Origin of the sequence: Promicromonospora sp. NPDC090134 (genome assembly GCF_044746965.1) — a bacterium.
Lineage (GTDB): Bacteria > Actinomycetota > Actinomycetes > Actinomycetales > Cellulomonadaceae > Promicromonospora.
Window position 1 is genome coordinate 1 of sequence record NZ_JBIVCZ010000015.1, and the last position, 56,078, is coordinate 56,078.

A 56,078-nucleotide genomic window follows, 5' to 3' on the forward strand; every position below is an offset into this window, starting at 1 on the left:
ACTCGACCAGCGTGCACGTGACGAACGTCTACGGGGGTGACTTCGGTATCCGGGTGAACATGTGATCCGGTCACCCGGCTGAGAATGGCACGGTCAGGACAGTGCCATTGTCTTGTTGCCGGGCCGACGGCGGGAAAGGATAAGAAACAGAAAGCAAGAATCCCGCGTCGAAACGGAGAATTCATCGTGCGCATCAACAACGTCCAGCGCGTCGCCGCCGTCGTCCTGACCGCTCTCCTGCTCACCGGCGCGGGCCAGGTCGCCGCCAGCGCGTCCGACCCGCAGTGGGAGTCGGACCCGCAGTGGTCGGACCCGCAGTGGGAGTCGGCTCCGCCGACGGCCACCCAGCCCTGACGATCGATGCGGGTCGTCAGCATCATCGTCGAGGCGCCCTTCACGGCCTGGACCACGTCGGCGAAGCTCGTCGAGGCGGTCCAGGCCGTCGCCGTACCGCAGGACGAGCTGATGCACGTCTACGCGGGCACGCTGCCCACGGGCTTCGGCGTCGTGATCTTCCTGCTGGTCCCACTGGAGCAGGCGGCGGCGACCGGCTGCCGCCTGCTGCTCGCCGCGGCGGACTCCCTGGAGCTGCGCGAATGGTCGCTGGGCGCGGTCCGGGTCTGGAGCCCGGCGGAGCTCAGCTGAGGTCGGCCGGGTCCAGCCAGCCGCGTTCGAGCGCCCGGGCGCCCGCCTGGAAGCGGCTGCCGGCGTCCAGCCGCTCCATGAGCGTGCTGCTCAGGCGGCGCACCGTCCGCAGGGACACGCCCAGCCGGCGGCCGGCGGTCTCGTCGGTGGCGCCCTTGGCCCACAGGCGGAGCAGCTCGTGCTCCTGCACCGACAGGCCGTCGTCGTCCCGCCGTCGGTCCGCGCCGAGCGGGGTGGCCGACCGCCAGGTCTGCGCGAACAGCGCCATGAGGGCTGCCACGACGCCGGGGGAGGTCATCACCACCGCGCCGGAGCCCGACTCGGTGTTGGCCAGGGGAACCATCGCGTAACCCTGGTCGATGATCTGCAGCCGGACCGGGACCGTCGCGGCCAGCCGCACCTCGGCCCCGTTGTTGCGCAGCCAGGTCGCGTGGTCCCAGGTGGCCTGGTCGTTGCGGATGCTCTCCAGGTAGACGGTCCGCATGCGCACGCCCCGGTCCAGCAGGCGCTGGCTCAGCGCCCGGCTCGACTCCAGCGCGCGGGACGACGTGGCCCGGGTGGGCACGAACGTGCAGAGCTGCTGCGTGCACCGTTCGGTGAGCGTCGCCAGGCGGTCCCGCGCCTCCTCCGCGCTCTCCAGCACCTCGACGTCGGGCCCCTTGCGCACGTTCTGCAGCTCGGAGACGAGGCGCGCCAGCGCGACGCGGCCCTCCTCGATCTCCTGGTTGCGCTGCGCGACCTGCGCCTGCTCCCGCGCGAGCAGGGCGGCGAGCCCGATCTCCGGGCTGACGGGGCGGAACCCGTCGTCGCCCGCCCACGACGCCTCGACGAGCATCAGGCGGGAGAGCTCGTCCAGCGCGTCGCGGACCTGCTCCTCGTCGATGCCGAGCGCCTCGGCGATCCGGTCGGGCCCCGCGTCGCGGTCGCGGAGCATCTGCAGGTAGACGGACTCGGCCGTTCCGGACAGCCCCAGGCCTTGCAGCATCTTCGACTCCCCGATCGGACTGACCCAAGGGGCGCCGGGTGGCAGTCCCGGTCTCGCACGATCGCACAGCGTGACGGGCGCGGCCAGGGATTTGACCGGACTTCACCCTCTTCGCGCTGTGGGCCGCTGACCTGCGATTTCTCCTTCCGCCCGCGCCTGACCGTCGCTCATCGCCCCGCCCGCTCCCGGAGGTGCGCTTCTACCCAGCCATTGGGCCCGGAACTCGGTGCTTTCCGGGCCCAATGGCTGGGTAGAAGCGCACCATCTGCCCGGCCCCGGCAGCTCCACCGGCCTGGCAGCATGTGCGCATGGCTTCTGATCTCAGCGTGTGGCGGGTCCGGCCCGAGCCCGGCCCGCTGGTGGCTCCCACCGGTTCCGGCGTGCTCGACGGCGAGACCGTCGCGGTGAAGGACCTGTTCGCCGTGGCCGGCGAGCGGGTCGGCGCCGGAAACCCGGCCTGGCTCGCGGCGGCGCCCGTCGAGGAGGAGCACGCCGACGCCGTCGCGCGGCTGCTCGCGGCCGGCGCCGCCGTCGCGGGCCTCGCGCAGACCGAGGAGTTCGCCTACTCGCTGACCGGGGCGAACGCGCACCACGGCACCCCGCCCAACCCGCGCGCGCCGGGGCGCATCAGCGGCGGCTCGACGTCGGGCCCGGCCACGGCGGTCGCGGCCGGCCAGGCGAGCGTCGCCCTCGGCACCGACACCGGCGGCTCCGTTCGGGTGCCCGCCGCCTACCAGGGGCTGTGGGGCATCCGGCCGACGCACGGCGCCGTGCCGGCGGGCGGGCTGCTGCCCCTGGCGCCGTCGTTCGACACCGTGGGCTGGCTCGCCCGCGACGTCGGCACGCTGGCCCGGCTGGGCGAGGTGCTGCTCCCGGCCGATTCGGCCCCGCTCCCGGACGGCGCCCCGCTCGTGGTGAGCGACGCCCTGCTGGACCTGGCCACGCCCGAGGTGCGCGACGCCGTCGGGCAGCTCGCGCGGGCCGCCGGGGCGCAGCCGATCGACTGGGCGCCCGAGCCGGCGTGGCTCGCCGCCTTCCAGACGCTCCAGGCGGCCGAGGCGTGGGCCGTGCACGGCGCGTGGCTGGCCGACCGGATGGACACGCTCGGCCCCGCGGTGCGGGGGCGGTTCGAGCGGGCGCGGTCCATCGGCGCGGCCGAGGCCGAGGCGGCGCGGGCCGACGTCGCGCGGGCCCGGGCGCGGATCCGGGACCGGCTGGGGGAGCGGGTGCTCGTGCTGCCGTCCACGGCGACCGTCGCGCCCCGGCCCGAGGAGGCCGAGGCCGCACGCGAGGCGACGATGCTGCTGACGTGCGTCGCGGGCCTCGGCGGCCTGCCGGCGGTGTCCGTGCCGGTGACGACGGCGGGCGGGCTCCCGGCGGGCGCCTGCCTGGTGGGCCCGGCGGGCTCGGACCGGGCGCTGCTCGCGCTGGCGGGGCGGGTGGCGGAATAGCTGCGAGGCCGGTCGGCCAGTGCCGCGGTATCGCGACACCGCAGCGATGTCGGTATACCGCGACATCGCTGCGGTGTCAGGGTATGGTGACGTGAATGACGGCAGACCAGGTGCTCAACGCGCGATCGCTGACGCGGCTCGCCGCAGTTGCCAGACGGCTGCGCCTGGAGCGAGGTCTCTCCCAGGCCGACCTCGCCGGGGCGGCGGGTGTTTCTCGTCAGTGGATCATCAACCTTGAGCAAGGGCGTACCGAGGGACTTGAGGTCGGGCGTCTGATGCGGGTGCTTGATGAGCTCGACGCGAGCCTTGCGGTACGGGACGACCGGGAGAGCCTTTGAGATGGCTGCCGTGAACCAGCTCGCCGTCATCCTCGGCGGTCGGCATGTCGCGGAGCTCACGCGGACCCGAGCCGGCGTGCTGAGACTCACCTACGTCGATGACGCGCGGCGCATCGGTGCGACTCCGTTGTCGCTCTCCCTCCCTCCGGGGGAGGCGTCCCACACAGGGGCGCGGGTCAGGACCTTCCTCAGGGGACTGCTCCCCGAGAGTGACGCCGCACTCGGTGCCATCGGCCGCCGGTTCCGCATCGACACCAGTGATGAGCTGGCCTTGCTCTCCGTGATCGGCAAGGACTGTGCCGGCGCCGTGCAGTTCTGCACGGAGGACGAGATCGAGGCCACCATCTGCCGGGAGGGGAGCCTGCAGGAGTGCAGCGTCGGTGACATCGAGATCCGGCTGGACGAGATGGACACCGACGAGGACGCCTCCTGGACCATGCCCGGAGAGCACTGGTCGTTGGGTGGTACGCAGCAGAAGTTCGCTCTCCGTCGCCAGGGCGAACGGTGGTACGTGGCCCACGGCGCGGAAGCGACGACACACATCGTCAAGCCCGGCATCCGGAAGATGAAGGCCCAGGCCCTCGACGAGCATGCCAGCATGCGTGCGGCGCGCGTGGTGGGGCTCGATGCCGCGTACACCGAGTACACGTCCTTCAGGTCCCAGGACGCGATCGTGGTCACCCGCTTCGACCGCGCCCCTGCCGACGGCGATCAGGTGGTCCGCCTGCATCAGGAAGACCTGTGCCAGGCCCTGGGGGTGGTCGAGAAGTACGAGTCCGAGGGCGGTCCGTCCGTGCTCGACATCGTCCGGATGCTGCGGGAGGTGTCCGAGACCTCGGGTGCCGCGCGTCGAAACGTCGGTCGGTTCGTCGACGGGCTGATCTACAACACCGTCATCGGCGCTCCGGACGCGCATGCTCGTAACTACGCGGTTCTGCTGGACGGCGACTCGGTGGACCTGGCGCCGATCTACGACGTCGCCTCCGGTTTTGCCTATGACCCACCGACGGGCGGGCGGCGAGTGATGTCCATGAGCGTCGGCGGGGAGTTCGAGCTCGACAAGATCCGGCGCGAGTCGTGGAGCCGGTTCGCTGACGCCGCGGGCCTCGACGCGGATCGGACGGTGGCGCGTGTCGAAGAGCTCGAGGCCCTGGTGCCCGACGCGATCGACAGCGCGTTGGAGGACCTCGATGACTACGAGGGTCATGTCGCGGCGTTGAGACACCGGATCCAGGGCGAGCTGGCGGCGCGTCGGGCCTCGGTTGCCACGTAGGGTCCAGCCAGGCGGAAGATTTACGGGCCTGAAACTCGTGTGCCACTCGCAAATCGCGTTGAAACCGTAGATTTGTGTCATGGACCTCGCGACGTTCAACGCCCTGTCCCCGTCCGACGCCGCGGCGGCGGTCCGCCCGTGCGCCGACGTCGACTCCTGGGTCGACGCGGTGGTGGCCGGCCGCCCCTACCCGCGCCGGGACCAGCTCCTGGTGCACGCCATGCGGTCCGCCGCCGACTGGGGGGCCGCCGACGTCGACGCGGCCCTGGCGCACCACCCGCGGATCGGCGAGCGCGCCGCGGGGGACAGCGCCGAGGCGCGGCTGTCCCGCACCGAGCAGCCCACCGCGGTCGAGGCGACGGCCGCCCGGATCGCCGAGGGCAACGTCGCCTACGAGGCGCGGTTCGGCCGCATCTTCCTGGTCCGGGCCGCGGGCCGCACCGCGGAGCAGATCCTCGAGAACCTGACCGAGCGGCTGGCCAACGATCCCGCCGACGAGGCGCTGGTGACGGCGGAGCATCTGCGCCAGATCGCCCTGCTGCGGCTGGAGGCCCTCGTCGAGGAGCCCGCCGGGGCGCCGGTCACCCCGGACCCGGCGGTGGCGCCGTGAGCACCGCCTCCACGCACGTGCTCGACGCCGCCCGCGGCCTCCCGGCCGCCGGGCTGGCGGTCACCCTGGGCACCCGCCAGGCCGTGACCGACGACGACGGCCGCATCGCCTGGGGCGAGGTCACGCCCGGCCGGCACGTGCTGACCTTCGCCGCGGGCGACTGGTTCGCGGCGCAGGGCCGCGACACGTTCTTCGGGCAGGTGCTGCTCGACGTGGTGCTTGGACCGGAGCACACGCACGTCGCGCTGCTGCTGAGCCCGTTCGCCTACACCACCTACCGGGGGAGCTGAATGTCGATAGTCCTGGGGCCCAACCAGTACGGGAAGGCCGAGGTGCGGCTGGTGCGTGTCGACCGCGACACCCCGCGGCACCGTGTCACCGACCTGAACATCACCTCCCAGCTCCGCGGCGACTTCCGGGCCACCCACGAGACCGGGGACAACACGGGCGTCATCGCCACCGACACGCAGAAGAACACGGTGCAGGCCTTCGCGCGGGACGGCGTCGGCTCGCCGGAGGCGTTCTTGCTGCGGCTCGCGCGGCACTTCCTTGTCGAGCCCCAGGTCACGGGCGGGTGCTGGCGCGCCGAGCAGTACGGCTGGGAGCGCATCGCGACGGGCACGCCCGGCGCCGACGGCGGGACGGGCCACGACCACGCGTTCGTCCGCGGCGCCGCCGAGCGCCGCACGGCGCTCGTGCACGCCGACGACACCGGCCTGACGGTGCTCGCGGGGCTCAGCGACGTCACGGTGCTGAAGTCCACCGGGTCGGAGTTCTCCGGGTTCCCGCGCGACCGGTACACCACGCTGCCCGAGACCGACGACCGCATCCTCGCGACCGACGTCACCGCCTGGTGGCGCTACGACGCGCCGTTCACGCAGACCGCAGGCCCGGCGGACTACGACGAGCGGTTCGCCGCCGTGCGCGCGCTGCTGCTGACCACGTTCGCCGAGCTGCACTCCCTGGCGCTCCAGCAGACCGTCTTCGCCATGGGCAAGGCGGTGCTGGAGGCGTTCGACGACATCGCCGAGATCCGGCTGTCGTGCCCCAACAACCACCACTTCCTGGTGGACCTGGAGCCGTTCGGCCTGGACAACCCCGGCGAGGTGTTCTTCGCCGCCGACCGGCCCTACGGCCTGATCGAGGCGGCCGTCCAGCGGTCGGAGAACACCGGAACGGAGCACCCCGTGTGGTCGACGATCGGAGGGTTCGTATGAGCGTGGTCCTCGCGTCCGAGCGGGTCCTGGTCGAGGGCGAGCTGCGCCCCGCCGTCCTGCGCCTCGACGGCGACCGCATCGACCAGGTGTGGTGGGGCACGAGCGACCCCGACGCCGTGCTGAAGCCCGCCGACGACCTGTTCGGCGAGGTGCTCGGCGCCACCCCCGGGCCGCCGCCGGAGGTGCTGCGCCTGGGCGAGAAGGTGGTGCTGCCCGGCGTCGTCGACACGCACGTGCACGTCAACGAGCCCGGCCGCACCGCCTGGGAGGGCTTCGCGTCCGCGACCCGCGCCGCCGCGCTCGGCGGCGTCACCACGATCGTCGACATGCCGCTCAACTCCCTGCCGCCCACCACGACCGTGGCCGCGCTGGAGACCAAGCGTGCCGCGGCCGAGGCGGTCCGCGACCGCGGCGAGCTGCACTGCGACGTCGGCTTCTGGGGCGGCGCGGTGCCCGGCAACGTCGAAGACCTGGAGCCCCTCTGGGACGCCGGCGTCTTCGGCTTCAAGTGCTTCCTCGCCGACTCCGGCGTGCCCGAGTTCCCTCCGCTCGGCCCGGACGAGCTGGTGGCCGCGATGGACCGGATCGCACGGTTCGGCGGGCTGCTCATCGTCCACGCCGAGGACCCGGCGGCGCTCGCGGCGGCGCCGCACCGGCCCGGCCGCGCCTACGCGGACTTCCTGGCGTCTCGCCCCCACGACGCGGAGACGACGGCGATCGCCGGCCTGCTCGACGCCGTCCGGGAGACGGGCACACCCACCCACGTGCTGCACCTGTCCTCCGCGCGGGCGCTCGACCTGCTGCAGGAGGCGAAGGACGAGGGACTGCCCGTCACCGTCGAGACCTGCCACCACTACCTGGTGCTCGACGCCGAGCACGTGCCCGACGGCGACGCCGCGTTCAAGTGCTGCCCGCCCATCCGCGACCGCGGCAACCAGGACGCCCTCTGGGACGGGCTGCGCGCGGGGATCATCGACTGCGTGGTCAGCGACCACTCGCCGGCCACCGCCGAGGAGAAGTCCGGCGGCAGCCGGCCCGGCGAGACGGACCTTCAGGCCGCCTGGGGCGGCATCTCCGGCCTCCAGGCGGGCTTCCTCGCCCTGGCGGACGCCGCCCGACGACGGGGCGTGCCCCTGTCCGAGGTGTCCCGCTGGACCGCGGCGAACACCGCCACGCTCGTGGGCCTGGACCGCGGCAAGCGACCGCGCGGCGTGATCGCCGAGGGTTCCGCGGCCGACCTGCTGGTCTACGACCCCGACGCGTCCACCACCTTCCGCGCCGCCGAGATGGCGCACAAGAACAAGATCAGCGCGTACGACGGCCTGACGGTCCAGGGCGCCGTGGTGCCCGTGCCGGACGGCCGCGCGGCCGCCGGGACGAGCCGGGGAACGCTGCTCAGGAGGCCCGCATGACCCAGATCCACCCGCCCGCCCGCCTCCTGATGGGCCCCGGGCCCGTCGACGCCGACCCGCGCGTGCTGCGCGCCATGGCCGCACCGCTGGTGGGCCAGTTCGACCCGTTCATGACCGACACCATGACCGAGGCCATGCTCCTGTGGCGCACGGTCTGGGACACCGCCAACGAGCAGACGCTGCTCGTGGACGGCACGTCCCGCGCGGGCATCGAGGCCGCGCTCGTGTCCCTGCTGGAGCCGGGCGACCGGGTGCTGGTGCCGGTGTTCGGGCGGTTCGGGCACCTGCTCGCCGAGATCGGCGCCCGGGCCGGGGCCGAGGTGCACACGGTCGAGGCCGAGTGGGGCACCGTCTTCGAGCCGGACCAGATCGAGGACGCCGTGCGCCGCGTGCGGCCCCGCCTGCTCGCCGTCGTGCACGGGGACACCTCCACGACCATGGCGCAGCCGCTCGCCGACCTGGGCCGCATCGCCCACGAGCACGACGCGCTGCTGTACGTCGACGCCACGGCCACGCTCGGCGGCAACCCGTTCCACACCGACGAGTGGGGCATCGACGCCGCGACCGCCGGGCTGCAGAAGTGCCTGGGCGGCCCGTCGGGCAGCGCACCGGTGACGCTCTCGCCCGCCGCCGTGGCCGCGATCGACCGGCGCCGGCACGTCGAGGCCGGGATCCGCACCGCCGACGACGTTGCGCCGCACGGCGTGCCCATCCAGTCCAACTACCTCGACCTCGCGCAGATCATGGAGTACTGGGGGCCGCGCCGCCTCAACCACCACACCGAGGCCACGTCCATGCTCTACGCGGCCCGCGAGTGCGCCCGGCTCCTGGTCGCCGAGGGCATGGCCACGGCCGTGGACCGGCACGACCGGCACGGCGCCGCGATGCTGGCCGGGGTGCTCGGGCTGGGCCTGGAGGTGTTCGGCGACGTCGCCCACAAGATGCACAACGTGGTCGCCGTGCGCATCCCGGACGGCGTCGACGGCGACGCCGTCCGCGGCGGCCTCCTGGACGACTTCGGCATCGAGATCGGCACCTCGTTCGGCCCCCTGCACGGCGTGGTGTGGCGCATCGGCACCATGGGCTTCAACGCCCGCCGCGACGCCGTCCTGACCACGCTCGCGGCCCTGGAGCACGAGCTGCGCCGGGCCGGGTTCCACGCCCCGGCGGGCGGCGGCGTCACGGCGGCGCTCGCGGCGTACGACGGCGCCGTCCACGGCGGCTCTCACGACACGGTTCCCGACGCCGCCGTCGCAAGGGAGGCACGGCTGTGACCGAGATCGGTACCACCGAATGGGTCATGGCCCGGTGCGACGACCTGACGCGCCACTCCGCGCGGCCCGACGCCCTGGAGCGCGTGTACCTGTCGCCCGAGCACTCCGCCGCGAACACCGCGGTGCGGGCCTGGATGCTGGACGCCGGCCTGGACACCGAGACCGACGCCGCCGGGAACATCTGGGGCCGCCGCGCCGCCGGCGGCACGCCCCAGCGCCCGGGCACCCCGGGCGAGCCCGCGCTCGTGCTCGGCTCCCACCTCGACACCGTGCCCGACGCCGGGCGCTACGACGGGATGCTCGGCGTGGTGCTCGCGATCGCCGTCGCGCACCGCCTGCGCGACACGATCCTGCCGTTCGCGCTGGAGGTCGTGGGATTCTCCGACGAGGAGGGCACCCGGTTCGGCAAGGCGCTGCTCGGGAGCTGCGCGGCGTCGGGCCAGTGGGACCCCGCGTGGTGGGACCAGGCCGACGCCGACGGCGTGACCCTGCGCGAGGCGTTCCTGCGGTTCGGCCTGGCTCCGGACCGCGTGGGCGACGCCGCCCGCAACCCGGCTGACCTGGTCGGATACCTGGAGGCGCACATCGAGCAGGGGCCGGTGCTGGAGGCCCAGGACCTGCCGCTCGGGTACGTCACGACCATCGCGGGGGCGCGGCGGTTCGTGCTGACGGTCACCGGCGAGGCCCGGCACGCGGGCGGCACGCCGTTCGCCCGACGCCGGGACGCGCTGGTCGCCGCGGCGCACCTCGTCACGCGGATCGAGGAGCTGGCCCGGGCGACCGACTGCCTCGCCACCGTGGGCGACCTGCGCGTCGAACCCGGCGCCGTCAACGTGATCCCCGGCAGGGCAGAGCTGACGCTCGACCTGCGCGGCCGCACCGACGCGGGCCGCGACGCGCTGTGGGAGCGGATCGCCGCGGCCGGGCGGGAGATCGCCGACACGCGGGGCGTCACGTTCGAGCACACCGAGACGCACCGGGCGCCGTCGACCACGTGCGCCCCGCGACTGATCGAGGCCGTGGCGTCGGGCATCGCGGAGGCGACCGCCACGACGTCGGACCCGCTCGGGCTGTGGAGCCCGGCCGGCCACGACGGCATGGCGATGGACGCCGTGACCGACGTGGGCATGCTGTTCCTGCGCTGCCGCGACGGGATCAGCCACCACCCGGACGAGCACGTGGACGCCGAGGACGTGGGCGTGGCCCTGGACGCGTACACCGCCGCGGTGCTGGCGCTGGCGAAGGAGATCGGATGACGTCGCTCGCGGACCGCCCGCTCGAGGACCGGATCGCCGCCGGCTACCGGGAGCTGTCCCCGCAGGAGCGCCGCGCCGCGGACGCCCTGCTCGACCACCTCGGCGACCTCGGGACCTACCGCGCCACGGAGCTCGCCGCCCTGGCGGGGGTGTCCAAGGCGACGATGAGCCGGCTGTTCCGCAAGCTCGGCTACGAGGACTTCGAGGGACTGCGCGAGGACCTGCGCACCCAGCGCGGGCGCGGCCTGCCGATCGCCGTCGACCCCTCGCCCGGCCTGCGCGAGCGGCTGGAGCAGGAGGTCAGGAACCTGGAGAAGGTCTACGCGGCGCTCGACGACGGCATGCTCGACCAGATCGCCGACGCGCTCGCGACCGCGCGCGACGTGGTGGTCGTGGGCCGCCGCGGGTCGCTCGGCCCGGCGACCCAGCTCCGGCGCAACCTGATCCAGGTGCGCGGGCGCGTGCACCTGGCGCCCGGCCCCGGTCAGTCGCTCGCCGACGACCTCGTGGGGCTGGGCCCCGACGACGTGGTCGTGGTGGTCTCGATCCGCCGGCACGCGTTCCGGGTGGGCGAGATGGTCGAGGCCCTGCTGGCCGACGGCGTGCGCGTGCTGCTGCTCGCCGACACCAGCCTGCGCCACCTCGCCGGCAGCGTGACCTGGTGGATCGAGTGCCCCATCGCGACCGAGGGCGCGTTCGACTCCTTGGTCGCGCCGGTCAGCGTCGTCGCGATGCTGTCCGACCGGGTGCACGAGGTGCTCGACGGCGCGGGCGCCCGTGTCGAGGCGATCGACGCCCGGTACGAGCTGCTGCGCGAGATCGACGAGAGGTGACCTGCGCTCCATGGATCTCGACATCGACACCGTGCGGGTGGCGCGGACCCGCGCCGACTGCGCGCTGCGGCCCGGCGAGGCGTTCCTCGGCGGAGGCACGTTCCTGTACTCGGAGCCCGTGCCCGCTCAGGTGACCGGCCTCGTGGACCTCATGGGTCTGGGCTGGGAGCCGTGGTCCGTGGACGGGTCCGGGCTCCGGGTGGCCGGCACGTGCACGCTGGCGGAGCTGGTGGCCGGGCCGGGTTCGCTCGGCGCTCCGGGGCCGTACCGCGGGCTCGGGATCGTGGGGGAGTGCGTCTCGGCGCTGTCGCTGTCGGCGAAGGTGGCCCGGACCGCGACGGTCGGCGGCAACCTGGCGCTCGGCCTGCCCGCCGGGTCGATGGCCGGGCTGTTCGTCGCGCTCGACGCCCGGGCGGTGATCTGGACGCCGGACGGCGGATCCCGGGAGCTGCCCGTGGCCGACCTGGTCACGGGCGCGGGCCGGGTCGACCTGGCCCCGGGCGAGGTGCTCCGCGAGGTGCGGGTGCCGGGTCGCGCGCTCGGGGCGCGGACGGCGTTCCGGCGGGCGTCGCTCACCCCGACCGGGCGGACGGCGGCCATGGTGACGGGGCGGACCCTGCCGGACGGCGACGGGCCGGGCCGGGTGCTGCTCGTCCTGACGGCGTCGGTACCGGTACCGCGCGCACAGCCGATCGATCCGGGCGACCACGAGGCGCTGGACCGCTGGATCGACTCGATCGCCGCCGCCGGTGGCTGGTACGAGGACACCCACGGCACCGCCGACTGGCGCGCCGCGATGACCCGGCGCCTGGCGCACGAGGCCCTCGACGAGCTGGGCGGTACGGCATGAGGGTCGACGGCGCCGACGTCACGGCCGAGCCCCGGCCGGGCCAGTGCCTGCGCACGTACCTCCGGGAGCAGGGGACCACGTCCGTGAAGAAGGGCTGCGACGCGGGCGACTGCGGCGCGTGCACGGTGCTGCTCGACGGTGCCCCGGTGCAGTCGTGCCTGGTCCCCGCGCACCGGGCCGTGGAGTCGGAGGTCGTCACGGCGGCCGGGCTCGGCCGGTTCGGGCCGGGCGGGAACCCGGACGCCGACGCCGAGGAGCTGCACCCCGTGCAGCGCGCGTTCGTGGAGGCGGCCGGGTTCCAGTGCGGCTTCTGCACCGCCGGCATGGTGTGCACGGTCGCGGGCACGCCGGAGCACGGCTCGACCGACGAGCTCCTCAAGGGCAACCTCTGCCGCTGCACCGGGTACCGGTCGATCCGCGACGCGCTCGCCGGGCACGTGAACACCGAGGTGGCGGAGCCGGGTCAGGCGTTCGGACGCGCCGTCGTCGCGCCCGCCGCCGCCCGCGTGGTGCGCGGTCGCGAGCCCTACACCCTCGACGAGCCCGAGCCGCCCGGCCTGCTGCACGTCGCCGTGCTCGGCAGTCCGCACCCGCACGCCCGGATCACGCGCATCGACGCCACCGCGGCCCGGGACGCGCCCGGCGTGCACCTGGTGCTCACCCACCACGACGTCCCCGGCACGCTCTACTCGACCGGCCGGCACCAGAGCCGGCTCGACGACCCCGACGACACCCGCATCCTCGACCCCGTGCTGCGGTTCGTGGGTCAGCGGGTCGCGGTCGCCGTCGCCGAGACGCCCCGGCAGGCGCGTGCGGCACTCGACCTGGTGGAGGTCGAGTACGAGGTGCTGCCCTCCGTCTTCGACCCCGAGGCCGCGCGGAGCCCGGGAGCGCCGCTGCTGCACCCGGACAAGACACCCGCCGAGCACCGCGTCGCGGAGGCGGGCCGCAACGTCGTCGTCCAGATCCACGAGGAGTACGCCGAGCCCGGGCAGCACGGCGTCGAGGCGGCGCTCGCGGCGTCGGCCGCCACCGTGACCGGTACCTGGACCACCGGGCGCGTCAACCACGTCGCGCTGGAGACCCACGGCGCCCGGGCCTGGCTGGAGCCGAGCTCCGGGGAGGGCGACGTGCTGCACGTGCGCACCTCCACGCAGGTGCCGTTCCTCGTGCGCGACGAGCTCGCACGGCTCCTCGACCTGCCGCAGGACCGGGTGCGCGTGGTCGCGGGCCGCGTGGGCGGCGGGTTCGGGGGCAAGCAGGAGCTGCTCGTCGAGGACGTCGTGGCGCTCGCGACCCTGCGCACCGGGCGGCCCGTGCAGTGGGAGCTCACGCGCGAGCAGCAGTTCACGACCGTGCCGTGCCGGCACCCGTTCCGCGTCACGGTCCGCGCCGGGGCGTCCGCGACCGGCGAGCTGACGGCGCTGGCGATCGACGTCCTGGCCGACACCGGCGCCTACGGCAACCACGCGCCCGGTGTGCTGTTCCACGGCGTCCACGAGTCCATGGCCGTGTACCGGGCCCCGAACAAGCGCGTGGACGCCGAGTCGGTCTACACCAACAACGTGCCGTCCGGGGCGTTCCGCGGGTACGGGCTGGGGCAGGTGCAGTTCGCGATCGAGGGCGCGCTCGACGAGCTCGCGGCGCGGCTGGACCTCGACCCGGTCGAGATGCGCCGACGGAACGTCATCCGCCCGGGCGACCCCTTCGTCGTCGGCCAACCGGTGGACGGCGACCTGGAGTACGGGTCCTACGGGCTGGACCAGTGCCTCGACCTCGTCGAGGACGCGCTGGCCTCGGGCCGGGGCGAGGCGGCCCCGGACGGCTGGACCGAGGGGCGCGGCGTGGCGCTCGCGATGATCGCGACCATCCCGCCGCGCGGCCACTACACGCACGCCCGGGTCACGGTGGCGGCCGACGGCGACTTCGTGGTCGACGTCGGCACCGCCGAGTTCGGCAACGGCACCACCACGGTGCACGCCCAGCTCGCGGCCACCGAGCTGGGCGTGCCGGTCTCGCGGGTGCGGGTGCGCCCGTCGGACACGGCGACGTCCGGCTACGACACGGGGGCCTTCGGCTCGGCGGGCTCGGTGGTGGCGGGCCTAGCCGTCCAGGACGCGGCCGCCACCCTCCGCGCGAAGCTGTCGAGTGCTGGGCCGACGGAGGTGGTCGGGATGACGGCCGAGGCCACGCACGACGGGTCGCCGCGGTCCGTCGCGTTCAACGTGCACGGGTTCCGGGTGGCCGTGCAGCGCGAGACCGGGGTGGTGCGGATCCTGCAGTCGGTGCAGGCGGCCGACGCCGGCGTGGTGATCAACCCCGAGCAGCTCCGCGGGCAGATCGAGGGTGGCGTGGCCCAGGCGATCGGCACGGCGCTCACCGAGCGCATGGTGGTGCGCGACGGCGTGGTGGTGACCGACCGGCTGCGCCACTACCGGGTGCCGCAGGTCGCGGACGTGCCGCCCACCGAGGTGCTGTTCGCCGACACGGTCGACCGGCTCGGGCCCCGGGGCGCCAAGTCGATGAGCGAGGCCCCCTACAACCCGGTGGCCCCGGCGCTGGCGAACGCGATCGCCGATGCGACGGGCGTGCGCCCGCGCGACCTGCCGATGCAGCCCGACCGGCTGTGGCGCCTGCTCGGCCCGCACCCCTCGGCCGCTACAGCAGCCGTACCGACCGGCCGTGCGGGTCGGTGAGCGCCACCGGCACGCCGTCCCGGGCCAGGATGAACTGCGGGTCGGCGCCCGCGGGGAGCCGGGCCGCGACGTCGGGCAGCACGGTCCAGCCCTCGTTGCTCAGCCAGACGACGCCGCGCGTGCGCCGCAGGCGCTCCATCGTGCCGGTGAACTGCGCCAGCTCCGCCGGGGTCAGGTAGTAGAGCACCGCCGAGTTCTGCACCACCACGGTGGCCTCGGCCGGTGCCGTGGCGACCAGGTCGGCGACGCCGCTCAGCAGGTCGCCCCGGACCAGGTGGGGCGGGTCGGCCGCGACCACCTTGGCGGCCGCACGCAGCGTCTCGACGCGGTCGGCGTGCTCGGGCCAGACGAGCGCCTCCAGCCAGGCCAGGTCGTCCGGGTCGCGCACGTCCAGCGGGTTGAGGTCGAGGCCGGCGCGCCACACGACATCGGGCAGCCGGGCGGGGACCGGGCCCTTGACGGCACTGGGCAGCCGGCCGGGGACCGGACCCTCGATGTCGCACGGGAGCAGCACCTCGCTCGGCCCGTCGGCGGGGTCGAGCCGGGTGCGGCCGCCGTCGGGCGACGTGTACAGATAGGAGTACCGGTCGGGGTAGAGGCACAGCCCTGCCGACGCGCCCACCTCGACGAGCGCGACGGGGCCGTCGACCGTGGCGAGCGTCGGCACGAGCGTGGCGCAGCGGCGGGGCTCGTTGGTCTGCGTCGCGCGGGCACGCATCTCGCGCTCGACGTCGGGCCAGGCGGCCGGCAGCCAGGACCGCACCGCGGCCCAGCCGCCCGCCGGCGCCCCCACCAGCCGCGCCGCCGCGAACAGCAGGTTGGGCTGCCGCTTGGGCTCCGGCAGCGTGTCGAGCAGCGCGCACACCTCGGGGTCGGCGGCGACGCCCAGCGCCCAGTCCTCGTAGGTGGGGGAGCCGCCGTTGCGGGCCTGGCTCCCGGCGAACTGCGCGTAGACGGCGGCGGTGTCCATGCGGCACACGCTAGCGACCGCCAGACGGCGAGATCGGTCCCGTGCGTTGAGATCGGTCCATCGACCGACCGATCTCGATGCGGCCGACCGATCTCGAGCCCCGGCCCGTGGGCGAAACAGACGTTTCGACCAGGTGACCTCCTGGGAACGCCGTTGAAACGCAGCGGTGCGAGCATCGAAGGGTGACCAGCCCTCGCCAGACCTCCGGCACACCGTCCCGCGCCTCCGTCACCGCGGAGGACGCCGCGTGGCTCGCCCGCGCCGTCGAGGTCGCGTCCCGGAACGTGGCCGACGGCGGTGGCCCCTTCGGGGCGGTCGTCGTGCGCGACGGCGCCGAGGTCGCGGCCGCCGGCAACCGCGTGACCCGGGACCTCGACCCCACCGCGCACGCCGAGGTGGTGGCGATCCGGGCGGCCTGCCAGGAGCTCGGCACGTTCTCACTGGCCGGGACCACGCTGTACGCCTCGTGCGAGCCGTGCCCGCTGTGCCTCTCGGCCGCGCTGTGGGCCCGGGTGGACCGGGTGGTGTTCGCCGCGGACCGGCACGACGCCGAGCGGGCGGGCTTCGACGACCGCGAGTTCTACGAGCTGCTCGACCGCGACCGGTCGACGTGGCCCAACCCCGTCGTCGAGCATCGGATCGAGCGGGCCGGGGAGCCCTTCGAGGCCTGGCGCGCGCACACCACACGTATCCCGTACTGACGCGCGCGGAGCGGTTCACCCGGCGCGGCGGCACGTTTAACGGCCGTGTAACCGGCCGACGTGAGGCGTGAAACCGCAGGTCCCTAGCGTCCTGGGCAACGAGACGCGGGTTTCGTCCCGCGCACCCAGCACACCAGGAGAACCACTCATGATGCTTTCCCGTCCTGGGCGCGCGCTGCGCCTGACGGCCGTCGCGGCCGCGGCCTCGCTCGCACTCGCGGCCTGCGGTTCCGGCGACGACGCCCCCGCCGAGGGGGAGGGCCTGGGCGACCTCACGGTCCAGCTCTCCTGGATCAAGAACGCCGAGTTCGCCGGCGAGTTCATGGCGGACAGCAAGGGCTACTACGCGGACGCCGGCTTCGGTGACGTCACGTTCAACGCGGGCCCCGGCGCGACGGAGAACCTGGTGGCCTCCGGTGAGGCCGACTTCGGCCTCACCAACGCCGTCACCGTGGGCCAGGTCGTGGCCAACGAGGACGCGCCGATCAAGATCGTCGGCACCACGTTCCAGAAGAACCCGTTCACCATCCTGTCCCTCAAGGACGGCGCGAACATCGAGACGGTCGAGGACCTCAAGGGCAAGAAGATCGGCGTGCAGGACGGCGGCAACGGCCTGCTGTTCGCCGCGCTCCTGGCGGCCAACGGCCTCACCGAGGACGACGTCGAGATCGTGCCGGTGCAGTACGACCCGCAGCCCCTGGTCAACGGCGAGGTCGACGGGTTCCTCGCGTACGTGACCAACGAGTCGATCATCGTCTCGTCGCAGGGCGAGGAGGTGACCAACCTGCTGTTCGCCGACAACGGCCTGCCGTTCGTCGCCGAGTCGGTCATCGCCACCGACGAGACCATCGCCGAGCGCCCCGAGGTGGTCAAGGCGTTCCTCGAGGCCGAGATCAAGGGCTGGACCGACGCGTGCGCCGACCTGGAGGGCGGCGCGAAGCTGGCCGTCGAGGAGTACGGCGCGGACCTGGACCTCGACCTGGCCAAGGAGGTGGAGCAGAACACGATCCAGTGCGAGGACCTGATCAACACCGACGAGACCGCCGAGAGCGGCATCTTCACGATCAGCGACGAGCTCCTGGCCCAGAACATGGCCACGTTCGAGGCGGCCGGGATCGACGCCGCCCAGGAGGACGTGTTCGACCTGTCGCTCCTGCAGGAGCTGCTCGACGAGCAGCCCGAGCTCAAGGGCTGACCGTGGTCGACCAGTCCGTCACGCAGGTCCCGACCGGTGCCGGTCCCGCCCCGGAGGGCGGGGCCGGCACCGGCCTGCACCTCGCCAACCTGTCCAAGTCGTTCGGCTCGGGGCGCAAGACGGTGACCGCGCTCGACGACGTCACGCTGCACACCGACCAGGGCAGCTTCCTGTCGCTCCTCGGCCCGAGCGGCTGCGGCAAGTCCACGATCCTGCGCATCCTCGCGGGACTGGAGGCGCCGACGTCGGGCACCGCGAAGGTGGACGGCAAGGACCCGGCGCGGCTGCGGGCCGGGCACGAGCTCGGCATCGCGTTCCAGGACGCCGCGCTGCTGCCGTGGCGGTCGGTCGAGTCCAACCTGCGCCTCCCGTTCCAGGTCTCGGGGCAGCCCGTGGACCACGACCTCGTGGCCGAGCTCATCCGGCTGGTGGGCCTGAGCGGCTTCGAGAAAGCGCGGCCCGCGCAGCTCTCGGGCGGCATGCGCCAGCGTGTCTCGATCGCGCGCGCCCTGGTGGTCAAGCCCTCGGTGCTGCTGCTCGACGAGCCGTTCGGGGCGCTCGACGACATGACCCGCCAGCGGCTGAACCTGGAGCTGCTGCGCATCTGGACCGAGAAGCCGGCGACCACGCTCATGGTCACGCACGGCATCTCGGAGGCGATCTTCCTCTCCGACCAGGTGGCGGTCATGAGCCCGCGGCCCGGCCGGATCAAGGAGGTCATCGAGGTGGACCTGCCCCGCCCGCGCCTGCCGGAGATGATGCGCACCCCCGAGTTCCACGCGCTGCACGACCGGGCCTCGGAGCTCCTGTTCACCGCCGACGCCGCCCTCGACGACACGGCCGGCGATGCCTGACCGCGCCCGCACCTGGCTCGGCGGGACGGCGGGACTGGCCGCCCTGGTGGCGCTGTGGTGGCTGCTCGCGGTCACCGCCTTCGACGGCTCGTCCATGCCGACGCCGCCCGGCGTGCTGCGCCAGTACGCCGCCGACGGCTGGGCGTTCTACGCGAACAACTTCGGCGGCACCGTGGTCGAGGCCCTGATCGGGTTCGCGTGGGGCAACGGCCTGGCGCTCGTGCTCGCGGCCCTCGTGCTGCTCACGCCGCGGCTGGAGCCCGTGATCTCGCAGGTCGCGGTGATCAGCTACTGCGTGCCGACCATCGCGATCCTGCCGATCCTGTACATCGTGCTCGGCCCGCCGGACCCCGGCGACCCGTCGCCCACGGCGGTCGTCCTGGCGGCCCTGTCGGTGTTCTTCACGACCGTCGTCGGGGCCGTGCTCGGCTTCCGGTCCGCGGACCCCGCCGCGCTCGACGTGGTGCACGTCTACGGCGGCGGCCGCTGGCGCCAGCTCGTCACGGTCCAGCTCGTGTCCGCGCTGCCGGAGATCGTCAGCGCCCTGAAGATCGCCGCCCCGGCCGCGTTCCTCGGGGCGATCCTGGGCGAGTACATCGGCGGCGTGGACCGCGGTGTCGGACCCGCGCTCATCGCCGCCGGCCAGGGCCTCATGGTGGAGCGCGCCTGGGGCATCATGTTCGCCTGCGCCCTGGTGGCGGGCATCGGGTACGCCGCGTTCGGCCTGCTGGGCCGGGTCGCGGTGCCGTGGTCGACCTCAGGAGGACGACGATGAGCGAGGTCTCGACGAGCTCGGCCCGCCGCGGAGGCGCCGGACGGGCACTCGCGGCCGGCCTCGGCCGGGCGGTGGCCACGGCGCTGCTCATGGCCGCCGTCCTCACGGTCGTGTGGGTCGCCTCCGTGGCGCTGGTCGACAACACCTTCGTCGCCAAGGGCCCCGCCGAGGTCTACGAGTTCCTGTTCGCCTCCGACGACGCGGCCCAGACCCGCGCCCAGATCCTCGACGGGCTCGGCGTCACGCTCGGCGACGCCGCCCTCGGCTTCGTCGCGGGGATGCTCGCCGCGACGCTCGCCGCGGCCCTCATCGTGCTGTCCAGGCCAGTGGAGACCGCCGTCATGCCGGTCGCCCTGATCCTGCGCGCCGTGCCGCTCATCGCGCTGACCCCGATCATCCGCCTGCTGTTCACCGACGAGCTGGTGCGAGTGGCGGTGGTCTCCGGCATCGTGGTGCTGTTCCCCGCGCTCGTGAACATCGTGCAGGGCCTGCGCTCCGTGTCCGCGCAGCTGACCGACGTCGTGCACGTGTACGGTGGCGGCCCGGTGGCCCTGCTGTTCCGGGTCGCCTTCCCCTCGGCACTGCCCGCGCTGTTCGCCTCGGTCCGGATCTCCGTGCCCGGCGCCATCACGGGCGCGCTGCTGGCAGAGTGGCTGATCACCGGCGAGGGGATCGGCAGCATGGTGGTCAACGCGGTAGGACGGTCGGAGAACAACCTCGTGTGGGCGTGCGTCCTGGTGGTCACGCTCGCGTCGCTCGTGCTCTACCTGGCGGCGCAGATCATCGAGTCGTTCGTCCTCGCCCGATACGGACGGAGCTGATCCATGGACGGCAGGTACGGCACCACGGCGGTCGGCATCGTGCTCGCGGCCGGCGGCGGCACCCGGTTCGGCATGCCCAAGGCGCTCGCCCGGTCCGACGGCGGCACGCCGTGGCTCGAGCTCGCCTGCCAGGCCCTGGTCGACGGCGGGTGCGCCGACGTCGTCGTGGTGCTCGGCGCGCGGGCCGACGAGGCCGAGCGGCTGGCGCCGGCCGACGCGACGCCCGTGGTCGCCGACGAGTGGGGCAGCGGCCTCGCGGCCTCGCTGCGCACCGGCCTCGCCTCCGCCCAGGAGACGGGGGCGGACGCCGCCGTCATCTCCCTCGTAGACCTGCCCGGCCTCCACGCCGACTCCGTGCGCCGCGTGCTGAAGCCGTTCGACGAGCCCGACGCCGCCCGCCACGCCCTCGCCCGCGCGACCTACGACGGCCGTCCCGGGCACCCCGTGCTGCTGGGCCGCGAGCACTGGGCGGCGCTCGCCGGCTCGGTGCGCGGGGACACCGGCGCCGGGCAGTACCTGCGGGAGCACGGCGCCGTCGGCATCGACTGCACCGACCTGGGCGGCGGCGACGACGTCGACCGGCGGTAGGGCCAGCCCCACCCCGGGCTAGGGGTCATCCCTGACCTTTCCCCGGTCCTGCCCGAATCCTGTCGCCGCGACCGGTTCGGCTACGTAGTCTCGGGAACGTGGAGGCCACGGAACTCGCCCGCCTGCAGTTCGCACTGCTGGCCGCAGTGCACTTTCTCTTCGTGCTGCTCACGCTCGGGCTCGGCCCCGTGGTGGCGATCTTCAACACGCGCTGGGCCCGCGCCACGGGCGACCGCGCCGTCGTCTTCGAGAACGCCACCCGGTTCTGGGGGCAGATCTACCTCGTCAACTACGCGCTCGGCATCGCCGCCGGGATCGTGCTGGAGCTCCAGTTCGGCCTGCACTTCCCGGGCCTGCTCGACGTCGCCGGTGAGGTCTTCGGCGCGCCGCTGGCCGTGGAGACGCTCGCCGCGTTCTTCCTGGAGTCCACCCTGCTCGGCCTGTGGGTGTTCGGCTGGCACCTGTTCCCGCGCGCGCTGCACGCCGCGATCTTCTGGGCCGTGGTGCTCACCGGGTACGCCTCGGCCTTCGCCGTGATGGTCGCCAACGGGTTCCTGCGCAACCCTCTCGGGTACGTGCTGGAGGGCCCGGCCGGCGACCAGGTCGCCCGGATCACCGACGTCGGCGCCCTGGTCACCAACCCGGCGGCGCTCCTGTCCGGCCTGCACGTGGTGGGCGCCTGCCTCATGGCCGGCGGGTTCGTGCTCGTCGGCGTCTCCGCGTGGCACCTGCGGCGCACGGGCGGCGGCCTTCGCCTGCCGACCGGCCCCGACGAGGACCTGTGGCGGTACTCCATGCGGGCCGGCATCTGGACCGGCGTCGTCGGCGTGCTGTTCGCCCAGGGCTTCGGCTACGCGCAGTTCGGGTACATCGAGGGCGGCTTCGGCCAGTACGCCGCCGTCGGCGTGCTCCTCGAGCTCATGATGCGCAGCGCCGACCTCGTCTTCCTCGGCGCGCTCGTGCTCCCGTTCCTGCTCATCGCGGGCGCCCTGTTCCGCATGCGGGGCCGCCGAACCCTCTACGTGCTGCTCACGGCCCTGCTGCCCCTGCCGTTCGTCGTGGGGCTCGCGGGCTGGCTCGTGCGCGAGCTGGGGCGGCAGCCGTGGGTCGTCCAGGGGGTGCTGCGGGTCGACGAGGTAACCTCCGACCAGTCCGCGCGTGCCGTCCTGGCCTCGCTCGTGCTGCTCGTGGGCCTCATGGTCACGCTCGCCGTGCTCGACTGGTGGGTGCTGAGCCGGCTGGCCCGCGCGGGGACCGAGCGGCTCGTGCTGGGCGCCGCCGCGGCCGACGTCCTGCGGGACGACGGCGCGGACGACGAGGTGCTGCTCCGGTTCGGCGCGCCCGACGACGGGACGCCCGACGACGGGACGCACGGCAGCGGGACGCCCGACGACGGGACGCGCGGCGGCGGGCCCGAGCCGGAGGGTGCCCGATGAACGCGGCGGCGTGGGCCGTGCTCCTGACCGTGCTGCTGGTCGGCTGGGTGGTGCTCGACGGCGCCGTCCAGGGCGCGGGCGCCACCCTGCTCCAGGAGCGCGGCCCGGACGGGAAGGACCGGCGCCGGGACCCCGCGCGGCGCCGGGTCGTGCTCGGGGCCGTAGGGCCGGTCCTGCTGCCGGGCGAGGTGTGGCTCGTGGCGGCGCTCGGCGTGCTGGTGGGCGTGTTCCCGCACGCCGAGGCCGAGCTGCTGGGCGCCGGGTACCCCGTGGCGCTCGTGCTCGTCGGGTCCTGGGCGCTGCGGGACGCCGCGATCTGGCTGCGCAGCCGGCGTCCGGGCAACGTGTGGCGGGACGTGTGGGACGTGGTGCTCGTGGTCGCCAGCATCGCGCTGGCCGGGAGCTGGGGCGCGCTGCTCGGCGTGGCGTGGGGGAGCGCCCTGGCCGCGCTGGCCCTCGGCATCGCCGCGGTGGTCGTCACGCGCCTGCACGGGGACGCCCTGGTCGCGTGGCGACTGCGCCGCACGGGCCCGCTGCCGGTGGCCGTCACGTCGGTGATGATCGCCGCCCCCGTCGTCGGCACGGCGATCGCGGCCTGGCCGCGCCTGGTCGGCGGGGCGGTCTCCGAGGAGACGATGGCGGCGCTCGGCGTCGTCGCCCTGATCGTGCTCCCGCTGGTCCTCGCGCTGCAGGTGGCGGCCTGGTGGCTCGTGTCCCGGCCCTTGGACCGCCGGGACACGCTCTTCTTCTGAGGCCTCCGTGACTGCCGGAACTTAGGTATCGAAACGGACGTATCGCCCCGAAGGTCGACGAGATGCCGGTAAAGTCCTCCCTACCATGACCATGAAGAACCGCATCGTCTGCGCGCTGCTCGGCGCCCTGGCGTTCGCCACCGCGACCCTGCTCCTGCCGTGGCTCCCGGACGCGCTCGTGGGCCTGCTCGGGACCGGCGGCGTGCTGCTGTTCCTGGCCGCCCTGGTGCTGCCGACGAACACGCGGCAGCCACCCGTGCACAGCCTGGCGATCCTCGACAAGGGGTATCTGACGCCCGCCGAGATCCACCAGATCCTCGGGATCTGGCTGCCGACGGGCAGCGCCGCCCTGGAGGCGCGGGACGCGCAGTGGACGGTCGCCCGGCACGTCGCCAAGTGGCGCGCCGACCACGTGGTCAACGTGATGGACTTCCACGGCGTGGTCGCCGAGCGCCGGGTCGACATGCTCTCGGTGGTGCAGTGGGTCGGCATCCAGCTCCTGCCCGCGTTCCTCGGCCTGATCTTCCTGATCCCCACGCTGGCGCTGACCGGCTTCGACAAGATCAGCATCAACTTCCTCCAGACGCTGCTGCTCTTCGTGATCTGGGGCGGCGTCGCGCTACTGGCGCGCTGGATCCTGGAGAAGCACGTGATCCACCGGTTCGTGTGGGAGCCGGAGCTGACGCCGGACGGGACCCGGTTCGTCGAGAGGTGACGCGGTGACGCGGGGCGTCCCGGAGTGTCGGTGACTGGGGGCAGAATGGCTCTGTGCCCCTGTACCGAGACGACGCGATCGTGCTGCGCACCCAGAAGCTGGGCGAGGCGGACCGCATCGTCACGTTCCTGACGCGCGAGCACGGCAAGGTCCGCGGCGTGGGCAAGGGCGTGCGGCGCACGTCGTCCAAGTTCGGGGCGCGCCTGGAGCCGTTCATGGCGGTCGACGTGCAGCTCCACACCGGCCGCAGCCCGCGGCCGGGCATGGGGCTCGACACGGTCACGCAGGTCGAGACCATCGGCGCGTACGCCCGCTCCATCTGCGAGGACTACGGCCTCTACACGTCCGGCACCGTGATGCTGGAGGCCGCCGACCGGCTGGTCGCGGCGGAGCACGAGCCCGCGGTGCAGCAGTACTGGCTGCTCGCCGGGGGCCTGCGGGCGCTGTCCGAGCGGCACCACGACGCCGGCCTGGTGCTCGACTCGTACCTGCTGCGGGCCCTCGCGGTGGCCGGCTGGGCGCCGTCGTTCGAGGACTGCGCGCGCTGCGGCGAGCCCGGGCCGCACCACTCGTTCAACGTGGCGCAGGGCGGCGCCGTCTGCCCCCGCTGCCGGCCGCCGGGTTCCACGGCGCCGGCGCCCGAGACCTTCGCCCTGCTGTCCTCGCTGCTCGCGGGCGACTGGGCGACCGCCGACGCGTCCGACGCGCGGCACCGCAAGGAGGCGAGCGGCATCGTCGCCGCCTACGGCCAGTACTACCTGGAGAGAACGTTGCGATCGTTGAAGATGGTGGAGCGCTGATGGCCCGGAACACCCGCCGGGAGCTGGTGACGCCGTTCCCGCACCCGTCCGGCGAGCGGGCCCCGCGCATCCCCAAGGAGTTCCTGCCGCGCCACGTGGCCGTCGTCATGGACGGCAACGGGCGCTGGGCCAACGCGCGCGGCCTGCCGCGCATCGAGGGGCACCGGGCGGGCGAGAACTCACTGCTCGACGTCGTTGCCGGGGCCGTCGACGTGGGCGTCGAGTACGTCTCGGCATACGCGTTCAGCACGGAGAACTGGAAGCGCTCGCCCGAGGAGGTGCGCTTCCTGATGAACTTCACGCAGGACGTGATGCGGCGCCAGTGCGACGTCATGGCGTCGTGGGGCGTGCGGATCCGGTGGGCCGGGCGCCGTCCCAAGCTGTGGAAGTCCGTGATCGACGTGCTGCTGGAGGCCGAGGAGCGCACCAAGGACAACGACCTCTGCACGCTGACGATGTGCGTCAACTACGGCAGCCGGGCCGAGCTGGCCGACGCGGCCGCGGCCATGGCCCGGGACGCCGCCGCGGGCAAGCTGGACCCGAAGCGCATCACCGAGAAGACCGTGCAGAAGTACCTGTACCTGCCCGACGTGCCCGACGTGGACCTGTTCCTGCGCTCGTCCGGCGAGCAGCGCACGTCGAACTTCATGCTGTGGCAGGCCGCGTACGCCGAGATGGTGTTCCTCGACGAGCCCTGGCCCGACGTCGACCGTCGACACCTCTGGCACGCCGTCGAGGAGTACGCGAAGCGCGACCGCCGCTACGGCGGCGCCCTGGACACCCCCAAGGCGAAGTAGAGCGCGATAGAACTGTGGCGAAGTAGAACCTCAGCCGGGTTCTACTTCGCCACAGTTCTGTCTCGCCAGAGTTCTACCTCGGCGGGGTGGTCACTTGTTCAGCGTCTCCGCCAGGGAGTCGATCAGCAGGGGCATGCCCTCGGGGTACTCGACGGACAGGGCCGTCGGCGGCGAGACGGCCGAGACCGCGACGGTGCCGACCTGCTGCGCGACCATGCCGTCCTTGATGGCGGGCAGGGCCTGGAGCTCCTTCTTGTCGGGGAGCGCCGCGGCCTCCTCCTCGGTGTACGTGTAGGCGACGACGAGGTCCGAGTCGAGCTTGTCGAGCTCCTCGTACGACAGCGTGTAGAAGAACGAGTCGTCGTCCGGCGCGAGCTCCTCGACGGCCGGGGCGGTCTCGAAGCCGAGGCCCTCCAGGAACCCGGCGCGCGGGTCACCGGCCCGGTAGACGTAGATCAGGCCCTCGTCGGGGGAGTCGACGATCGCGGCGACCGTCTTGCCCGCGAACTCGGGGTGCGCCTCGGCCTGCTCGGCCAGGTACGTGTTGATCTCGTCGACCTTGGCCTCGCCGGCGGCGCTGCGGCCCAGGGCGGCGTCCGTGGCGGTGATGATCTCGTCCCACGGCGTCTGCCAGGCGGTCTCCGGGTAGGCGACCGTCGGGGCGATCTCGCTGAGCAGGTCGTACTGCTCCTGCGTGATGCCCGAGTACGTGGCGATGATGACGTCGGGCTCGGCGGCCGCGAACTCCTCGTAGGGCACGGTCGCGCCGGCCTCGGCGTCGGTCAGCACGGTGGGGTGCTCCACGCCGGCCTCGTCGTAGGCCTCCTCGACCCACGGCAGGAGGTTGCCCTCGCCGACCGTCCAGGTCTGCTCGGCGACGGCGACGGGGAAGACGCCCGCCGCGATGGCGGCCTCGGTCGAGCCCCAGCCCCAGGTGGCGACGCGCTCGGGTGCCGCCTCGATGGTGGTCTCGCCGAGCGCGTGCTCGATGGTCAGGGGGAACTCGTCGGTCGCGCCGGAGGCGCCGGCGGACGGCGTGGCGGCGTCGCTGCCGGCCGGCTCTTCGGACGCGCAGCCCGCGAGGGCGAGGGCGGACGCGGCGACGAGGCCGACGGCCGCTGCGAGGGATCGGCGAGGTCGCACGGTTTCTCCCGGGGTGTTCAGTCGAACGACCGGCGGGTGCCGGTCGAGATGAGGTAACCCTAACCACAATAGGTCACGGTGGTGTTGCGGAATTGAGGGAGGTCTGCGTGAGGTAAACCACGCCCCCGCGGGGCGGAACTACTTGGAGTGGTAACGGCCGACCGGCACCACGAGCGGCGAACCCGCCACGGGGTCGGGCACCACCTGGGCGCGCAGCCCGAACGCCTCGTCGACCACCTCGCGGGTCAGCACGTCGGACGGCAGCCCCTCGGCGACGATCCGGCCCGCCGACATCACGACCAGGTGGTCGGCGTACCGGGCGGCGAGGTTGAGCTCGTGCAGCACCATCGCGACGGTCGTGCCCTGGTTGCGGTTCAGCTCCGTGAGCAGGTCCAGCAGGTCGAGCTGGTGGCGGACGTCGAGGAACGTGGTCGGCTCGTCGAGCAGCACGATGTCGGTCTGCTGCGCCAGCACCATGGCGATCCACACCCGCTGCCGCTGCCCGCCCGAGAGCTCGGCGACGGGCCGGTCCGCGAGCTCGGCGACGCCGGTGGACTCCAGCGCGGTGGTGACCACGGCGTCGTCGTCGGACGAATGGCGGCCGAACCAGCCCTGGTGCGGGTAGCGGCCGCGTGCGACCAGCTCGGCGACCCGCACGCCGTCCGGCGCGATGGACGACTGCGGCAGCATGCCGACCTTGCGGGCCAGCTCCTTGCGCGGCATCTGCGTGATGTCCGCGCCGCCGAGCGTGATGCGGCCGGCGTCGAGCGGGTGCAGGCGGGCCAGCCCGCGCAGCAGCGTGGACTTGCCGCAGGCGTTCGGTCCGACGACGGCGGTGATCTTGCCGTCGGGCAGCGTCAGGTCGAGGTTCTCGATGACCTTCAGGCCGTCGTAGCCCAGGCTGACGCCCTCGGCGCGCAGGTTGGTCATCGGCTCCTCTTCTCGGTCGTGGCGAGCAGCCACAGCAGGTAGGGGGCGCCCACGAGCCCCGTGACGATCCCGACGGGGGCGGCGACGCCGAGCAGCCCGTGCTGCGCGATCACGTCCGCGGTCAGGGTCAGCGCGGCGCCGGTCGCGGCCGACGCGACGAGGGCAGCGCCTCCGTCGTTCACCAGGCGGCGCGCGATGGCCGGCGCGACCAGGGCGACGAACGCGATGGGGCCCGCGGCGCTGGTCGCGAGCGCGACGAGCGCGACGGCCAGCAGCAGGGCGCCGACCCGGGCGGCGTCCACGTGCACGCCCAGGGCGCGCGCGTTGTCGTCGCCGAGGGCGAGCGGCCCTTGCGTCCGCGAGACGACGGCGACGACGGCGCACAGCACGAGCGTCCCGACGGCGACGAGCGTGAGCTGTTCGCCGCGGACGTCGGACACCGAGCCGACGGTCCAGATCAGGACGGCCGCCGCCTCGTGCTCCTGCGACCGGGCCATGGCCCACGCGATCAGCGAGGAGCCCAGGTACGCGAACCCGACACCGACCAGCACGAACCGGATCGAGTGCAGTCCCCTGCGCCATGCCAGCAGCCAGATCGCGAGCGCGACGGTGGCGGCGCCCGCGAACGCCAGGCCGGACAGCGCCATGCCGCTCAGCCCCAGGACGAGCACACCGATCACGGCCCCGAGGCTCGCGCCGGTGGAGATGCCCAGGATGTCGGGGGACGCGAGGGGGTTGCGGAGGGTCGACTGGAAGAGGGCGCCGGCCAGGCCGAACGCGACGCCGACCACGACGGCCGCCTCGATGCGGGGCAGACGGAGCTTCTGGATGACGAAGACGTCGCCCTTGTCGCCGAGGCCCACGGCGCCGGCGATCGCCTGGCCGGGCGTGAGGCCGGCCGCGCCCATCAGGAGCGCCGCCGTCCCGGCGACGAGCACCACGAGCACCATCCCGGACACGACGAGCGCCTGCCGGCGGCGGCGGAGGGTGCGCAGGTCGGCGACGGTGGCGACCGTCGTGGCGGAGGTGGGGGCGGGGGCGGGCGCGGACATCAGGCCCCCACCACGTTCCTGCTGCGCGCCACGGCGACGAGCACCGGCGCGCCGAGGAGCGCCGCGACCACGCCGGCCTCGAGCTCGGAGCGGGGCAGGATCAGCCGGCCGAGGACGTCCGCGGTCAGCAACATCACCGGGCCCAGCAGGGCGCCGATCGCCATGACCCAGCGGTAGTCCGTGCCGACGAGGCGCCGGGCCGCGTGCGGCACCACGAGCCCGACGAGCGCGATAGGCCCCGCGAGCGACGTCGCGGTGCCCGCGAGCAGCACGATCGCGACGGCCGCGAGGGCGCGCGTGGTGCCGACCCGCTGGCCGAGTGCCGTGGCGACGTCGTCCCCGAGGGCCAGCATGTTGAGCCGGTGCGCGAGCACGGCCGCGAGCACCAGGCCGACCACGATGAACGGCCACAGCGCCGTGACGGTGTCCAGGCCTCGGCCCGTCAGGGAGCCGACGGACCAGAACCGGTACAGGTTGAACGCCTGCTGGTCGCGCAGCAGCACCAGGGTGATCAGCGGGGTGATCAGCGCGGTCACCGCGGCCCCGACCAGCGCGAGCCGCACCGGCTGGCCGCGTCCCACCGAGAACACGATCGCGGCAGCGACGGCGGCCCCCAGGAACGCGAACCAGACGTAGCCCAGCGGCGAGGTGATGCCCAGCAGCCAGACCGCGCACACGACCGCCAGCGACGCACCCGAGTTCAGGCCCAGCAGGCCGGGGTCGGCGATCGGGTTGCGGGTCACGCCCTGGATCAGCGTGCCCGCCGTGCCGAGCGCGACACCCGCCGCCAGGCCCACGATGGTGCGGGGCAGGCGCTGCTCCAGCACCACGTCGTGGTCCATGAGACCGGCGACGGGCGCCGTCAGCGCCCGCCAGACCTCGGCCGGGTTGATGTCGCGGACGCCGAGCGCGAGGCTCGCCAGGACGACGAGCAGCAGCGCGGCGAGCGCCGTGAGCAACGCGAACGTCCGACGTCGGGCACGCTGGGCTACGGCTTCCGCACCCTCACGGCGTCCCGCGGGCGCAGCCGCAGGTGAGGTAAGCATTGCCTAAGCATTCCACAACGCGCGGGATGCTCGGTACGTGCGCCCGGTCACCCACGCTCGGGCGACCGGGCGGACCCGCCGGGCGGGACCGGGGCGAGCGGGTCAGGAGTACGAGTCGCAGCCCCAGCCGTCGTTGTCGGCGTCGAGCGCGTGGTAGTCCTTGGTGCCGACCCAGACCGTCCTGCCGATATCCTTGCAGTCCAGGTCGGGGTTGGTCGGCGAGACGGGGCACTGCCACCGCCCGGCCGAGTACACACAGACGGCGTCGGCCGCGGCGTCGGCCCGGAAGGTGCCCGCCTTGCCCGCGTACTTCACCGTCCACTTGCCGGAGCGCGACGCCGTGGCCTTGTACGTGTAGGCGCCGGTGCGCGTCGTCCGGACCAGGCCGATCTTGCGGGGCTTGTCCGGGCCCGACGGGTCGAAGGTCACCGTCAGGACCTTGGTCGTGGGCAGCGCGCGCCACTGCCCGTCCTTCTTGTACTTGAGCGTCCCCTTGAGGGTGACCGTCTTGTTCTTCGCGACCGGCTCGGGCTTCGCGTCGAGTGTCACGTTCGTGGTGTAGACGGTCGCGGCCTGCGCGGGGGCCGACGCCGTGAGGGCGAGCGCGAGCACGCTCACCAGGGCGACGATGGTGCGGCGGATCATGGGGCCAACCTCTTCGGTGACTCGGGGCGCCCCGGGACGAGGCACGCTGCGAGTTCCTAGAGCCCCTTCGCCGCGCGATATGACCCGATTCGAGCCGACCTCACCCGGGTGAACCGGCACGAGACACCTCCGGGGAAGCACTCTGCCAGCCGGGTAGGTAACGCCGAGCTAGCACTGCTACGTCTCCGTTACGGCCCCGGCTGGCAGAGCACTTCCCCGGAGGCCCACGACGTCGGGCCGGCTGGACGAGGCGCGAGCGGACTGGCGCCTTGGCCGGCATCCGCGGGGTCGAAGTTGTCCACAGACGCGTCGACTCCGCCCGGCTCGCGGGCCCGATCGCTGACAGGATCGGTCGATGGATCTCGCAGCACTGATCAAGGAGGCCCGACTCGAGGCACGGGTCACGCAGGAGGAGCTCGGGCGTCGGGTGGGCCGGTCCCGGGCATCGATCTCCCAGCTCGAGGCCGGCGTGCGGACGCCCAGCTTCGGGTCGTTGCGGGAGATCCTCGCCGCCCTGGGCAAGCAGGTCCGGCTGGAGCTGGAACCGCTCGACGAGGACGTGCGCCGCCAGATCGTCGAGCACCGGCACGATCCGGACCTGGCCGGCCGGGTCTACTTCGCGGTCGAGCAGATCGAGGACCTGGTGGGCCTGGACTACCGGATCGAAGGGCTCGCGGCGGCAGCGCTGCTCGGTGCTCCCGTCGATGCCGGCGACCCCCAGGTCGCCGTCGCAAGCACCGAGCGCACGATGGAGTGGCTCACCGACAAGCTGCGTCACGACCGGATCCGGTTTCGCCCGCCAAGCTGGGTGGGGACCGCCTGGCCCCGCACGCCGCAGGAGGTGCACGAACTGATCGAGGCGGAGTGCCCCGGCGGCTGGATCATGGTGCGCGGTTTCTTCCATGAGACAACGCTTCGGTTCGCGCCGGCCGAGGATGTCGCGCGCCACGTCCTGATCGACAACGGCGAGCACGGGTCGTTGCGGGTGCAGCCGCTGCACGAGATCGACACCACGGACCGCAACGCGGCGCGCGTCCTGCGCCTGCTGCGGGAGCAGGCGCAGGACGCGCGCGGTTAGCCGGGCTCGGGCGTCGGGGCGTCAGGCCCCGACGAGGTGGCCCGCCAGGTAGCTGACGACCTTGTCCAGGGCGACGCGCTCCTGCTGCATGGTGTCGCGGTGCCGGATGGTGACGGCCTGGTCGTCGAGGGTGTCGAAGTCGACGGTGATGCAGAACGGCGTGCCGATCTCGTCCTGCCGGCGGTAGCGCTTGCCGATCGCCTGGGTCACGTCGTAGTCGACGTTCCAGTACTTGCGCAGCTCCGCGGCCAGCTTCTCGGACGCCGGGAGCAGGTCCGCCGTCTTGGACAGCGGCAGCACCGCGGCCTTGATCGGGGCCAGCCGGGGGTCCAGGCGCAGGACCGTGCGCTTGTCGACGCCGCCCTTGGTGTTCGGCGCCTCGTCCTCGGCGTACGCCTCGACGAGGAAGGCCATGAGCGACCGGGTCAGGCCGGCGGCGGGCTCGATGACGTACGGGAAGTACTTCTCGTTGGTCACCGGGTCGCGGTAGGCCAGGTCCTTGCCCGAGCTCTCCGTGTGGGTCTTCAGGTCGAAGTCCGTGCGGTTGGCGATGCCCTCGAGCTCACCCCACTCGCTGCCCTGGAAGCCGAAGCGGTACTCGATGTCCACGGTGCGGGTCGAGTAGTGCGACAGCTTGTCCTTCGGGTGCTCGTAGTGGCGCAGGTTGTCGGCCGAGATGCCGAGGTCCGTGTACCAGTTGGTCCGGTAGTCGATCCAGTACTGGTGCCACTCCTCGTCCTCGCCGGGCTTGACGAAGAACTCCATCTCCATCTGCTCGAACTCCCGCGTGCGGAAGATGAAGTTGCCCGGCGTGATCTCGTTGCGGAACGACTTGCCGATCTGGCCGATGCCGAACGGCGGCTTCTTGCGGGCCGCGGCGGCGACGTTGGCGAAGTTCACGAAGATGCCCTGCGCGGTCTCGGGGCGCAGGTAGTGCAGGCCGGACTCGTCCTCGACCGGGCCGAGGTACGTCTTCAGCATCATGTTGAAGTCGCGGGGCTCGGTCCACTGGCCGCGGGTGCCGCAGTTGGAGCAGACGATCTCGGCGAGGCCGCCCTCGGGGGCGCGGCCCTTCTTCTCCTCGAACTCCTCGATCATCTGGTCCTCGCGGAACCGCTTGTGACACGAGAGGCACTCGGTGAGCGGGTCGGTGAACACGCCGACGTGGCCGGAGGCCACCCACACCTGGCGCGGCAGGATGACCGACGAGTCGAGGCCGACGATGTCGTCCCGGCTCGTGACCATCGCACGCCACCACTGCTTCTTGATGTTCTCCTTGAGCTCCACGCCGAGGGGTCCGTAGTCCCACGCAGAGCGCGTACCGCCGTAGATCTCGCCCGACGGGAAGACGAAACCTCGTCGCTTCGCGAGCGAGACGACGGCGTCGAGCTTGGCGGTCTGCGCAGAGCGCACTGACTTGTCGGACACGAGGGTTCTCTCCAGGGGAACAGGGGGAAGTTACGTCCGCCCAGCGTACCGTCCGGGCCGGTCGGGGCCCGCGCGAAATAGCGCGTGACCGACCTCTCCGCACCGATCTTTGACAATCGTTCTCAACAAGCGTGAGAATCGTTCTCATGACCTCGACTCGCGCCACCGGCGCCGCCCTGACCAGCCTCGTCCTCGCCGGCGCGGCGACCCTCGCGGGTTGCTCCGCCCAGGGGACGGGCGGCGCGGGCGGGGAGTCCGACGGCGTCGTCGTGCTCGCGTCGTTCTACCCGCTCCAGTACGTGGCGCAGCAGATCGGCGGCGACCTGGTCACCGTCGACAACCTCACGCCGCCGGCCGCCGAGCCGCACGACCTGGAGCTGTCCCCGGCGCAGGTCCGCGAGATCGGCACCGCCGACCTGGTGGTCTATCTCTCCGGTTTCCAGGCCGCCGTCGACGAGGGGGTCGAGTCCCGCGCCCCCGAGCACGTGGTCGACGCCGCGGACGCCGCCGGGCTCGTCGAGCACGCGGAGGAGACCGAGGAGGAGCACGCGGAGCACGCCGACGAGGGCGACGAGCACGGCTCGACCGACCCGCACTTCTGGCTGGACCCGAGCCGGCTGGCCGCCGTCGGGCAGGCCGTCGCCGACGAGCTGTCCGCCGTGGACCCGGAGCACGCCGACCAGTACGCCGCCGGCGCCCTCCAGCTCGGCGAGCGCCTCGACGAGCTGGACCAGGAGATGGCCGACGGCCTCGCCGCCTGTCAGGGCGCGACGCTCGTGACGAGCCACGCGGCGTTCGGCTACCTCGCCGACCGGTACGCGCTGGAGCAGGTGGGCATCGCCGAGCTCGACCCGGAGGCGGAGCCGTCCCCGGCGCGCCTGCGCGAGATCGGCGCCGTGGTCAAGGAGAACGGCGTCACCACGCTGTACTCGGAGACGCTGGTGAGTCCCAAGGTCACGGAGACGCTGGCCGCCGACCTGGGTGTGAGCACGGCCGTGCTGGACCCGCTGGAGGGTCTGTCGGAGGAGGCCGCGGCCGCGGGTGACGACTACGTCTCCGTGATGCAGGCCAACCTCGCCGCGCTCGAGGACGGACTGGTCTGCGCATGACCGACACAGGGCAGGTGGAGACTATGCAGGTGGAGACCAGTCAGATGACCGAGACCGGCGAACCCGTCATCGAGGCGCGCGGCCTGCACTTTCGTGCGGGCGCGAGCCATATCCTGCGCGGCATCGACCTGACGGTCGAGGCCGGCGAGGTCGTCGCGCTGCTCGGTGCGAACGGCTCCGGCAAGTCCACGCTGGTGAAGTCGCTGGTGGGCATCAACGTGCCGTCCGCCGGCACGGTGCGGCTGCTCGGCGAGCCCCTCGGCGGGGGCCGGCGCACCGGGACGGTCGACTGGGGCCGCATCGGCTACGTGCCGCAGCGCGCCGGGGCGGGCGGCGGCATCCCGTCGACCGCCCAGGAGGTCGTCGCCTCGGGCCTGCTGCACGGGCGCCGGCTGCGGCTGCCGCGCGGCTGGCGCGACCGCGTCGCGGTGGCCCTCGAGCAGGTGGGCCTCGCCGACCGCGTGCAGGACCCGGTGCACCTCCTGTCGGGCGGGCAGCAGCAGCGCATCCTCATCGCGCGCGCCCTGGTCCGCGAGCCGGACCTGCTCGTGCTGGACGAGCCCGTCGCCGGTGTCGACGTCGCCAGCCAGGAGGCGTTCGCCACCACCATGCGGCGGCTGGTCGACGGTGGCCTCACGGTGCTCGTGGTGCTGCACGAGCTGGGCGAGCTCGAACCGCTCGTCACGCGCGCCGTCGTGCTCAAGCACGGCAAGGTCGTGCACGACGGCGCCCCGCCGCAGGCGCGGCACGACCACGACCGTGCGGGGCACCGCCACCAGCACCCGCACGCCGACGACAACTCCCTCGACCCCGCCGAGTCCAGGGCCTTCGACCTGGAGGTGCGCCCGTGATCATGCTCATGCTGACCGACCCGTTCATGCAGCGGGCCCTCATCGCCGCGCTCCTGGTGGGCGTCACGGCGCCCGTCGTGGGCACCTACCTGGTGCAGCGCAAGCTCTCCCTGCTCGGCGACGGCATCGGGCACGTCGCCCTGACGGGTGTCGCACTGGGCTGGCTGGTCGGCGCGGGCATGGGCCTGACGCCGAACGACGCCCTCGCGATCCCCGGCGCGGTGGTCGCCGCGGTGGTCGGCTCCGTGCTCATCGAGGTGGTCCGGCGCCGCGGCCGCACGTCCGGCGACCTCGCGCTCGCCATCATGTTCTACGGCGGCATCGCGGGCGGCGTCCTCCTCATCGGCATCGCCGGCGGCTCCTCCGGGAACCTCATGCAGTACCTGTTCGGCTCGATCTCCACGGTGTCCGACGCCGACCTCTGGCTCACCGTCGTGCTCTCCGCCGTGGTCCTGGCGGTCGGGGTGGGCCTGCGGCACGCGCTGTTCTCCGTGAGCCACGACGAGGAGTTCTCGATCGCCTCCGGCCTGCCGGTCTGGGCGCTGAACATCGTGGTGGCCGTCGTGTCGGCCCTCACCGTCACGGTCGCGATGCGCGTGGTCGGGCTGCTGCTGGTCAGCGCGCTCATGATCGTGCCCGTCGCCATCGCGCAGCAGGTCACGCACGCCTTCGGCCGCACCATGCTCACCGCGTGCGTGGTCGGTGTGGTCGTGTGCCTGACCGGCCTGAGCATCACGTACTGGTACAACGTCTCGCCCGGCGCCACTATCGTGGTGCTGGCCATCGGGGTGTACGCGGTGGTCTCCCTGCTGGCGCCGCTCCTGGGCCGACGGCGCCCCGCGCACGACCCGCACCCCGACCTGCCCGACGACGTCGACCTGCCCGCGGCCGCCACCGAACGTGCGGTCGCCGCCGCGAAGGAGTGCCGCTGATGACCGCACGCATGACCCGGCAGCGCACCGCTGTCGTCGAGGCGCTGGACGAGCTCGCCGACTTCCGCTCGGCCCAGCAGCTCCACGAGGCTCTGCGGGCCCGCGGCGAGTCCGTGGGCCTCGCGACCGTGTACCGGGCGCTCCAGGCGCTCGCCGAGGCGAGCGAGGTGGACGTGCTGCGCGCGGAGGACGGCGAGAGCCTGTACCGCCGGTGCGCCCGCCGCGAGCACCACCACCACCTCGTGTGCCGCATGTGCGGCCGGACCGTCGAGATCGACGGCCCCACCGTCGAGGCCTGGGCCTCGAAGGTCGCCTCCTCCCAGGGGTTCGACGACATCGAGCACACGATCGAGCTGTGGGGCACGTGCGCGGACTGCCGCGCGGCGGCGCACTGAGCTGACGACGACACTGAACTGACGACGCCGCGGGGCCCCGTCGGCACCTGATTCCCCCGAGTCGGGCCGGTCTTGCAAGAACAATTCCGGTGTCGACCATTTTCGGCCGGAGCCCGTGGCAGGATGCGTGCATGACCTCAGCACGGCGCCCCGCGGACCGTCGGGGACGGCTGCCCTCACGCGCCGACGTCGTCGTGGTCGGTGGCGGCGCGCTCGGCGCGTCCGTGGCGTTCCACCTGGCCGAGGACGGCGTCGACGTGCTCCTCCTGGAGGCCGACGAGCTCGCCTCGGGCAGCTCGGGCAAGCCCATCGGGGGAGTGCGCGCCCAGTTCTCCGACCCCGCCAACGTCGACCTCGGCGACCGCAGCCTGGACCTCTACGAGGACTTCGCCACGCGCCCGGGCGCGGACATCGGGCTGCAGCAGCCCGGCTACCTGTTCCTCCTGCCGGCCGCCGACGACGTCGCGCTGTTCGAGGAGTCCGTGGCCATGCAGAACGAGCGCGGCGTGGCCAGCCGCATGCTCGGCCACGACGAGGTGCGCCGGCTCAACCCGTACGTCGACGCCGACCGCTACGCCGGGGCCGCGTACGCCGCGCGCGACGGGTTCGCGCACCCGAAGGCCGTCGTGGAGGGCTATGCGGACGGCGCCGAGCGGCACGGCGCCACGGTCCGCACCCACGTCACCGTGACCGACGTCGAGACACGGGGCGATGCCGTGGTCGCCGTCTGGACCAGCCAGGGCCGGGTGCGCACGGACGCCGTCGTGCTGTGCACCGGGGCCTGGACGCGGGACCTGGCCACGAAGGCGGGCCTCGACCTGCCCGTGGACCCCTACCGCCGGCAGATCGGGTTCACGCCGCGGCTGGACCCGGCGCCGCCCCGCATCCCGTTCACGATCGACTACGGCACCACGTTCTACTTCCACAACGCCGAGCCCGGCGGCCTGCTGCTCGGCATCGCGGACCCCGCCACGCCGATCGCGTTCGAGCGCACCTACGACCCGGGCTGGCTGCCGCTGCTGCGCGGCGCGATCGGCGCTTGCGCGCCCGGGCTGGACGACGTCCCCGTCGCGCGCGGCTGGGCCGGTCTCTACGAGATGACGCCCGACCACAACGCCCTGATCGGCGAGGCCACCGGCGTGCCCGGCCGCGTGCTGTACGCCACCGGCTTCTCGGGCCACGGGTTCCTCCAGGCGCCCGCCGTCGGCGAGGTGGTGCGCGACCTGTACGCCGGCCGCACGCCCCGGATCGACGTGTCCGGGTTCGGCGCGGACCGGTTCGCCACGACCACTCGTACCACGCACCCGGGGCGACGAGGCCCCGAGGCGAACATCATCTGAAGGCAAGGAGAGATCGATGTCGGCACCGACGTTCCTCGAGCCCTGGCGGCTGAGGGCCGCGTTCGCGCGCAGCCTCTCGGACATGTACGGCAAGGAGGTTCCCGCCTACACCACGCTGCTCGACGTGTCGCACGAGGTCAACACCGACTTCGTGGCGCAGCACGGGGCGGACGCCGAACGGCTCGGCTCCATCGCGCGCGTCACGGCGGAGCGGCACGGCGCGATCCGGGTGGGCACTCCGACCGAGATGTCGCAGGTCGCCCGGGTCTTCGGCGCGATGGGCATGCACCCGGTCGGGTTCTACGACCTGCGGGACGCCTCCTCCAGCTCCGTGCCCGTGATCTCGACGGCGTTCCGGCCGGTCGACCGGGCCGAGCTGGCCCGCAACCCCTTCCGGGTGTTCACGTCGATGCTGGTGCCCGCCGACCGCCGCTTCTTCACCGCGGACCTGGAGCAGCGCCTGGAGAACTTCCTCGGTGCCCGCACCCTGTTCGGCCCCGAGCTGCTCGCCCTCGCCGACCGCGCAGAGGCCGAGGGCGGCCTCCCCGAGGACCAGGCCGCGGAGTTCCTGCGGCTGGCCACCGAGGCGTTCGAGCTGTCCCGCGAGCCCGTGGACCAGGCCTGGTACCGCGAGCTGGAGGCGGTCAGCGCCGTCGCCGCCGACATCGGCGGCATCGCCTCCACGCACATCAACCACCTCACGCCGCGCGTGCTGGACATCGACGACCTGTACGCGCGCATGGAGGCCCGCGGCATCACGATGATCGACGCGATCCAGGGTCCGCCGCGCTGGGAGGGCCCGGACGTGCTGCTGCGGCAGACGTCGTTCCGCGCGCTCGCCGAGCCCCGCACCTTCCGCACCGCCGACGGCGAGATCGTCAGCGACGCCCTGCGTGTGCGGTTCGGCGAGGTCGAGGCCCGCGGCATCGCGCTGACCCGCGCCGGCCGCGCCGCGTACGACGCCGCGGTGGTCGAGATCGACGAGGCCGCCGCCACCGCTCGCGCCGGCGACCCCGGCTTCACGGAGGCGCAGCGCCAGCAGCTCGCCCGTGCCGTCTGGCAGAAGACCTTCCCCACCACGGAAGCCGCGCTCGCCGACCAGGAGCTCGGCTGGTTCACCTACGAGGTGGACCCGGCCGGCACCGGCGTGGTGCGCGAGCCGATCGTCTACGAGGACTTCCTGCCGCGCTCGGCGGCCGGGATCTTCCAGTCCAACCTCACGTCCGACGGCGCCAAGGACGCCAGCCAGGAGGGCACCGACCGGGATGCCGACTGGATGGCGGGCGCGCTCGGCCGCGAGCTGAACGACCCCTTCGACCTGTACGCCGACCAGGTGGCCAGGTCCCTGACCGCCGCCGCCGAGACCCTCGGCGTCGACCCGGCCACCCTCACCACCACCCACCGCACAACGGGAGCACCGCGATGACCAGCACCACCACCCACAGCCCGCTGACGACCGAGCTGCACGACGCCGCCCTGGCCGCGCTGGAGCGGCTGGGCGCCACGGTGCCCACCGGGACGGGCCTGCCCGTCGTGTCGCCGCTGTCCGGGCAGCCGCTGCTGGAGCTGCACCGCGCCGGTGCCGCCGAGGCCGCCACCGCCGTCGGCGAGGCCGCCGAGGCCTTCACCACGTGGCGCTCCGTGCCGGCCCCGGTGCGCGGGCAGGTCGTCAAGCGCCTCGGCGAGCTGCTCACGGAGCACAAGGCCGACCTGGCCGAGCTCGTCACCATCGAGGCGGGCAAGATCACCAGCGAGGCGCTGGGCGAGGTCCAGGAGATGATCGACATCTGCGACTTCGCCGTCGGGCTGTCGCGCCAGGTGGGCGGCCGCACCATGCCGTCCGAGCGGCCGGGCCACCGCCTCATGGAGACGTGGCACCCGATGGGCGTGGTCGGCGTGATCAGCGCCTTCAACTTCCCGGTCGCGGTGTGGTCCTGGAACACGGCCGTCGCGCTGGTCTGCGGCGACACCGTGGTGTGGAAGCCGAGCGAGAAGACCCTGCTGTCCGCCGTCGGCGCCTCCGCGCTGCTGGACCGGGCGCTGGCCGAGGCGGGCTTCCCGGCGGGCGTCTCGCGGCTCCTGCTCGGCGACCGCGAGGCCGGCGAGGCCCTCGTGGCCGACCCGCGCGTCGCGCTCGTCTCCGCGACCGGCTCGGAGCGGATGGGCCAGCAGGTCGCGCCCGTCGTCGCGGCCCGCGGCGGCCGGTACCTGCTGGAGCTGGGTGGCAACAACGGGGCGATCGTCGCGCCGTCGGCGGACCTCGACCTCGCCGTGCGCGGCGCCGTGTTCTCCGCGGCCGGCACGGCCGGGCAGCGCTGCACCTCGCTGCGCCGCCTGATCGTGCACGAGTCGATCGTGGACGACGTCGTGGCGCGGCTCGCCAAGGTCTACACCGGCCTGCCCGTGGGCGACCCGCGCACCGACGGCACGCTGGTGGGCCCCCTGGTCGACGCCGCCGCGCGCGACCGCATGCTGGCCGCGATCGACGAGGCCGTGGCCGCGGGCGGCGAGCTCGTCGTGGGCGGTACGGGCGTGGACGTGCCAGGTGCCGAGGACGCGGCGTACGTGCACCCGGCGATCGTGCGCATGCCGGAGCAGGCCGACGTCGTCAGGCGCGAGACGTTCGCGCCGATCCTGTACGTGCTGACCTACTCGGAGCTCTCCGAGGCGATCGCCGTGCACAACGACGTGCCGCAGGGCCTGTCGTCGTCCATCTTCACGCTGGACGTGCGCGAGGCCGAGACCTTCCTCTCCGAGGTGGGCTCGGACTGCGGCATCGTGAACGTCAACATCGGCACCTCGGGCGCGGAGATCGGCGGCGCGTTCGGCGGCGAGAAGTCGACCGGTGGCGGCCGCGAGTCCGGCTCGGACGCCTGGAAGCAGTACATGCGCCGCGCCACCAACACCGTGAACTACTCCACGGAGCTGCCGCTGGCGCAGGGCGTCAACTTCGGCTGACCGGCCCTGCTGACCGGCCCGCCGGCCGGCGCGGCGACGGAGACGGCCCGGCCCCACGCGTGCTGACGCGTGGGGCCGGGCCGCTGTCGTGCTCCCGGTCAGGAACCGCTCAGGAGACGGCGGCCGGGATCGCCATGAGGGAACCGGTCTCGGTCGTCGGGTCGGTGCTCGGGGCGTACCGGTTCACCGAGGCGATGGGGACGCCGAGGCGTGCCGCGACCTCCTCGATGCTGAGGTTCTGCGCCCACCGGAGCACGCGGATCTCGCTGATCTGCGCGGTGGTGAGCGCGGGCGCCGGCTCCGCGGGCGCCGGGACGAGCGCGGGCGCCGGCGCCGGGGTCGGCGCGACCTCGGTGGAGAGGTCCTCCCAGTCGGCGGCGGGCGCCTCGGCGGGCGGGCTCACCGGCAGGGCGGTCCGGTCCGCCTTCACGGGCGCGTACTTGTCCTCCAGGTGCAGCCGCTCGGCGCTGATCGTCCCGGCGTCGTCCGCCGCGGTGTCGGCGGTGCGGTCGGTCTCGGCCGGGTCGACCAGGCTCCCGTCCTCCGGGTTGATGGGCAGCACGAGCTTCGGCAGCACCATCTCGGCCAGGGCGGCGCCGCTGGCGGCCGCCTCCTCCGGCGTCCGCCGGGGTGCGTTGGGCTCCGGCATCCACTCGCCGGCCAGCGTCGCGGCCTCCTGGACCACGTCGCGGATCGTGCGCTCCGACTCCAGGTGCGGGCGCGTCACCTCCGCGGTCACGGCCGCGGGCACGTGACGGTGGACCCGGCCCACCGCGGCGTTCACGTCGGCGATGCGGGCCGCCCGCTCCTCGTCGGGGGCGATCTGCGCGAGCCGCACCGCGTCGAGCATGTCCAGCACGGCCGTCTGCCGGTCGTTGTGGATCTCCGCGGCCCGGTCGAGGGCGCGCGAGCTGGAGGCCGACTGGAAGAAGAGGTGGACCGCGACGGCGGCCAGGACGGGCGCGACCGCGCGGGAGATGGCGAAGATGCCCTCCCCGAGGAGCCAGCCGTGCCAGGCGGCGAGCGCGCCGGAGAGGATGCCGACGACGATCGCGCCGCCGAGCCAGCGGGCGTGCCCGGACACCGGGCGGCCGGTCTCGAGCGCACGGTCGGCCCGGCGGCGCCCCTCCCAGGCGAGGCCGATCACCAGTGCCTCGTAGGCGACGCCGAGGGCGTAGCCGAGCCGCGGGCCCTCATAGGCAGCGATCGTGTGCGACATGCCGATGTAGGCCCAGGCCGAGAGCCCGAAGGCACCCAGGGCGAAGCCCGGGTTCCTCCGCGTGTCGGCGATGACCGCCGGAACGCGTCGGGGACGTTTCTCCGATGCCATGTTGGGTAGGTCCCTTTCGGTCAGAACAGGTGAGGACGGTGTGGTGGTGCAAGGCTGATCTTCGTCTACTTTGCGTCCTATGCGCTCTTCACGCCGAAGATCGACCTCAATCTTTTATCGAACGGCCGGTTCGGAGGCCGGCCGGGCGGGTCGATGCCGGGCGCGTAGTTATCCACAATGATGGTTCATGGCGCGGCGCGTTGGACGTTCGTGCCGAATGATATCCCTATGAACTCATCGCCTCGGTCCATGCCGACCACCTCCGCCGTCGGCCCGCTCGACGGGCTGAGCCTGCGCGACCGGCTCGACCTCGCGACCCGGCTGGCCGGCCGCCTGGTCGCGCACGTCCTGCGGCCCGCCAACGCGCCGGCCGTCGAGCGCCTCGTCGGGTACGTCCGGTCCGAGTCGGTCGTGCCCGCGGACCAGGCGGACCCCGAGCGGTACGACGCCGTCACCCGGGACTGCGCGACGGACCTGCTGGTCCACGCCGGGCCGCGGGAGGCGCGCGGGTCCCTGGTCCGGCGGCTCCTCGCCGAGCGGGCGTGGGGCGCGGTCCACGGACCCGGCGAGGCTCCCGAGGACGACGGCACCGCCCCCGCCGGCCTCGTTCTCGACGCCGCCGAGCGTGCGCTCCTGGAGCAGTGGCACGACGGCGGGGTGCTCGGGCACTTCATCGTGACCGACCTGGTGGACGAGCACGTGGTGCTGCACAACCTGGAGGACGACCTGGACTACCGGGTCTTCACGGGACGCTCCGAGATCCGCGCGGTCGCGCTCGTGCCCGGCCTGCCGCTGTCCGGGCGCGTGCTGCCCGTCGGCGCGGTCTGGGTCTTCGCGAGCACCCCGGCGGTCTTCCCGCCGGACGCCATCGAGGGCGTCGTGCACGGCGTCGTGGCGCTCCTGACGTCCTCGCCGTCCCCGGCCTTCCGCAACCCGCGCACGCTGGCCCGCGCCCGCGAGCTGGTCGCCGACCACCACCGGGCCTTCCTCGACCTCTTCGGGGACGTCGTGGTCGAGGGCACCGCGTCGCACGTCGTGGACTGCTGCCTGCGGTTCAAGGACCGGGTCGGGGCGCCGGCCGAGGAGTTCGCGCTGCTCGGCGCGCTCCGCGACGAGCGCTGGCTGCCCGACGACGCCGCCGACCCCGACGACGCGACGTTCGCCCTGGTGCACCACCCCGTCAAGGGTCTGCGGCTGCTCGACTGGTACGCGCAGCTCCGCGAGGTGCACACGGCGCCGCTCCTGCCGTGGAAGTCGCGGCGGCTCGCGCAGGTGCTGGCCGACCCGGACGTGCCGTCATGGGTGCTGGCCCTGCTCGCCGAGCGCTACCCGGACCACCGGGACGCGCTGTACCGGGCGGCGTCCGGCCGGCCCGGCCTCACCTGGGCGCGGGACGGCGCGGCGCTGCTGCGGGACCGCGAGCCGGCGCCCGGCCGGGACGAGCCGGGGATCGTCATGGCGGCGTCGATCATGGGGCGGGTCCCGCCACCGGGCTGGTCGTGAGCCCAGGTCGGACGGCGGGATGACAGATGTCATGTCGACCTCGTGACACCCGGCAGCGGTCCGGCGCGTGCCGGCGCAGCAGAGTGAAGGCATGACATCGACAACTGCCCCAGCGATCGAGGCGAGCGGCCTCGTCAAGGAGTTCCGTGGGCCCGGCGGCACGGTCCGTGCCGTCGACGGCCTCGACCTCACGATCCGGCCCGGCGAGGTGGTGGCCTTCCTGGGGCCGAACGGCGCGGGCAAGACCACCACCATCGACATGGTGCTCGGCCTGGCCGCGCCGACGTCCGGCACGGTCCGCGTGTTCGGCAAGGAGCCGGGCCGGGCGATCGCCGACGGCCAGGTCGCCGCCGTCATGCAGACCGGCGGCCTCCTGCGCGACATCACCGTCGGCGAGACGGTCGAGCTCACCGCGGCGCTGTTCGGCCGCACGGGGCCCGCAACGCCCTTCCTGGAGCGCGCCGGGATCGCCGACCTCGCCCACCGCAAGGTCGCCAAGTGCTCCGGCGGCCAGCAGCAGCGCCTGCGGTTCGCGATGGCCCTGGTCTCCGAGCCTGACCTCCTGCTGCTCGACGAGCCCACCACGGGCATGGACGTGGAGGGTCGCCGCGAGTTCTGGGCGGCGATCCGGAACGACGCGGCGGCCGGCCGCACCGTCGTCTTCGCCACGCACTACCTGGAGGAGGCCGACGCCTACGCGGACCGGATCGTGCTGGTCAGCCACGGCCGCGTGGTCGCGGACGGCAGCGCGGCGCAGGTCAAGGCGCTCGCGTCGGGCCGCACCCTGAGCGCCGAGCTGGACGACGCCGAGGCCGCCGCCCGCGCCGCCGGCCAGGTTCGGGCACTGCCGGGCGTCGACAGCGTGGACGTCCGCGCCACCCGGCTGCTCGTGCGCACGGCGGACTCGGACACCGTGGCCCGCCACCTGCTCACCGCCACCCGCGCCCACGACCTGAGCATCACGTCCGACAACCTGGAGGACGCGTTCGTCGCCCTCACCTCGGACCGCACCACCACGACCGCCCCGACCACCCTCGAAGGAGCCACCCGATGACCGCCACGTCCCTGCCCGAGGTGACCCGGCCGACGTCGCGCACCGCCGGGCGCCCGACCCCCGGAGCCGGGGCCGTCCGCGCCTACCTGGGGCTCGAGCTGCGACGCATGCTGCGCAACCGGCGCTCCCTGGTCTTCTCGTTCGTGATGCCGCCCGTGTTCTTCCTGCTGTTCGGCACCTCCGCCGAGTACCGCTCCACCCCCGTCGGCCCGGACACCAACGTCGTCGCCTACGTGCTGGTCTCGATGGCGCTCTACGGGGCGCTGCTGACGGCGACGTCCGGCGGGGCGGGCGTCGCCGTGGAGCGCGCCCAGGGCTGGACCAGGCAGCTGCGCCTCACGCCGCTGAACCCCTGGGCGTACGTGCTGGTCAAGGTGCTCGCGTCGATGACGCTCGGGGCGGTGTCGGTGGTCGTCACGCTCGTGGTGGGCGCCTTCGCCGGGGCGCGGATGCCGGTGTCCGCCTGGATCGCGTGCGCGCTCATCGCCTGGTTCGGCTCGCTCGTCTTCGCCGCCTTCGGGCTGTTCATGGGCTACCTCCTGCCCACGGAGAACGTGATCCAGATCCTCGGCCCCGCCCTGGCCCTGCTGTCCTTCGCCGGCGGGCTGTTCATGCCGCTCGGCGACACCTGGTTCGCCACCGTCGCCCAGGTCGTCCCCACCTACGGCCTCGCCGAGCTCGTCCGTGCCCCGCTCGGCGGCGGCTCCGTGAGCGCCGCGGCCGTGGTCAACGTGGTGGCCTGGACGCTGATCTTCCTCGCCGGGGCCGTCTGGCGGTTCCGCAAGGACACGGCCCGGGTGTGAGGATGACGGCGTGACCACGCGACAGACGCCGCTCGACGGGTCGGCCTGGGGCCGGAAGGCCGAGCCGGCCCGTTACCAGGGGGCCGGGCTGGCCCGGTACGGCCCGGCGCTGGGCATGATCTGGATCGTCTTCCTCGCCGAACCGTTCCGGGCGTCGCTGGCGGCCCCGACCGTCGCGCTCCGCGTAACCGGGGTGGTCGGCGTGGCGGGGACCGCGGCGCTGTTCGTCCGGGCGCTCTACCGGTTCCGGAGCCGCAGGCCGCCGACGCGAGGCGAGATGGCGCTCCTCGTCGCCGCCCAGCTCGTGTGCATCGGGCTGACCACGCTCGCCGCCGCGCAGCACGGCCTCGTCGGGCTCGTGTTCGTCTGCGTCAGCATGGTGCTGATCATGCCGCGGCGGGCCGGCATCGTGACCGTCGTCGCACTCCTGCTCGGGCTGCTGCTCCTGCCCCGGGTGGTACCCGGCTGGCAGCCCGAGGACGGCACGGTGGTCTCGGCAGTCCTCGCGAGCCTCGCCGTGCTCGGCCTCCGCGGCGTGGTCGAGCGCAACCGGAAGCTGGTCCTGGCCCACGAGGAGGTCGCGGCGCTCGCCGTCTCCCGAGAGCGCGAACGGATCGCCCGCGACATGCACGACATCCTGGGCCACTCCCTGACCGTCGTGTCCGTCAAGGCCGAGCTCGCGGCCCGGCTGCTACGAGCAGGTGCCGGGCAGGACGGCGCACCCGCCCTCACCCCGAACGCGGAGCGGGCGGCGGACGAGCTCGCCGAGATCCAGGCGCTCGCCCGCTCGGCGCTCGCGGACATGCGGGGCATGGTGGCCGGCGAGCGCCAGGTCACGCTGGCGGGCGAGCTCGCCGCGGCCCGGTCCGCCTTCGACGCCGCGGGGATCGACGCCGACCTGCCCGGCGCGGTGGACGAGGTCGCCGAGGGACGCCGCGACGTCTTCGCCTGGGCGCTGCGGGAGGGCACCACCAACGTGCTGCGGCACGCGGCCGCCCGCCACGTCGTGGTCACGCTGACGCCGGACGCCCTGGTGATGGACGACGACGGGCGCGGTCGGCGCGGGGACGAGGCGGCGGCGTCGAACGGGCACGGGTTGACGGGCCTGACCGAACGGGCCGGCGCCGCGGGCCTGGCCGTGGCGACCGGGCCGAGCCCGCTGGGCGGCCTCCGGCTGGAGGTGCGCGCCCCTGACGGACCCGCACAGGACAGGAAGGACACCGCATGATCCGGCTGCTGCTGGCCGACGACCAGGCGCTGGTGCGCGGCGCGCTCGCCGCGCTGCTGGACCTGGAGACCGACCTGGAGGTCGTGGCGCAGGTGGGGCGCGGCGACGAGGTGGTGGCCGCGGCGCGGGCCGCGCGGGCCGACGTCGCGCTGCTCGACGTCGAGATGCCCGGCCTGGACGGGATCGCCGCGGCAGCGGCGATCCGGGCCGAGCTGCCGGGCTGCCGGTCCCTGATCGTGACCACGTTCGGCCGCCCCGGCTACCTGCGGCGCGCGCTGGACGTGGGGGCGAGCGGGTTCGTCGTCAAGGACACCCCTGCCGAGCAGCTCGCCGACGCCGTGCGCCGGGTGCACTCGGGCCTGCGCGTGGTGGACCCGGACCTGGCGGTCGCCTCGCTGGCCGTCGGCTCCAGCCCGCTCACCGAGCGGGAGACCCACGTGCTCGCCCTCGCCGCCGACGGCGGGACCGTGGCCCAGGTCGCGGGGGAGGCCTACCTGTCGGAGGGGACGGTCCGCAACTACCTGTCCTCCGCGATGGGCAAGACGGGCGCGCGGACGCGGGCGGAGGCGGTGCGGATCGCGCGGGAGAACGGGTGGCTGTGAGGCTCACCGGGTCGCGCCGGGCAGGTCACTCGGCCGGGGTCCAGTCGGCTGGCATGGTGAACGTGGTGCGGAACTCGGCTGAACGGTAGCCCGCCCGCTCTGCCTCAACCGTCACGGTCACGCGGTTACCCTTGTGGCTCCCGCGGATCCACGTGCGCGGACCGGCCGGCTCCTCGGCCGATCCGATGGCCACGCCGCCGTCGATGTCGACGTAGGTCCACGTATAGGTGACGTTCGGGTCCTGGTTGACCTCGCAGTGGGCGAACCAGCCGGCGTGCACCGTGCCCGCGGTCAGGTATACCCCGCAGCTCGGCTTCGGCACGGTGGGCTGGGGCACCGTGCCGGTGGAGTTGGAGAGCACCGCGGCCTCCGTGTAACCCGACCGGCCGGCGGTCAGCCGGACCTGGACGGGCTTGCCGACGTCGCCGAGCGCGACGGTATAGCTGCACGACCCGAGGTTGTCCCGCTCCTCGCCGCCGACGCTCCACACGCACGTGCTGCTCTCCGGCTGCGGCGCCCAGCCCTTCGGCCACGCGGTGATCTTCTGGCCCACCTCGACCTGCGCCGGGATCGACACGGTACCCGGCCGGAACTCGGTGAGGACGGCGTCCTGCTCCTCGGCGGCCCCGTCGTCCGGCTCGTCGACAGGGGTGACCGGGGCGCTGGGCGACGCCGACGGATCCTTCGACGGCTCGCTCGGGCTCGGGCTGGGGCTCGGCGTGCCGGAGGGCTCCGCGGGCGCGGACCCCTCGGCCTGGGGCGTGGTGGACGTGCTGGGCGTGTCGTCGGGGCCCAGGAAGTGCACGAGGGCCGCCGCGGCCCCGCCTCCGGCCAGCACCAGGCCGAGCGCGACCAGGCCGGTCAGGACCCGGCGCCGCGCCCGGCTCGGCGCGGGCGCCGCCGGGCGGTCCGAGCCCGTGCCCGGCGCCTGCTCCGCGCCCAGCACCGTGTCCGCGCCGGCCAGGCCGGAGCCCGTCGTGACCTCGGCCTCGACGTACGGCAGGTCGGCGAGCGAGGCGAGCACCGCCGCCGTGGTCGGGCGCGCGGCAGGGTCCTTGGCCAGGCACGCGGTCACCAGACCGCGCAGGCCGGGCGGCACGGCGTCGAGGGCGGGCGGCTCGTGCACGATCCGATAGGTGACCGTCGCCAGGCTGCCCGTCCCGAACGGCGGGGTGCCGGTCGCCGCGAGGTGGGCGACGGCGCCGAGCGACCACACGTCGGTGGCGGTGGTGACGGCCTCGCCGCGGGCCTGCTCGGGCGACATGAACTGGGGCGTCCCCGGCTGGACGCCCGTGGTGGTCAGCGAGGTGGCGTCGGAGTCGGCGACCACGCCCAGGTCGATCAGCACCGGCCCGTCGGGCCCGAGCAGCACGTTCGTGGGTTTGACGTCGCGGTGGACGAGTCCTTCGCGGTGGATCGCGTCGAGGGCCTCCGTGAGACCGGCGACGAGCTCGCGGACGGCCTCCTCGGGCAGGCTCCCCAGCTCGGTGATGGCCTGCGCCAGGGTGGGTCCGGGCACGTGCTCCGTGGCCAGCCAGGGCGTGGGCGCGTCGACGTCGAAGTCGACGACGGCCGCCGTGCGGTGGCTGCGCAGCCGCGTCGCGGCCGACACCTCGCGGCGGAACCGGGTCCGGAACTCGCTCTCGCCGGTGCGCTCCGGGTGGATCACCTTGATCGCGAGCAGCCGGCCGCTGCGGGTCGCGCCGAGGTACACCACGCCCATGCCGCCCTGGCCGAGCCGGCCCCGGATCTCGTAGCCGCCGATCTCGGGCGGGTCGTCGGCGGTGGAGGGCCTGATCTCAGGTACTCGGACACGTCGCGCCACGTCGGACAGCACGGAGGACTCCCTCGGGTCGGATGGGCCCACCCGGGGCGTGGTGACCTGCTGACACATTCACCCGGGCGGCAGCAGGAGCGTATCGGACCAGGTCGCGACCGCCCGGCTCCCGGGGAGTTCTACCCGCCGGAGACGCTCAGCTCCGCCTCGCGGAGCTTGGCCTCGAACTCCTCGGACAGGTCCCGGGAGTCGAGCCAGCCGTACGGCAGGTGCGGGGTCTTGGGGGAGCCGGCACGGCCGCGCGGGCCCTCGGCGTCGTCCCCGGGGTAGGGGGCGTCCAGGTCCAGGGCGTCGAGCCGCTCGCGCAGCTCGGCCAGGGTGTCGATCAGGGCGAGGGAGTGCCGCTTCTCGCCGCCCACGGCGTAGCCCTTGAGGTACCAGGCCATGTGCTTGCGCAGGTCGCGCATGGCCTTGCCCTCGTCGCCGTCGAAGTACTCGATCATGAGCTGGCCGTGCCGGTAGATCGTGTCGGCGACCTCGCGCAGGCCGGGCCGTATCCGCAGGTCCGAGCCGTTGAACGCCGCGGCGAGGTCGGCGAACAGCCAGGGGCGGCCCTGGCAGCCCCGGCCCACGACGACGCCGTCGGCACCGGTCTCCGTGACCATCCGCAGCGCGTCCTCGGCGGACCAGATGTCGCCGTTGCCGAGCACGGGCACCGTCCGCACGGCCTCCTTGAGACGCGCGATGGCCTCCCACTCGGCCTGGCCGGAGTAGTGCTGGGCGGCGGTGCGGGCGTGCAGCGCGACGGCGGCGGCGCCGAGCGACTCGGCGATCCGGCCCGCCTCCAGGTACGTCAGGTGGTCGTCGTCGATGCCCTTGCGCATCTTGACCGTCACGGGCACGCCGTGCGGCTCGGCGGCCTCGACCGCAGCCCGGACGATGTCCGTGAAGAGCTGCCGCTTCCACGGCAGGGCGGCCCCGCCGCCCTTGCGCGTCACCTTGGGCACCGGGCAGCCGAAGTTGAGGTCCACGTGGTCGGCCCGGTCCTCGCCCGCGATGATCTTCACGGCGGCACCCACGGTCGCCGGGTCCACGCCGTACACCTGCGCGGAGCGCGGCGTCTCGTCCGCGCCGAACGTGACGATCCGCAGGGCCTCGACGTTGCGCTCCACCAGCGCGCGGCTGGTGACCATCTCCGCGACGTACAGGCCCGGGTCGAACCCGGCCGACCGCCCCGCCTCGCGGCACAGGGTGCGGAAGGCGCGGTTGGTCACGCCGGCCATCGGTGCGAGCACCACGGGCGTGCCCACCGTGATGGGCCCGATCTGGAGGGGCGCGAGCACGGGCGAGCCCGGGCGCGCCGCGTCACCCGGACGGGTGGCGGCGTCGGGCAGCGGGGCGGAGCCGAGCAGGGAGGTCACGGGTCCATTCTGGCGCACGACGGCGGACACCCGCTGCGACGCGGACCACAGCCCGGTCGACGGGCGTGGCAGGAAGCCGGGTCTGACATCTTTTGCCGACTAGTTCCCCCCATGTATGTAATTGCTCTGCCGGAGCGCCGAGAGGTCGCGACGCTCCGGCAGAGGTGCAACCGGACCGTGCTCGACCGCATGGGGGTCTCGCGATGGCGCAGCAGTCGGAGAGCAGCACGCAGGGTCGCACGGCGAAGATCAGCGTGGCCACGCTCACCGCCATGGTGGTGGGCTCCATGGTCGGCGCGGGGGTCTTCTCGCTGCCCAGCCGGTTCGCGGGCGAGACCGGGGTGCTCGGGGCGCTGATCTCCTGGACGGTGGCCGGCACCGGGATGCTCATGCTCGCCTTCGTCTTCCAGCGGCTGGCGATCCGCAAGCCCGACCTCGACTCCGGGGTCTACGCGTACGCGAAGGCCGGGTTCGGCGAGTACCTCGGCTTCTTCTCGGCGTTCGGGTACTGGGCGAGCGCCTGCGTCGGCAACGTCACCTACTGGATCCTCATCATGTCCACGCTGGGCGCGGTGCTGCCCGTGCTCGGGGAGGGCGACACCCTCGTCGCGTTCGTGGCGTCCTCGGCCTGCGTGTGGCTGTTCTACCTGCTCGTGCGCCGCGGGGTGAAGGAGGCGACGGCGATCAACCGCATCGTCACCGTCGCCAAGCTGGTGCCGATCATCGTGTTCGTGCTGATCACGGCGTTCCTGCTGGACCCGCAGGTGCTCATGGACAACTTCGAGGGCTACGGCATCACCGGCCCGCTGTTCGACCAGGTCCGCGGCACCATGCTGGCCACGGTGTTCGTCTTTCTCGGCGTCGAGGGCGCGAGCGTCTACTCCCGGCACGCGCGCCGCCGGGAGGACGTCGGCCGGGCGACCGTCCTCGGCTTCCTCATGGTGCTCGCGATCTTCGCCTCCGTGACGATCGTGTCGTACGGGATCCTGCCGATGGAGGAGCTCGCCGACCTGCGCCAGCCGTCGATGGCGGGCGTGCTCGAGGCGGCCGTCGGCGGCTGGGGAGCCGTGTTCGTGAGCGTCGGTCTGATCGTGTCGGTGCTCGGTGCCTACCTCGCGTGGACCCTCATGTCGTCCGAGGTGCTGTACGTCGCGGCCAAGGACCGGGACATGCCACGGTTCCTCGCAGCGCAGGACGCGAACGACGTGCCCCGCGCGGCGCTCCTGCTGACGACCGCCCTGATCCAGGTGGTCCTGTTCATCACGCTGCTGTCGGACGACGCGTTCACCTTCGCGCTGGACCTGACCAGCGCGTTGTCCCTCATCCCGTTCCTGCTCGCCGCGGGCTACGCGCTCAAGCTGGCGCTGGGCCGCGGTGGCCCGGCAGCGGGCACCCGCACCACCGGCGACCTCGTCATCGCGGCCCTGGCCGTGCTGTACACCGCGTTCCTGCTGTTCGCGGCGGGGCTGACGTTCGTGCTGCTGTCGTTCGTGATCTACGCCCCGGCGACCATCCTGTTCGCGATGACCCGGCGTGAGCAGGGCCGGCGCGTGTTCAGCCGGGGCGAGCTGGTGATCTTCGTCGTGTCGGTGATCGGCGCGGTGATCGGCGTCGTCGCGCTCGCCACGGGCGCGATCTCCATCTGAAAGGGGCATCATGACGATCCAGAGCGGCGGGACGACCCTGCCTTCGGCGGCCTACGGCGTGCACTCGGAGGTCGGGCGCCTGCGCAAGGTGCTGGTCTGTCGGCCCGGGCTCGCCCACCGGCGCCTGACGCCCACCAACTCGGACGACCTGCTGTTCGACGACGTGCTGTGGGTGGACCGGGCGATCGAGCACCACGCCGCGTTCGTCGCGGACCTGCGGGCGCGCGACGTCGACGTGGTCGAGCTGCACGACGTCCTCGCCGCGACCCTGCGGGTACCCGGGGCCCGGGACTGGCTGCTGGACCGCAAGATCGTCCCCGGCATCGTCGGGCCGGGGCTGATCGACGCGACCCGCGGGTTCCTGGAGGGGCTGGCCCCGGAGCAGCTCGCCGAGCACCTCATCGGCGGCCTCGCGACCCACGACGTGCCGGACCTGCCGGCGGCCTACCGGTCGCTCGCCGAGTACACGCAGGACGCCCGCGAGTACCTCATGGCCCCCGTGCCCAACACGCTCTTCACGCGCGACACGACCTGCTGGCTCTACGGCGGAGTGACGCTCAACCCGCTGTACTGGCCCGCCCGGCACGACGAGACGCTGCTGATGAAGGCCGTCTACGAGTTCCACCCGGACTTCGTGGGGTCCACGGTCTGGTGGGGCGACCCGGAGACCGACCACCAGCGCGCGACGCTGGAGGGCGGGGACGTCATGCCCGTGGGCAACGGCACCGTGCTGGTGGGCATGAGCGAGCGCACGTCGCGGCAGGCGATCACGCAGGTCGCCGCGGCCCTGTTCGAGGGCGGCGCGGCGCAGCAGGTGGTCGTCGCGGGCATGCCCAAGCTGCGCTCGGCGATGCACCTGGACACCGTCATGACCTTCGCCGACGTCGACACCGTGACCGTCTACCCGCGCATCGTCGAGGCGATCCACCCGTTCGTGCTGCGGCCCGGTGCCGACGGGGAGGTGGCCGTCACGGACGAGGGCAGCACCCCGTTCCTGGACGTCGTGGCCCGCGAGACCGGCCTCGGCTCGCTGCGCGTGATCGAGACCGGCGGTGACGTCTACGAGTCCGAGCGGCAGCAGTGGGACAGCGGCAACAACGCCGTCGCGGTGGAGCCGGGCGTCGTGTTCACCTACGACCGGAACACCACCACGAACGACCTGCTGCGCAAGGCCGGCATCGAGGTCATCGAGATCACGGGCGCCGAGCTGGGGCGGGGCCGCGGAGGCGGGCACTGCATGACCTGCCCGATCATCCGCGAGCCCGCCTTCTGAGCCGGGCCCGGACGCGTCAGGCGCGCAGCCAGACCGTCGTGTCCGACGGCAGCTCGCCCGTGTCCTCGTCGAGCTCACCCGAGGCCACCAGCACCTGCGCCTCGGCGGGCAGCGCGAACGGCGACGCACCGAGGTTGGCGACCACGACGACGTCCGCCACCCGCAGGGCGACGACGTCCGGGTGGTCGGCCAGGGAGTCGACCCACGCGAGCGCGCCCGCGCCGAGGTTCTCGGCCCGGCGCAGGCCGAGCGCGGCCCGGTACATCTCGTAGGTGGAACCCTTGACGCCGTACTGCCGGTCGGCGGCGAGCTCGGCGTAGACGTCGGGCTGCGGCAGCCACGTCTTGCCCGTGGGGCCGAACCCGTTGCCGGGGGCGCCGCCGACCCACGGCAGCGGCACGCGGCAGCCGTCGCGGCCGGGCTCGGCGCCCTGGGTGCGGAAGAACGACGGGTCCTGGCGCACGTCGTCGGGCAGGGCGGTGTGGTCGGGCAGGCCGAGCTCCTCGCCCTGGTACAGGTACGCGGAGCCGGGCAGGCCGAGCATGAGCAGGGTCGCCGCGCGGGCGCGGCGCAGGCCGAGCGCGGTGTCGGGCTGCGGGTCGGTCGCGCCGATGCCGTTGAGCTGACGCCCGCCGATCTCCTCCAGGCCGAAGCGCGACGCGTGCCGCACCACGTCGTGGTTGGACAGCACCCAGGTGGTGGGCGCGCCGACGGCCTCCATGGTGCTCAGCGAGGCGTTGACGACGGTGCGCACCGTCGCCGCGTCCCACGGCGCCGTGAGGAACGAGAAGTTGAAGGCCTGGTGCATCTCGTCGGGGCGCACGTACCGGGCCAGGCGGCTCAGCGGCTCGACCCAGGCCTCGGCCACCAGGCAGCGGTCGCCGTCGTACTCGGCGAGCACCTGGTGCCAGGCGCGGTAGATGTCGTGCACGCCGTCCTGGTCGAACATCGGGCCGCGGTTGCCCGCGCCCGTGGAGCCGTCCTCGGGGGCGGCCGCGTCGGTGGCGTCCTCGGTGGCCTCCTCGACGGTGCCCTCGACCATGGCGACCTGGCCGTCCCAGTCGGGCAGGCCGGCGGCCTTGATCATGCCGTGCGCGACGTCGACGCGGAACCCGTCCACGCCCCGGTCGAGCCAGAACCGCAGCACGTCCTCGAACTCGACGCGGACCTCGGGGTTGTCCCAGTTGAGGTCGGGCTGCGTGGAGTCGAAGAGGTGCAGGTACCACTGCGGGCCGAGCGGGCCGTCGTCCGCGCGCGGGGCGAGGCGCGTCCAGGCCGGGCCGCCGAAGATGGACTGCCAGTTGTTCGGCGTCTCGTCGCCGGCCGGGCCGCGGCCGTCGCGGAACATGTACCGCTCGCGCTCGGCCGAGCCAGGGGCGGCGGCCAGCGCCTCCTGGAACCAGACGTGCTGGTCGGAGGAGTGGTTGGGCACGAGGTCGACGATGACCTTGAGGCCGCGCTCGTGGGCGCCGGCGAGCATCTCGTCGAAGTCGGCGAGCGTGCCGAACAGCGGGTCGATGTCGCGGTAGTCGGCCACGTCGTAGCCGGCGTCCTTCTGGGGCGAGCGGTAGAACGGGCTCAGCCACACGGCGTCGACGCCGAGCTGGGCCAGGTGGTCGAGCTTGGCGGTGACGCCCGGCAGGTCGCCGGTCCCGTCGCCGTTCCCGTCCGCGAACGAGCGCGGGTAGACCTGGTAGATCACCGCGTCGCGCCACCACTCGCCGCTGCCGGCGGGGGTGTGGACGGGGGCTCCGGCGGTGAGGTCGGAGGTGGTGATCGGGGCAGTGCGTGTCACGTGTCGCGTCCTCAGGGGTCGGGAAAAGGGGGCTGTAACGCTTGCTGCAAGCGTACGGGAGGAATCGCGCCCGATCGGACAGTGTGCTGCGTCAGACAGCGGCCGGTGGGCCGTCAGACAGCGGCGTGCGGCGCCGCGCCGGTCGACCCGCGCACGACCAGCTCCGGGGTGAACAGCAGCTCCGAGCGGGGCGCGCGCTCGCCGTGGATCTCGGTGAGCAGGGCGCTCACGGCGGCGTGCGCCATGTCGGCCACGGGCTGCCGCACCGTCGTCAGCGGCGGGTCGGTGAACGCCACCAGGGGCGAGTCGTCGTAGCCGACGACGCTCACGTCGTCGGGCACGGACAGGCCGCGGGCGTGCGCCGCCCGCACGGCGCCGAGCGCCATCAGGTCGGACCCGCAGACCACGGCGGTGTGCCCGGAGTCGAACAGCTCGCCGGCCGCGGCCTGGCCGCCCTCCAGCGTGTAGAGGGTGAGGCTGACGTGCCGGCGTGCCTCCTCCTCGGTGGCCGCCAGGCCGTGCCGCAGGAGCTGGGCCACGAACGCCTCGATCTTGCGCTTGGCGGGGACGAACCGGTCCGGGCCGATCGCCATGCCGATGCTGCGGTGGCCCAGAGTCACCAGGTGCCGCACCGAGAGCTCGATGCTGGCGGCGTCGTCCGGCGAGACGAACGGGGCGTCGATGCCCTCCGCGTAGCCGTTGATCAGCACGATCGGCAGGCCGCGCCCGCGCAGCCGCTGGTAGCGCTCTGTGGAGGCGCGTGTGTCGGCGTGCTTGCCGGAGACGAAGACGATGCCGTCCACGGCGTGGTCGATCAGCGTCTCGACGTACTCGTCCTCGGTGGTGCCACCCGGCGACTGGGTGCACAGCAGCGGCGTGTAGCCGCGCGACGCGAGCTGCGACTCGATGGCCTGCGCGAACGCGGGGAACACCGGGTTGGACAGCTCGGGGACCACGAGGCCGATGAGGCCGGCGGGGCGGGCGCGCAGCGCGGACGGCCGCTCGTAGCCGAGCACGTCCAGGGCGGCGAGCACCGCCTGGCGGGTCTCGCCCGCCACGCCGGGCTTGCCGTTGAGCACGCGCGACACGGTCGCGGTGGAGACCCCTGCCTGTTCGGCGAGGTCGGTCAGTCGGGTGCGCACGCCAGGCAGCCTAGGCGACATGCGGTTCCTTCGTCCTGGGTGTTTGCCGGGTGTCGGATGCCGGGTTGCAAGCGATGCTGAAACTTTATCGCAACTTCTTGCACAATCGGCAGACAGACCCGTACGGTTCGGGCATCGAAACCCAGGCCCGACGTCGGGCCGCGAACCATCGGGAGTGACGATGCGACGGAGCATCCTGACCGCCGCTGTCCTGACCACGACGCTGGCGCTGGCCGCCTGCTCGGGCGGCGCAGAGGACCAAGCAGGGGGCGAGGAGTCCGCCCCGCCGAACGGGGAGGGCAGCACCCTGACCGTGTGGGTCGACGAGACCCGCCAGGCCGCCGTCGAGGACG

General features: G+C 73.5%; 54 protein-coding genes (1 of these 54 running past the window's edge). 41 read left to right on the forward strand and 13 right to left on the reverse strand.

Going from position 1 to position 56,078, the window contains the following annotated elements:
* The first annotated feature begins 186 nt into the window (after positions 1–186).
* The gene (locus ACIPN7_RS27865; protein ID WP_397398948.1) at positions 187–354 is read left to right on the forward strand and encodes a hypothetical protein; all 168 of its coding nucleotides are present in this window, start codon (positions 187–189) and stop codon (positions 352–354) included.
* Between the two features lie 6 nt (positions 355–360).
* Positions 361–645 (forward strand): hypothetical protein, encoded by a 285-nt coding sequence (locus ACIPN7_RS27870; RefSeq protein ID WP_400550130.1) that lies wholly within the window; start codon positions 361–363, stop codon positions 643–645.
* Here the strand turns inward: ACIPN7_RS27870 and ACIPN7_RS27875 are convergent.
* Positions 638–1,630 (reverse strand): LuxR C-terminal-related transcriptional regulator, encoded by a 993-nt coding sequence (locus ACIPN7_RS27875; RefSeq protein WP_400550132.1) that lies wholly within the window; start codon positions 1,628–1,630, stop codon positions 638–640. The genes ACIPN7_RS27870 and ACIPN7_RS27875 overlap by 8 nt on opposite strands.
* A 308-nt stretch (positions 1,631–1,938) precedes the next feature.
* On the opposite strand from ACIPN7_RS27875, the gene ACIPN7_RS27880 reads away from it, so the two are divergent.
* The 12 genes from ACIPN7_RS27880 (at position 1,939) to ACIPN7_RS27935 (ending at position 14,840) form a co-directional block, all read left to right on the forward strand.
* On the forward strand, positions 1,939–3,081 hold the full coding sequence (locus tag ACIPN7_RS27880) for an amidase family protein (RefSeq protein WP_400550134.1): 1,143 nt from the start codon (positions 1,939–1,941) through the stop codon (positions 3,079–3,081).
* Positions 3,082–3,176: 95 nt separating this feature from the next.
* Positions 3,177–3,419: a helix-turn-helix transcriptional regulator gene (locus ACIPN7_RS27885; RefSeq protein ID WP_400550136.1), complete on the forward strand. Its 243-nt coding sequence runs from the start codon at positions 3,177–3,179 to the stop codon at positions 3,417–3,419.
* A 10-nt stretch (positions 3,420–3,429) separates the two neighbouring features.
* Entirely contained in the window at positions 3,430–4,692 is a 1,263-nt protein-coding gene (locus tag ACIPN7_RS27890) for a type II toxin-antitoxin system HipA family toxin (protein WP_400550138.1), read from the forward strand.
* A 79-nt stretch (positions 4,693–4,771) separates the two neighbouring features.
* Entirely contained in the window at positions 4,772–5,302 is a 531-nt protein-coding gene (gene uraD, locus ACIPN7_RS27895; RefSeq protein ID WP_400550139.1) for a 2-oxo-4-hydroxy-4-carboxy-5-ureidoimidazoline decarboxylase, read from the forward strand.
* The gene (locus tag ACIPN7_RS27900; RefSeq protein WP_400550141.1) at positions 5,299–5,592 is read left to right on the forward strand and encodes a hydroxyisourate hydrolase; all 294 of its coding nucleotides are present in this window, start codon (positions 5,299–5,301) and stop codon (positions 5,590–5,592) included. Before uraD ends, ACIPN7_RS27900 begins: the two co-directional genes overlap by 4 nt.
* A complete protein-coding gene (pucL, locus tag ACIPN7_RS27905) occupies positions 5,593–6,519 on the forward strand; it encodes a factor-independent urate hydroxylase (RefSeq protein ID WP_400550143.1) in 927 nt (308 codons plus the stop codon).
* Positions 6,516–7,931, forward strand: a complete 1,416-nt coding sequence (allB, locus tag ACIPN7_RS27910) for an allantoinase AllB (RefSeq protein ID WP_400550145.1) — start codon at positions 6,516–6,518, stop codon at positions 7,929–7,931. Before pucL ends, allB begins: the two co-directional genes overlap by 4 nt.
* Positions 7,928–9,205, forward strand: coding sequence for a pyridoxal-phosphate-dependent aminotransferase family protein (locus ACIPN7_RS27915; RefSeq protein ID WP_400550147.1), 1,278 nt, complete (start codon positions 7,928–7,930; stop codon positions 9,203–9,205). The genes allB and ACIPN7_RS27915 overlap by 4 nt, the downstream gene beginning before the upstream one ends.
* Complete coding sequence (locus ACIPN7_RS27920) at positions 9,202–10,461, forward strand: allantoate amidohydrolase (RefSeq protein ID WP_400550149.1); 1,260 nt, start codon at positions 9,202–9,204, stop codon at positions 10,459–10,461. Before ACIPN7_RS27915 ends, ACIPN7_RS27920 begins: the two co-directional genes overlap by 4 nt.
* A complete protein-coding gene (locus ACIPN7_RS27925) occupies positions 10,458–11,294 on the forward strand; it encodes a MurR/RpiR family transcriptional regulator (RefSeq protein ID WP_400550151.1) in 837 nt (278 codons plus the stop codon). The genes ACIPN7_RS27920 and ACIPN7_RS27925 overlap by 4 nt, the downstream gene beginning before the upstream one ends.
* Positions 11,295–11,304: 10 nt before the next feature.
* Complete coding sequence (locus ACIPN7_RS27930; RefSeq protein WP_400550153.1) at positions 11,305–12,144, forward strand: FAD binding domain-containing protein; 840 nt, start codon at positions 11,305–11,307, stop codon at positions 12,142–12,144.
* Positions 12,141–14,840 (forward strand): molybdopterin-dependent oxidoreductase, encoded by a 2,700-nt coding sequence (locus tag ACIPN7_RS27935; RefSeq protein WP_400550155.1) that lies wholly within the window; start codon positions 12,141–12,143, stop codon positions 14,838–14,840. The genes ACIPN7_RS27930 and ACIPN7_RS27935 overlap by 4 nt, the downstream gene beginning before the upstream one ends.
* On the opposite strand, the gene ACIPN7_RS27940 is transcribed toward ACIPN7_RS27935, so the two are convergent.
* Positions 14,803–15,810, reverse strand: a complete 1,008-nt coding sequence (locus tag ACIPN7_RS27940; RefSeq protein ID WP_400550157.1) for a DUF2332 domain-containing protein — start codon at positions 15,808–15,810, stop codon at positions 14,803–14,805. The two genes, ACIPN7_RS27935 and ACIPN7_RS27940, sit on opposite strands and share 38 nt — an antisense overlap.
* A gap of 182 nt (positions 15,811–15,992) precedes the next feature.
* Between ACIPN7_RS27940 and ACIPN7_RS27945 the strand changes: the two genes are divergently transcribed.
* From ACIPN7_RS27945 to ACIPN7_RS27995, 11 genes are all read left to right on the forward strand, one after another.
* Positions 15,993–16,511: a nucleoside deaminase gene (locus tag ACIPN7_RS27945; protein ID WP_400550159.1), complete on the forward strand. Its 519-nt coding sequence runs from the start codon at positions 15,993–15,995 to the stop codon at positions 16,509–16,511.
* A 148-nt stretch (positions 16,512–16,659) separates the two neighbouring features.
* Positions 16,660–17,706 carry an ABC transporter substrate-binding protein gene (locus tag ACIPN7_RS27950; protein WP_400550160.1) on the forward strand — a complete coding sequence of 349 codons (1,047 nt, stop codon included), beginning with the start codon at positions 16,660–16,662 and terminating at the stop codon, positions 17,704–17,706.
* 2 nt (positions 17,707–17,708) lie between these two features.
* Complete coding sequence (locus ACIPN7_RS27955; RefSeq protein ID WP_400550162.1) at positions 17,709–18,560, forward strand: ABC transporter ATP-binding protein; 852 nt, start codon at positions 17,709–17,711, stop codon at positions 18,558–18,560.
* Positions 18,553–19,335 carry an ABC transporter permease gene (locus ACIPN7_RS27960; protein WP_400550164.1) on the forward strand — a complete coding sequence of 261 codons (783 nt, stop codon included), beginning with the start codon at positions 18,553–18,555 and terminating at the stop codon, positions 19,333–19,335. The genes ACIPN7_RS27955 and ACIPN7_RS27960 overlap by 8 nt, the downstream gene beginning before the upstream one ends.
* Positions 19,332–20,156: an ABC transporter permease gene (locus tag ACIPN7_RS27965; RefSeq protein WP_400550166.1), complete on the forward strand. Its 825-nt coding sequence runs from the start codon at positions 19,332–19,334 to the stop codon at positions 20,154–20,156. Before ACIPN7_RS27960 ends, ACIPN7_RS27965 begins: the two co-directional genes overlap by 4 nt.
* Before the next feature lie 3 nt (positions 20,157–20,159).
* Complete coding sequence (locus tag ACIPN7_RS27970; RefSeq protein ID WP_400550168.1) at positions 20,160–20,744, forward strand: NTP transferase domain-containing protein; 585 nt, start codon at positions 20,160–20,162, stop codon at positions 20,742–20,744.
* 98 nt (positions 20,745–20,842) lie between these two features.
* Positions 20,843–22,180 (forward strand): cytochrome ubiquinol oxidase subunit I, encoded by a 1,338-nt coding sequence (locus ACIPN7_RS27975; protein ID WP_400550170.1) that lies wholly within the window; start codon positions 20,843–20,845, stop codon positions 22,178–22,180.
* Positions 22,177–22,932, forward strand: a complete 756-nt coding sequence (locus tag ACIPN7_RS27980) for a cytochrome d ubiquinol oxidase subunit II (RefSeq protein ID WP_400550172.1) — start codon at positions 22,177–22,179, stop codon at positions 22,930–22,932. Before ACIPN7_RS27975 ends, ACIPN7_RS27980 begins: the two co-directional genes overlap by 4 nt.
* An 85-nt stretch (positions 22,933–23,017) precedes the next feature.
* Positions 23,018–23,647, forward strand: a complete 630-nt coding sequence (locus ACIPN7_RS27985; protein WP_400550174.1) for a hypothetical protein — start codon at positions 23,018–23,020, stop codon at positions 23,645–23,647.
* A 53-nt stretch (positions 23,648–23,700) separates the two neighbouring features.
* Positions 23,701–24,447 carry a DNA repair protein RecO gene (gene recO, locus ACIPN7_RS27990; protein WP_400550176.1) on the forward strand — a complete coding sequence of 249 codons (747 nt, stop codon included), beginning with the start codon at positions 23,701–23,703 and terminating at the stop codon, positions 24,445–24,447.
* Complete coding sequence (locus ACIPN7_RS27995) at positions 24,447–25,244, forward strand: isoprenyl transferase (protein WP_400550178.1); 798 nt, start codon at positions 24,447–24,449, stop codon at positions 25,242–25,244. The genes recO and ACIPN7_RS27995 overlap by 1 nt, the downstream gene beginning before the upstream one ends.
* 90 nt (positions 25,245–25,334) lie before the next feature.
* Here the strand turns inward: ACIPN7_RS27995 and ACIPN7_RS28000 are convergent, their stop codons facing one another.
* The 5 genes from ACIPN7_RS28000 to ACIPN7_RS28020 all read right to left on the reverse strand — a co-directional run bounded on the left by ACIPN7_RS28000 (position 25,335) and on the right by ACIPN7_RS28020 (position 30,060).
* On the reverse strand, positions 25,335–26,387 hold the full coding sequence (locus tag ACIPN7_RS28000; protein WP_400550180.1) for an ABC transporter substrate-binding protein: 1,053 nt from the start codon (positions 26,385–26,387) through the stop codon (positions 25,335–25,337).
* Positions 26,388–26,525: 138 nt separating this feature from the next.
* Positions 26,526–27,317, reverse strand: a complete 792-nt coding sequence (locus ACIPN7_RS28005) for an ABC transporter ATP-binding protein (RefSeq protein WP_400550182.1) — start codon at positions 27,315–27,317, stop codon at positions 26,526–26,528.
* Complete coding sequence (locus tag ACIPN7_RS28010; RefSeq protein ID WP_400550184.1) at positions 27,314–28,369, reverse strand: FecCD family ABC transporter permease; 1,056 nt, start codon at positions 28,367–28,369, stop codon at positions 27,314–27,316. The genes ACIPN7_RS28005 and ACIPN7_RS28010 overlap by 4 nt, the downstream gene beginning before the upstream one ends.
* Positions 28,369–29,415: a FecCD family ABC transporter permease gene (locus ACIPN7_RS28015; protein WP_400550186.1), complete on the reverse strand. Its 1,047-nt coding sequence runs from the start codon at positions 29,413–29,415 to the stop codon at positions 28,369–28,371. Before ACIPN7_RS28015 ends, ACIPN7_RS28010 begins: the two co-directional genes overlap by 1 nt.
* Positions 29,416–29,517: 102 nt before the next feature.
* The gene (locus tag ACIPN7_RS28020) at positions 29,518–30,060 is read right to left on the reverse strand and encodes a hypothetical protein (RefSeq protein WP_400550188.1); all 543 of its coding nucleotides are present in this window, start codon (positions 30,058–30,060) and stop codon (positions 29,518–29,520) included.
* 355 nt (positions 30,061–30,415) lie between these two features.
* Between ACIPN7_RS28020 and ACIPN7_RS28025 the strand changes: the two genes are divergently transcribed.
* Positions 30,416–31,138 (forward strand): helix-turn-helix domain-containing protein, encoded by a 723-nt coding sequence (locus tag ACIPN7_RS28025; RefSeq protein WP_400550190.1) that lies wholly within the window; start codon positions 30,416–30,418, stop codon positions 31,136–31,138.
* A 21-nt stretch (positions 31,139–31,159) separates the two neighbouring features.
* Here ACIPN7_RS28025 and ACIPN7_RS28030 read toward each other — a convergent pair whose 3' ends face one another.
* On the reverse strand, positions 31,160–32,566 hold the full coding sequence (locus tag ACIPN7_RS28030; protein WP_400550192.1) for a glycine--tRNA ligase: 1,407 nt from the start codon (positions 32,564–32,566) through the stop codon (positions 31,160–31,162).
* A 146-nt stretch (positions 32,567–32,712) separates the two neighbouring features.
* On the opposite strand from ACIPN7_RS28030, the gene ACIPN7_RS28035 reads away from it, so the two are divergent.
* The 7 genes from ACIPN7_RS28035 to ACIPN7_RS28065 all read left to right on the forward strand — a co-directional run bounded on the left by ACIPN7_RS28035 (position 32,713) and on the right by ACIPN7_RS28065 (position 40,151).
* Complete coding sequence (locus ACIPN7_RS28035; protein WP_400550194.1) at positions 32,713–33,675, forward strand: metal ABC transporter substrate-binding protein; 963 nt, start codon at positions 32,713–32,715, stop codon at positions 33,673–33,675.
* 44 nt (positions 33,676–33,719) lie between these two features.
* Positions 33,720–34,526 (forward strand): metal ABC transporter ATP-binding protein, encoded by an 807-nt coding sequence (locus ACIPN7_RS28040; protein WP_400550324.1) that lies wholly within the window; start codon positions 33,720–33,722, stop codon positions 34,524–34,526.
* A 2-nt stretch (positions 34,527–34,528) separates the two neighbouring features.
* Complete coding sequence (locus tag ACIPN7_RS28045) at positions 34,529–35,458, forward strand: metal ABC transporter permease (RefSeq protein ID WP_400550326.1); 930 nt, start codon at positions 34,529–34,531, stop codon at positions 35,456–35,458.
* Complete coding sequence (locus ACIPN7_RS28050; RefSeq protein WP_377230724.1) at positions 35,458–35,853, forward strand: Fur family transcriptional regulator; 396 nt, start codon at positions 35,458–35,460, stop codon at positions 35,851–35,853. Before ACIPN7_RS28045 ends, ACIPN7_RS28050 begins: the two co-directional genes overlap by 1 nt.
* 131 nt (positions 35,854–35,984) lie before the next feature.
* Positions 35,985–37,193: an NAD(P)/FAD-dependent oxidoreductase gene (locus ACIPN7_RS28055; RefSeq protein WP_400550196.1), complete on the forward strand. Its 1,209-nt coding sequence runs from the start codon at positions 35,985–35,987 to the stop codon at positions 37,191–37,193.
* A gap of 16 nt (positions 37,194–37,209) precedes the next feature.
* Positions 37,210–38,619 (forward strand): 2-oxoadipate dioxygenase/decarboxylase family protein, encoded by a 1,410-nt coding sequence (locus ACIPN7_RS28060; protein ID WP_400550198.1) that lies wholly within the window; start codon positions 37,210–37,212, stop codon positions 38,617–38,619.
* A complete protein-coding gene (locus tag ACIPN7_RS28065) occupies positions 38,616–40,151 on the forward strand; it encodes an aldehyde dehydrogenase family protein (RefSeq protein ID WP_400550200.1) in 1,536 nt (511 codons plus the stop codon). Before ACIPN7_RS28060 ends, ACIPN7_RS28065 begins: the two co-directional genes overlap by 4 nt.
* A 109-nt stretch (positions 40,152–40,260) precedes the next feature.
* Here ACIPN7_RS28065 and ACIPN7_RS28070 read toward each other — a convergent pair whose 3' ends face one another.
* Positions 40,261–41,481 carry a helix-turn-helix domain-containing protein gene (locus ACIPN7_RS28070; RefSeq protein ID WP_400550202.1) on the reverse strand — a complete coding sequence of 407 codons (1,221 nt, stop codon included), beginning with the start codon at positions 41,479–41,481 and terminating at the stop codon, positions 40,261–40,263.
* A 249-nt stretch (positions 41,482–41,730) separates the two neighbouring features.
* On the opposite strand from ACIPN7_RS28070, the gene ACIPN7_RS28075 reads away from it, so the two are divergent.
* From ACIPN7_RS28075 to ACIPN7_RS28095, 5 genes are all read left to right on the forward strand, one after another.
* Complete coding sequence (locus ACIPN7_RS28075) at positions 41,731–42,984, forward strand: hypothetical protein (RefSeq protein WP_400550204.1); 1,254 nt, start codon at positions 41,731–41,733, stop codon at positions 42,982–42,984.
* Positions 42,985–43,075: 91 nt separating this feature from the next.
* Complete coding sequence (locus ACIPN7_RS28080; protein ID WP_400550206.1) at positions 43,076–44,038, forward strand: ABC transporter ATP-binding protein; 963 nt, start codon at positions 43,076–43,078, stop codon at positions 44,036–44,038.
* On the forward strand, positions 44,035–44,841 hold the full coding sequence (locus tag ACIPN7_RS28085) for an ABC transporter permease (protein WP_400550208.1): 807 nt from the start codon (positions 44,035–44,037) through the stop codon (positions 44,839–44,841). Before ACIPN7_RS28080 ends, ACIPN7_RS28085 begins: the two co-directional genes overlap by 4 nt.
* A 10-nt stretch (positions 44,842–44,851) precedes the next feature.
* Entirely contained in the window at positions 44,852–46,069 is a 1,218-nt protein-coding gene (locus ACIPN7_RS28090) for a sensor histidine kinase (RefSeq protein ID WP_400550210.1), read from the forward strand.
* Positions 46,066–46,671 (forward strand): response regulator, encoded by a 606-nt coding sequence (locus ACIPN7_RS28095; protein WP_400550212.1) that lies wholly within the window; start codon positions 46,066–46,068, stop codon positions 46,669–46,671. Before ACIPN7_RS28090 ends, ACIPN7_RS28095 begins: the two co-directional genes overlap by 4 nt.
* Before the next feature lie 25 nt (positions 46,672–46,696).
* On the opposite strand, the gene ACIPN7_RS28100 is transcribed toward ACIPN7_RS28095, so the two are convergent.
* The gene (locus ACIPN7_RS28100) at positions 46,697–48,508 is read right to left on the reverse strand and encodes a serine/threonine-protein kinase (RefSeq protein WP_400550214.1); all 1,812 of its coding nucleotides are present in this window, start codon (positions 48,506–48,508) and stop codon (positions 46,697–46,699) included.
* Between the two features lie 119 nt (positions 48,509–48,627).
* Complete coding sequence (gene dusB, locus ACIPN7_RS28105) at positions 48,628–49,869, reverse strand: tRNA dihydrouridine synthase DusB (protein ID WP_400550216.1); 1,242 nt, start codon at positions 49,867–49,869, stop codon at positions 48,628–48,630.
* Between the two features lie 203 nt (positions 49,870–50,072).
* Here dusB and ACIPN7_RS28110 point away from each other — a divergent pair, with 203 nt between their 5' ends.
* Together ACIPN7_RS28110 and ACIPN7_RS28115 are read left to right on the forward strand one after the other, a co-directional pair.
* Complete coding sequence (locus tag ACIPN7_RS28110) at positions 50,073–51,515, forward strand: basic amino acid/polyamine antiporter (RefSeq protein ID WP_400550218.1); 1,443 nt, start codon at positions 50,073–50,075, stop codon at positions 51,513–51,515.
* Between the two features lie 10 nt (positions 51,516–51,525).
* Positions 51,526–52,788 (forward strand): arginine deiminase, encoded by a 1,263-nt coding sequence (locus tag ACIPN7_RS28115; protein WP_400550220.1) that lies wholly within the window; start codon positions 51,526–51,528, stop codon positions 52,786–52,788.
* Positions 52,789–52,804: 16 nt separating this feature from the next.
* Here ACIPN7_RS28115 and ACIPN7_RS28120 read toward each other — a convergent pair whose 3' ends face one another.
* Positions 52,805–54,583, reverse strand: coding sequence for a glycoside hydrolase family 13 protein (locus tag ACIPN7_RS28120; protein WP_400550222.1), 1,779 nt, complete (start codon positions 54,581–54,583; stop codon positions 52,805–52,807).
* 113 nt (positions 54,584–54,696) lie between these two features.
* On the reverse strand, positions 54,697–55,746 hold the full coding sequence (locus ACIPN7_RS28125; protein ID WP_400550224.1) for a LacI family DNA-binding transcriptional regulator: 1,050 nt from the start codon (positions 55,744–55,746) through the stop codon (positions 54,697–54,699).
* Positions 55,747–55,906: 160 nt separating this feature from the next.
* Here ACIPN7_RS28125 and ACIPN7_RS28130 point away from each other — a divergent pair, with 160 nt between their 5' ends.
* Positions 55,907–56,078 carry the 5' portion of an extracellular solute-binding protein gene (locus ACIPN7_RS28130; protein ID WP_400550226.1) on the forward strand. It continues 1,052 nt past the right edge of the window, so the window shows 172 of its 1,224 coding nt (coding positions 1–172); its start codon is at positions 55,907–55,909; the stop codon falls past the right edge of the window.

Bases quoted from the DNA above. Each gene is read 5' to 3' on its own strand.
- ACIPN7_RS27935 (WP_400550155.1), top strand. From the start codon at position 12,141: ATGAGGGTCGACGGCGCCGACGTCACGGCCGAGCCCCGGCCGGGCCAG.
- ACIPN7_RS28110 (WP_400550218.1), top strand. From the start codon at position 50,073: ATGGCGCAGCAGTCGGAGAGCAGCACGCAGGGTCGCACGGCGAAGATC.
- ACIPN7_RS28040 (WP_400550324.1), top strand. From the start codon at position 33,720: ATGACCGAGACCGGCGAACCCGTCATCGAGGCGCGCGGCCTGCACTTT.
- ACIPN7_RS28125 (WP_400550224.1), bottom strand. From the start codon at position 55,746: ATGTCGCCTAGGCTGCCTGGCGTGCGCACCCGACTGACCGACCTCGCC.
- ACIPN7_RS27930 (WP_400550153.1), top strand. From the start codon at position 11,305: ATGGATCTCGACATCGACACCGTGCGGGTGGCGCGGACCCGCGCCGAC.
- ACIPN7_RS28035 (WP_400550194.1), top strand. From the start codon at position 32,713: ATGACCTCGACTCGCGCCACCGGCGCCGCCCTGACCAGCCTCGTCCTC.
- ACIPN7_RS27950 (WP_400550160.1), top strand. From the start codon at position 16,660: ATGATGCTTTCCCGTCCTGGGCGCGCGCTGCGCCTGACGGCCGTCGCG.
- ACIPN7_RS27915 (WP_400550147.1), top strand. From the start codon at position 7,928: ATGACCCAGATCCACCCGCCCGCCCGCCTCCTGATGGGCCCCGGGCCC.
- ACIPN7_RS27885 (WP_400550136.1), top strand. From the start codon at position 3,177: ATGACGGCAGACCAGGTGCTCAACGCGCGATCGCTGACGCGGCTCGCC.
- ACIPN7_RS28075 (WP_400550204.1), top strand. From the start codon at position 41,731: ATGCCGACCACCTCCGCCGTCGGCCCGCTCGACGGGCTGAGCCTGCGC.
- ACIPN7_RS28020 (WP_400550188.1), bottom strand. From the start codon at position 30,060: ATGATCCGCCGCACCATCGTCGCCCTGGTGAGCGTGCTCGCGCTCGCC.
- ACIPN7_RS28045 (WP_400550326.1), top strand. From the start codon at position 34,529: ATGCTCATGCTGACCGACCCGTTCATGCAGCGGGCCCTCATCGCCGCG.
- ACIPN7_RS28010 (WP_400550184.1), bottom strand. From the start codon at position 28,369: ATGTCCGCGCCCGCCCCCGCCCCCACCTCCGCCACGACGGTCGCCACC.
- ACIPN7_RS27995 (WP_400550178.1), top strand. From the start codon at position 24,447: ATGGCCCGGAACACCCGCCGGGAGCTGGTGACGCCGTTCCCGCACCCG.
- ACIPN7_RS27985 (WP_400550174.1), top strand. From the start codon at position 23,018: ATGACCATGAAGAACCGCATCGTCTGCGCGCTGCTCGGCGCCCTGGCG.
- ACIPN7_RS27870 (WP_400550130.1), top strand. From the start codon at position 361: ATGCGGGTCGTCAGCATCATCGTCGAGGCGCCCTTCACGGCCTGGACC.
- ACIPN7_RS27970 (WP_400550168.1), top strand. From the start codon at position 20,160: ATGGACGGCAGGTACGGCACCACGGCGGTCGGCATCGTGCTCGCGGCC.
- ACIPN7_RS27925 (WP_400550151.1), top strand. From the start codon at position 10,458: ATGACGTCGCTCGCGGACCGCCCGCTCGAGGACCGGATCGCCGCCGGC.
- allB (WP_400550145.1), top strand. From the start codon at position 6,516: ATGAGCGTGGTCCTCGCGTCCGAGCGGGTCCTGGTCGAGGGCGAGCTG.
- ACIPN7_RS28065 (WP_400550200.1), top strand. From the start codon at position 38,616: ATGACCAGCACCACCACCCACAGCCCGCTGACGACCGAGCTGCACGAC.
- ACIPN7_RS28060 (WP_400550198.1), top strand. From the start codon at position 37,210: ATGTCGGCACCGACGTTCCTCGAGCCCTGGCGGCTGAGGGCCGCGTTC.
- ACIPN7_RS28050 (WP_377230724.1), top strand. From the start codon at position 35,458: ATGACCGCACGCATGACCCGGCAGCGCACCGCTGTCGTCGAGGCGCTG.
- ACIPN7_RS28005 (WP_400550182.1), bottom strand. From the start codon at position 27,317: ATGACCAACCTGCGCGCCGAGGGCGTCAGCCTGGGCTACGACGGCCTG.
- ACIPN7_RS27940 (WP_400550157.1), bottom strand. From the start codon at position 15,810: ATGGACACCGCCGCCGTCTACGCGCAGTTCGCCGGGAGCCAGGCCCGC.
- ACIPN7_RS28070 (WP_400550202.1), bottom strand. From the start codon at position 41,481: ATGGCATCGGAGAAACGTCCCCGACGCGTTCCGGCGGTCATCGCCGAC.
- ACIPN7_RS27960 (WP_400550164.1), top strand. From the start codon at position 18,553: ATGCCTGACCGCGCCCGCACCTGGCTCGGCGGGACGGCGGGACTGGCC.
- ACIPN7_RS28095 (WP_400550212.1), top strand. From the start codon at position 46,066: ATGATCCGGCTGCTGCTGGCCGACGACCAGGCGCTGGTGCGCGGCGCG.
- ACIPN7_RS28055 (WP_400550196.1), top strand. From the start codon at position 35,985: ATGACCTCAGCACGGCGCCCCGCGGACCGTCGGGGACGGCTGCCCTCA.
- ACIPN7_RS27875 (WP_400550132.1), bottom strand. From the start codon at position 1,630: ATGCTGCAAGGCCTGGGGCTGTCCGGAACGGCCGAGTCCGTCTACCTG.
- ACIPN7_RS28085 (WP_400550208.1), top strand. From the start codon at position 44,035: ATGACCGCCACGTCCCTGCCCGAGGTGACCCGGCCGACGTCGCGCACC.
- uraD (WP_400550139.1), top strand. From the start codon at position 4,772: ATGGACCTCGCGACGTTCAACGCCCTGTCCCCGTCCGACGCCGCGGCG.
- ACIPN7_RS27965 (WP_400550166.1), top strand. From the start codon at position 19,332: ATGAGCGAGGTCTCGACGAGCTCGGCCCGCCGCGGAGGCGCCGGACGG.
- ACIPN7_RS27880 (WP_400550134.1), top strand. From the start codon at position 1,939: ATGGCTTCTGATCTCAGCGTGTGGCGGGTCCGGCCCGAGCCCGGCCCG.
- ACIPN7_RS28015 (WP_400550186.1), bottom strand. From the start codon at position 29,415: ATGCTTACCTCACCTGCGGCTGCGCCCGCGGGACGCCGTGAGGGTGCG.
- ACIPN7_RS27980 (WP_400550172.1), top strand. From the start codon at position 22,177: ATGAACGCGGCGGCGTGGGCCGTGCTCCTGACCGTGCTGCTGGTCGGC.
- ACIPN7_RS28115 (WP_400550220.1), top strand. From the start codon at position 51,526: ATGACGATCCAGAGCGGCGGGACGACCCTGCCTTCGGCGGCCTACGGC.
- ACIPN7_RS28025 (WP_400550190.1), top strand. From the start codon at position 30,416: ATGGATCTCGCAGCACTGATCAAGGAGGCCCGACTCGAGGCACGGGTC.
- ACIPN7_RS28080 (WP_400550206.1), top strand. From the start codon at position 43,076: ATGACATCGACAACTGCCCCAGCGATCGAGGCGAGCGGCCTCGTCAAG.
- pucL (WP_400550143.1), top strand. From the start codon at position 5,593: ATGTCGATAGTCCTGGGGCCCAACCAGTACGGGAAGGCCGAGGTGCGG.